Below are 57671 nucleotides of genomic sequence, written 5' to 3' on the forward strand. Positions count from 1 at the left end.
TAAGGGTACGAAAAGCTCAGACTAGTACCCTTATAGAAGTCGAAAGGGGCGCATAAGGGTACGATTAATGGAAGAGCCCCCCATTTTTTACCCTGACCCTGACCCTGACCAACTTCGGAGGCTATAACAGAAGTTGAAACCCGAATGCGTCACACCCCACCAAACGATTCGAAAACTACTTTTAATCATGATATTATAGAATGGTGTAAATAAAGGGTCCTAGAAAGCCTTTCTTTACGACTAAGCCTAATAGAATGATGGAGTTGGTATTATGAAATGGGTGGCAGCAGATGTAGAAATGTATCAGAAAGCTGCTGAGTATGTAGACACAGTAATCGTCCCGCTCTTGCCAGTTTCTTTTGGTGAGGATATGAAACAAAATGCTTCAATGGCGGAATTCACTGGAATCCTTACATCACAGTTGGAGAAGCAGTTTCGGGGCCGAATCTTCCTTTTGCCTGATTTTGTATACATAAAGGAAAATGAGGGAAGCTTGGACGCTTTGAAGGAGTGGGAGAACACTCTATTGGACAAGCAATTCAAACATATATTTTATGTGACGTCGGACAGCCGCTGGAGGCAGCAGGAAAAAGAGCTGAGTGGAAATGTTTTATGGCTTCCGTCCTTGTCTTTGGAGCATATGCAGGAGCAGCAGAAAATTGCCATAGTGGATGACCAGGTAAAGCAATTATTATCTTTGTTCACAGAGAAATGGGAAGAAGAATAATTCAGTGTTATTTTTATCACTGCAAAAAATGTTTTCAACATAGTATTATATTGATTTTGTAATGAGATTGATATATCATGGTTATGTCCTAGTTTTAAAATGTGTTTAAATTATGTCCGTTGGGGACTTAACTTGGGAATAGAGGGGGGAATAGCGTGAGTAAGCATCGTGTTTCAAGACGTCAATTCTTAAACTATACTCTAACAGGTGTAGGCGGTTTCATGGCTGCAGGGATGCTGATGCCAATGGTTCGATTTGCCGTTGATCCTGTACTAAAGGGTGAAGATGCGGGAGATTTTATCGCGACTCCATTGAAGGTCGCAGACATCACAAATGAACCGCAAAAAGTCAACTTTACTTTCACACAAAAAGATGCATGGTATGAATCTGAAGAAACTGGAACTGCCTGGGTATTCCAGAACGAAGGCGGGGAGATTGTTGCCCTGTCGCCAGTATGTAAACACCTCGGTTGTGTAGTAGACTGGAATACGGATAAGAAAAATCCGAATATGTTCTTCTGTCCTTGCCACTACGGCCTTTATGAAAAGGACGGTACAAATGTGCCGGGAACACCGCCGTTGGCACCATTGGATGTATATCCAACAAAAGAAAAAGACGGGTTCCTTTATGTAGGAAAAGCCGAACCACGAAAGGGGGCGTAATCTTTGTTAAACAAAATTTACGATTGGGTAGATGAGCGTTTAGATATTACGCCTTTGTGGCGCGATATTGCAGACCATGAGGTACCCGAGCACGTTAACCCGGCGCACCACTTTTCTGCGTTCGTGTATTGCTTTGGCGGTCTGACGTTTTTCATCACTGTCATTCAGATTCTTTCTGGAATGTTCCTGACAATGTATTATGTGCCGGACATCAAGAATGCATGGGAATCTGTTTATTATCTTCAAAATCAGGTAGCGTTCGGACAAATTGTCCGTGGTATGCATCACTGGGGAGCGAGCCTTGTCATCGTAATGATGTTCTTACATACGCTCCGCGTGTTCTTCCAGGGCGCTTATAAGAAACCTCGTGAATTGAACTGGGTAGTCGGAGTTTTAATTTTCTTCGTAATGCTGGCTCTTGGCTTGACAGGATACTTGCTTCCATGGGATATGAAAGCTTTATTCGCAACTAAGGTTACATTGCAGATTGCAGAAGCTGTTCCGTTGATTGGGCCATACATTAAAACATTGCTTTCCGGTCATTCAACGATCGTTGGTGCTCAAACTTTGACTCGTTTCTTCGCGATTCACGTATTCTTCCTGCCTGCTGCACTACTAGGCTTGATGGGAGCGCACTTCCTGATGATTCGTAAGCAAGGTATTTCTGGTCCATTGTAAAATTCGAATGAAAAGATTGTGCGAATTGAGTTTCGCTCAATGATACGGAAAAAGGAGGGGATTGCTCGATGCATCGTGGTAAAGGTATGAAGTTCGTGGGTGACTCACGTGTCCCTGCAGAACGTAAGCCTAATATTCCGAAAGATTACTCGGAATACCCTGGCAAAACGGAAGCGTTTTGGCCTAACTTCCTGTTGAAGGAATGGATGGTTGGTGCTGTTTTCCTAATCGGATACTTGAGCTTGACTATTGCTCATCCGTCTCCGCTTGAGAGGATTGCCGATCCGACTGATACAGCGTATATTCCATTGCCAGACTGGTATTTCTTATTCTTATATCAATTGCTTAAATATTCATATGCTTCTGGTCCTTATACAGTTATTGGAGCTATTGTCATCCCGGGTCTTGCATTTGGTGCGCTTTTGCTTGCTCCATTTATTGACCGTGGACCTGAGCGTCGCCCGTCAAAGCGTCCGCTTGCGACAGGCTTTATGCTATTATCAATCGCTGCAGTTTTCTTCCTAACTTGGGAATCTGTTGCGCACCATGACTGGGAAGCAGCCAAGAAACAGGGGCAGATTGTGGATGTCGAAATCGACAAGAACTCTGATGGATACAAGATTGCACAAGCGCAAACTTGTACTTCATGCCATGGCGGCGAACTGGCGGGTGGTGCTGCAGCGCCAAGTTTGTTAGATACAAAAATGAATGCTGAAGAAATTGCTGATGTTGCCAAGAATGGTAAAGGAAGCATGCCTGCGGTCTTTAAAGGAACCGACGAGGAACTTCAGACACTTGCTGAATTCATCGACGGACTGAGCAAGTAATATGTCAAAGAACCTGTAAGGTAACTTGCAGGTTCTTTTTTATGCGGAAAGTATTCGTGTTGTCATATGGAATTTGTCCTTTGGGTAATTCAAGAACAAAAATGAATTAAATACGTATACGCAAGGAAGCCCTGAATGGAAAGGAAGACTTGGTTTATTTTCTATAAACTGTAATAATAGTAATAGATAACTTGGGAATGGAGATAGTCAAAATGATCAAAAGAATATACCCTTTGCTAGGGGATAGATCCGTATTATGGCTGTTATTTTGGGTGAATGTTTTAGGGACAGCTTACGGGTACTATTGGTACAAATGGCAGCTTATCGATACGCCGCCAGAATTCCTTCTATTTGTACCAGATAGTCCGACTGCCAGTTTGTTTTTTGTTTTCGTTCTAGGGGCATTCCTGATGGGGAAAAACTGGCCGCTTATGGAAGCATTGGCTATCGTTAGCCTAGTCAAATATGGCCTTTGGGCGGTAGTCATGAATTTAATGGTGTTCTTCGTTTCAGGACAGCTCGATTGGATTGGGCTTATGCTGATGGCATCTCATTTTGCTATGGCAGTGGAAGGGGTCTTATATGCCCCTTTTTATCGAATGAAACCATGGCATTTGATTACAGCTGCGGTTGTACTTCTTCATAATGAAATCATTGATTATGTTTTTGAAATGATGCCAAGGTACCATACGCTAGATTTATACATGGACCAGATCGGGTATTTTACATTTTGGCTGAGCATCTTCTCAATCGCTGTTGGATATTACTTCGGGCTGCGGCCGGGGCGATTCTCCCTTTCATTAAAAAGATCAAGATAGCCCCCGAATGTTGGTCTAACCTTGTCCACCCTCTCATACATTTTAATAGTATTTAGAGGGGGGACAGGAATGAGGGCAAAATACCTTTTATTCATTTCGGTGCTATTATTATTGATTGCGCCGTTCGCAGCATACGCAGAACCACAGTCGCCTGTTGAAGAACTGGACAATATATCAGACCAAGCGCTGCAAATGGTTAAACTCCACCGTTATGAAGATGCAAACAGGTTGTTGAATCATTTTTCAGAAGAATTCTTGCTAGTCACAGGAGATGGACGGCCTTTTACTATGGATGAACTGCGGATTATCACTGTGGCACATGATGAAGCAATTGAAGCTGTAGCAAACGCGGACCTGGGACATGCCGAAAGGATGAACAGGGTTACAAAATTCAGGCTGGTCATTGATGCGATTGCCTCCACGCACCAGCCATTATGGACAGAGATGGAAGGGCCCATCATGACGGTTTTCAATGATATGAAGACAGCTGCATATGAGGGTGACAATGACCAATTCCATTCGAACCTTAATTCGTTCCTGTCTTTATACAATGTAATTTATCCAAGTATGAAGATTGACATCAATCCGGAAAGGATCCAAAAAGTTGATGCCAAAGTAAGTTTTATTGACCAGTATCGGCCCCAAGTATTACAAGAGGCTTCCAGCAAGGAGGAACTTGAAATGCTTGAATCGGATTTGCAAAACATCTTTGATGATATGACAGAGGATGAAGCAGACCCTTCACTATGGTGGGTAATGATTTCCACTGGAAGTGTCATTATTCTTACATTGTCCTATGTGGGTTGGAGAAAATATAGAGGCGACAATGACAAAAAAAGAAATGTGCAAAAAGAACATAAGAATTGACACCGTATTCTAGTATTTATAAAATAGTGATAACATCAAGAGATGTAAGGGGAGGTACTAGATGTCCACGTTAATCTATTTTGCGCTTATTATTTTGATCCCATTATGGGCTCAATTCAAGGTAAAAGGAGCATACAAGAAATATTCACAGGTCGCTTCTTCGTCCCAAATGACGGGCGCAGAGGTGGCTCGTAAAATTCTCGATGATAATGGTTTATACAATGTTGGCGTCGAGGAAACCAGAGGTTATTTAAGTGACCACTATGACCCTCGTTCGAAGGTTGTCCGTCTATCTTCAAATAACTTTTTTGGGCATTCAGTTGCAGCAGCTGCAATTGCTGCTCACGAAGTAGGCCATGCGATGCAGGATGCGGAGGATTACTCATTCCTTCGCTTCCGCCATGCACTTGTCCCAGTGGCAAGCCTAGGTTCAAACTTTTCCTGGATACTGATCCTGATTGGGATTTTTGCTCAATTAAGCGGATTGCTTTTACTAGGTATTCTTTTCATGGCCGCTGCTGTTGTTTTCCAAGTGGTAACTTTGCCGGTTGAATTCAATGCATCCAACCGTGCAATGGAACAGGTGGTTTCAGCAGGGATCATCAGGAATGATGAAGAAAGAGAAACAAAGAAAGTATTGAATGCTGCTGCATTGACATATGTAGCTGCGGCCGCTGTTGCGGTACTGGAACTTGTTCGTTTAGTAATGATTTACACAGGGATGACTAGCGAAGAATAAAAAAAATCCGGACATAGATCCGGATTTTTTTTGTGTCTGGGAAGATAAACTCCACTTTGAGAATGCCCCCTGGCCCCAGGTCCTGTACGTTTTTATCTTTCTAAAGGAAGCTTATTTTCATCCAGCGTAAATCCTTCACCCAGGACATCATGGACAACGGTAACCGATACAAATGCGTGGGGATCCACAGAATTAATGACACTTTTCAGTCGGACGATTTCATTCTTGGCGACAACGCAGTAAAGAACATCTCTTTCCGCTTTGGTATAAGAGCCTACAGCTTTGAGGCTGGTGACTCCGCGGTCCATTTCTTTCATGATTTTCGCTGCAATATCCTCATTCTTCTCCGAGATGATCATAGCTCCTCTGGCAGCATACGAACCTTCCTGCATAAAGTCAATCACCCTGGCCCCTACAAAAACGACGACAAGCGTATACATGGCTTCCCTGTAGTTCAAGTATGTAATAAGTGAAAGTGTAATGACACCAAAGTCGAACATGAACATTGTCCTGCCCATTGTCCATCCAAAATACTTTTGCGCCAGCCTTGCGATAATGTCGACTCCGCCCGTAGTCCCTCCGTAACGGAAGATAATACCAAGGCCGATGCCGATGAACACGCCCGCAAATAAGGCCGCTAAAAACAAATCCTCATATAATGGCATCTCGATTTGATATTTTTGGAATATGCCCAGGAAAATGGAGACACCCACTGTGCCAATGATGGTGTAAATAAATACATTCCGGCCAAGCAGCTTCCAGCCTATGAAAAAAAGCGGCAAGTTCAATAACAAGTTCGTGATTGAAGGAGACCAGCCAAATACGAAATAAAGCAAAAGTGTAATACCAGTAAAGCCACCCTCTGCCAGGTTATTTTGCATATTGAAATGAACAAGACCGAATGAAAAAATAGCCGCACCAAGCAAAATGAAGAAGATGTTTTTGAATTTTAAGCCGTTTAGCACGAATTATTCCTCCTAATAGTACGACTGAAGTTTTACCTTATAAAGCGCTTATATTATATAAAATATAACCAACAAGGGCAATCTTTTACAGGGGAGGATGGAAGAGTCGGAATCTTCTATGTTCCATGCCGCGTAATGAGGCAGGCTTAATTGGTGGTATAAAGCTTTTTCGCCGGTATGTTCAGGATTAGTTTGAAATAAAAATATTTGTCAAAGCACCTCCATTAAGCTAACATCGATATAGATATACATACAAATAAAGGTTAGGTGAGTTTCTTGAGTGAAAATAAAACGATAAAAGAACTCCAGCAGGAAGTGGATACTTATATAAGCCAATTTAAAGAAGGTTACTTCAGTCCGCTTGCATTGACTGCACGCATGACCGAGGAGCTCGGGGAGCTGGCTCGTGAGGTTAACCATTATTATGGCGAAAAGCCAAAGAAAAACGATGAAAAAGAAAAGACAATTGAAGAAGAGCTGGGAGATATGCTGTTTGTTATGATTTGTTTTGCCAACTCTTTAAATATAGACCTTGAAGAAGCACATAACATAGTCATGGAAAAGTTCAATACAAGGGACAAAGACCGCTGGACGAGAAAAGACAGCTAAAGGAGACTAAATATATGGAAAAAGTAAAAATTGTTATTGCAGGACCAAGAGGAAGAATGGGTAAAGAGGCTGTCAATTTGGTGCTCGGGACGGATACATATGAACTTGTTGGCGTTGTCGACAGAAAATATGAAGGAATGAAACTTGGCGAGCTCGAGGGGTTTCTGGATAGTGATGCCCTCATTTATACGGATTTCGAGAAATGTCTTCAAGAAGTAAAGCCAGACGTCTTGATTGATCTGACGACACCTGAAGTAGGCATGTTCCACACAAGGACTGCTTTGAAATATAAAGTTCGCCCCGTAGTAGGGACAACAGGGTTCAGCAAGGAGAACCTTGAAGAACTTGAACAGCTTTGTGCTGAACAGGAAACAGGCTGTATCATCGCTCCAAACTTTGCAGTCGGGGCGATTTTGATGATGAAATTCTCACAAATGGCAGCCAAATACTTCAGTGACGTCGAAATCATTGAACTTCATCATGACCAGAAGCTGGATGCACCATCTGGCACAGCAGTCAAAACGGCCCAAATGATCTCTGATGTACGTGAACCGAAAAAACAGGGCCATGCTGACGAGAAGGAAACGATTCAAGGTGCCCGCGGTGCGGATTATGAAGGCATGCACATCCACTCTGTAAGGCTTCCTGGACTGATTGCCCATCAGCAAGTATTATTCGGTGCTGACGGACAAACCTTGACGATACGCCATGATTCATACAATCGAAGTTCCTTTATGTCTGGAGTCAAACTTGCGGTGGACACAGTTATGAAAGTGGACGCTTTTGTTTACGGATTAGAGAATATCATTGAATAGGGGAGAAACCATGAACATTGCCTTAATTGCCCATGATAAAAAGAAAGACGATTTAGTGGGGTTCGCAGTCGCTTATAAGGAGATTTTCGAAAAGCATACATTATTCGCAACCGGTACTACAGGGTTGCGAATCATTGAAGCAACTGGTTTGGAAGTGGCGAGATTTCAATCTGGCCCGCTTGGCGGCGACCAGGAAATCGGCGCACGAATAGCCAACAATCTAATGGACGCAGTGTTTTTCTTCAGGGATCCATTAACTGCCCAGCCGCATGAACCTGATGTGACTGCCCTGGTTCGGTTATGTGACGTATATTCTGTTCCGCTTGCGACCAATATGGGAACAGCGGAAATTCTTGTCAAAGGAATTGAAAGAGGAGACCTGGATTGGCGAAATATAGTGAAAGAAGAAACTGGTGATGAAAATGGAAGCAATGAAGCTTGATATTCTGGCATTTGGTGCCCATGCCGATGATGTGGAAATCGGCATGGGCGGTACAATCGCAAAATATGCTGCTGAAGATAAATGGATTGGGATTTGTGATTTGACCAAAGCCGAAATGTCTTCGAATGGAACAGTAGAGATCAGGAGCCGCGAAGCGAATGAAGCAGCCGGCATTCTCGGAGTGAAGATGAGGGAAGCACTTGACTTGCCGGACAGAGGCTTGTTTTTAAAGGAAGAATACATAAGAAAAATTGTTAGAGTGATCAGGCGAAACACACCGGACATAGTTTTTGCACCTTATCTTGACGACCGTCATCCTGACCATGGCAGCTGTGCCCGCCTTGTTGAGGAGGCGGTCTTTTCGGCGGCAGTAAGAAAATATGATGAAGATCATGGGCTGACACCACATAGGACAAAAGCTTTATATTTTTATATGATCAATGGATTCCATAAACCTGATTTTGTTGTTGATGTTTCGGATTTTATCAATTTAAAAATCAGTGCACTGAATGCTTACGAAAGCCAATTCGTGAAAGGCGCAGCCACTTTTGACACCCCGCTGGTGAACGGCTATATCGAAACAGTCGAGGCGCGTGAAAAATTATTCGGCAAGGAAGTCGGCGTCGCATATGCCGAAGGCTTTATGTCCAAAAAACCATTGTTAATCCATAAGGATTTGTTAGGGGAAGGAAAATGAAGAAATTAAAAATAGGCATCACCTGTTACCCGACGGTGGGGGGATCTGGTGTTGTCGCAACAGAACTTGGAAAGCTTCTGGCAGAGAAGGGTCATGAGATCCATTTCATTTCATCGAGCCTCCCCTTCAGGCTAAAGAAAATGTACCGAAATATTTATTCTCATGAGGTAGAGGTCAATCAATACTCAGTATTTCAATATCCACCATACGACATTGCGCTGGCCAGCAAGATTGCAGAGGTCGCCGTCATGGAAAATTTAGATGTCCTCCACGTCCATTATGCGATTCCCCATGCTGTGTGTGCCATTTTAGCCCGCCAGATGAGCGGACGTGATCTGAAGATTGTCACTACGCTTCACGGTACCGATATTACCGTACTTGGATATGATCCATCTCTAACTGATGCCATTCGCTTTGGTATTGAAAAATCGGATGTTGTTACAGCAGTATCTAATTCGCTTATCCAGCAAACCTATGATTTGATCAAACCGGAAAAGGAAATTAACTGTGTGTACAACTTCATCGACACTCGTGTCAACAAACGCAGCGATTCCACAGATCTTAGAAAAGAATATGGAATCCTTCCTGAAGAGAAAGTGGTCATCCATGTATCCAACTTCCGGCCAGTTAAAAGAGTTCCAGATGTCATTAAAACATTCGCAGGAATCGCAGAAAAAATGCCGGCCAAGCTTTTGCTTGTAGGAGATGGACCGGAAATGAAGGCTGTCTGCAATCTTGCAAGTGAGCTGGGGATTCGCGACAAAGTACTGCTTCTTGGAAAGCAGGAAAGAGTTGAAGAGCTTTATTCATTAAGTGATTTGATGCTTCTTCTTTCAGAAAAAGAAAGTTTCGGACTGGTTGCTTTAGAAGCTATGGCTTGTGGCGTACCATGTATCGGGACGAATGTAGGAGGTATTCCAGAAGTGATCGTGGACGGAAAGACCGGATACATTTGCGAATTAGGAAATATCGAAGAGATAACAGAAAAAGCTGTCAATATACTCTCAAGTGCGGAAATCCACAAGCGTTTTGCTGAGAATTCGATTGAACGGGCAGAAAAGAGCTTCAGCGCAGAACAAATCGTATCTCAATATGAAGGAATCTATTATAATATCGTTGGGCAGGATGTACAATGATTGGCGAACCATTCATACAGGCTGCACCTGTCCTCCAGTTAATTGAGAATGCTGGTTTTGAAGCGTATTTTGTCGGCGGTTCGGTAAGGGATCATATCCTCGGCCGCGAAATATCCGATGTTGATATTGCTACCTCAGCGTTACCTGAGGAATTAAAACGGATCTTTCCTAAAACCAATGATGTGGGAATTGAACATGGAACGATTCTGGTCCATTATAAAGGCGGTCACTATGAAATCACGACCTTCCGTTCCGAACAAAATTACTCTGATTTCCGAAGACCGGATAAGGTTTCTTTTATTCGGTCTTTACAAGAGGATTTACAGCGTCGCGATTTCACGATGAATGCAATTGCGATGGATAAAGAAGGGAAGATTATTGACCCTTTTGCGGGCAAGGAAGCAATAAATAAAAAGGTGATTGTGACTGTAGGCAACCCTGATGAACGCTTCGGTGAAGATGCATTAAGGATGCTGAGGGCTGTAAGATTCCAGTCACAATTATCTTTTTCGATTGAAAAGTATACTTTAGAATCCCTTGCAGCTCACTGTCATCTGCTTGAGAATATTGCGGTTGAACGTAAAACTGTTGAGTTTGAAAAATTGCTTATGGGGCCTGGCAGGAGCGAAGCGGTTCAATTGCTGGCGAATAGCGGGATGATTCAATTTTTGCCGGGATTGAAAAATCATAGTGATGAAGTAAAACGCTTTTCGAGCCGAATAAGGAAGAACTTCCGACTGACAGAGTCCTGGGTCCTGTTAGTATTTGAATTAGGGCTGAAGGACAAGGAAATAGATGATTTCCTGAGAGAATGGAAGCTTCCAGTGAATAAAATTAAAAGGATCAACAAAATTCATTCATTGTTATTACATCGCCTTGAAAATGACTGGAGTCTGGGACTGGTTTATAAGGCAGGTCTCGAAGATGCGATAAGTGCTGAAATAGTGCATGCGTCCCTCCATAACAATAGTGGCAGCGACGAAGAAATCAGGGGTTTGTATGAGCGGCTTCCGATTAAGCACCGTAAGGAATTGGAGGTAACGGGAAATGATGTCATGGCATGGCTGGATAAACACCCGGGTCCGTGGCTGCGAGACATTCTTGAAGAAATCGAACGTTCTGTAATCTATGGCGTCGTGCCAAATGAGAAGGAGAAAATAAAGGAATGGCTGAGCGCGTTCAATCAGAAATCAGAAAAAAATTAATAGATGCATTTACGAAAAACGAAACTGAATACCTATCCGGACAACATCTCGCTGACATTGCTGGCTGTACACGCACAGCCGTCTGGAAGCACATCGAGGAACTTCGCAAGGAAGGCTTTCAGTTTGAAGCGGTTAGAAGAAAAGGATATAAGATCATCTCTATCCCGGACAATATGTCTGCAGATAAAATAAACCTTGGTTTGAACACTGAATTCTTAGGCAGGAATCTTCATTACCATGACAGCGTGGAATCGACTCAGAAGATAGCGTATAAGATGGCTTATGAGCAAGCTGAAGAGGGAACTGTTGTGATTGCCGAAGAGCAAACTGCAGGCAGAGGCAGAATGGATCGCAAATGGCATTCTCCTAAATATTCAGGGATATGGATGAGTCTCATCCTAAGACCGAAAATCCCCATCCCGAAAGCACCGCAGCTGACATTGATTACGGCAGTTGGAGTGGTGCAGGCCATAGAGGAAGTAACAGGCTTACTGCCCGAAATTAAATGGCCCAATGATATTCTCATCAACGGCAAGAAAATAACCGGGATCCTTACCGAGCTACAGGCGGAATCCGATCAGATCAATTCTATCATCATTGGAATCGGCATCAATGTAAATACAGGAATAGAAGATTTTCCTGAAGATATTCGATCAATTGCTTCGTCGCTAGCGATAGAGTCTGGCAAAATAATCGACAGGGAGAAATTGATCCGAACGATTTTAGAAAAACTGGAGAAATTGTATTTGCTTTATCTGGAGAAGGGCTTTTTTCCAATAAAGCTGATGTGGGAAAGCTACGCGATAAGCATCGGTAAACAGATCACTGCAAGGACACTAACAGGTGAAATCAAGGGGAAAGCCATCGGAATCACTGAAGATGGAGTTCTTTTGATTGAGGATTCAGCAGGGGAGGTTCATAATATTTACTCGGCTGATATCCAAATCGAAGGTTAAAATCGTTGTGTAGCCAAAAAAGCGGTCATTTGCTATAATCAATCTGGGCGGTATCGAAAGAACTGCACCTTGTTGACTTTTTTATAAAAAAAATAGTTCTGCCTGGATCCGGTAGCGGACTGGGACAGAGGGATGAAACAAGTACAGGCTTCAAAGGGTCCTTCTGGCATAGATGGGTCCTTTTTTAGTGTCTGGCATTGATGGATTGTTTTATCTCCTCTTCAGAAAAAGGGAGGAATGAAAATGAAACAAACAACTGATTTCTTAAAAATGAAGCAAACAGGCAACAAGATTGTCATGGTGACGGCCTATGATTATCCTTCAGCGAAGCATGCCGAACAGGCTGAAGCAGATATGATCCTCGTAGGTGATTCCCTTGGTATGGTCGTGCTGGGCTATGATTCGACTGTACCGGTGACAATGGATGATATGGTCCACCATTCGAAGGCTGTCAGGCGAGGAGCGGGCAATACGTTCATTGTTGTCGATTTGCCATTTATGAGCTATCATCTGTCAATCAAAGACACGCTTATAAACGGTGCGAGAATCATGCAGGAAACTGGGGCAAATGCTGTTAAATTAGAAGGTGCCGATGAGGTCATTGATCATATAAACGCACTGACCAGGGCAGGAGTGCCTGTTGTAGCGCATCTTGGCCTCACTCCGCAATCTGTAGGTGTACTTGGCGGATATAAAGTGCAGGGGAAGAGCGCGGATGCGGCAAAGAAATTAATTGCTGACGCAAAAAAATGCGAAGAGGCAGGTGCCTTTGCAGTTGTGCTGGAATGCGTTCCTAAACAGCTTGCTGAACAAGTCAGCCGGGCCCTTACAATCCCGACGATTGGGATCGGGGCTGGAGCAGAGGTTGACGGCCAGGTGCTTGTATACCACGATATCATTACCTATGGCGTAGACCGTGTCCCGAAGTTCGTGAAACAGTATACGAATGTAAATGAATTGATCTCTTCAGGGCTCAATGCCTATGTATCCGAAGTCAGACACAAGGCATTCCCGGAAGATAAACATAGCTTTACCATGAAAGAAGAAGAATTGCAGGCATTGTACGGGGGAAAAGAATGAAAATCATTAGAACAATCACCGAGATGCAGGAACAGATGAAAAGATTGAAATCTGAAGGGAAAACCATTGGTTATGTACCAACCATGGGTTTCCTGCATGAAGGCCATAGATCACTGATGAACAGGGCACGTCCGGAAAATGATGTGGCTGTCCTGAGCATTTTCGTGAACCCTCTCCAATTCGGCCCTGCGGAGGATTTGGATGCCTATCCGCGGGATTTTGAGCGCGACCATAAAATTGCGGAAGCTGAGGGAGTGGATTTTATTTTCTATCCATCTGCGGAAGAAATGTATCCTGGGAATGCTTCAATCAAGGTTTCTGTTGTTGAGCGGACAAATGTACTTTGCGGCAGGTCAAGGCCAGGGCATTTTGACGGAGTAGCAACAGTTCTTTTCAAACTGTTCAATATCATACAGCCAACAAGGGCATATTTTGGCCTGAAGGATGCTCAGCAGGTCGCAGTGGTCGATGGCCTGATCAAGGATTTTAATTTTCCGATCGAATTGATTCCGGTTGAAACAGTTCGTGAAGAGGATGGTCTTGCAAAAAGTTCAAGGAATGTCTATTTAAATGACGAGGAAAGAATACAGGCAGTGGAACTTAGCAAAAGCCTGAAGATGGCTAAACTCGCCATTGACAATGGTGAAAGAAATGCTGATGAACTCGTTAGATTGATGAAAAATCATATAAATGAGAATACGACCGGCACAGTAGATTATATTGAAATCTATACCTATCCTGAGCTGCAGGAGTTGGAGACATTGAAGGGGAAAGTCATCATTGCCCTTGCTGTGAAGTTCTCAAAAGCCAGATTGATCGATAATACTATTTTAGAAGTAGAATAACTTAAATAGGGGGATATATTCCATGTTCCGCACCATGATGAATGCTAAAATACATCGAGCAAGAGTAACTGAGGCCAATCTGAACTATGTAGGCAGCATCACCATTGACAGCGATATTTTGGACGCAGTCGGTATGGTTGCTAATGAAAAGGTTCAAATTGTAAATAATAATAATGGCGCGCGTTTTGAAACGTATATTATTCCGGGGGAAAGAGGGAGCGGCGTTGTGTGCCTAAATGGAGCAGCAGCTCGTCTGGTTCACGAGGGTGACGTTGTGATTATCATTTCTTACGCGCTTGTTGCGGAAGAGAAGGTTCCGTCTCATCAGCCAAAAGTAGCATTGATGGATGAGAATAACCGTATAGTTGAGATGCTTCATGCTGAACCTGAGAAAACGGTATTCCTATAAACAAGAAAACTCCCGTGCCATCGGGAGTTTTTTCATACCGTTAGTCTGTATACTCTTTGGCATGGCCTTAGAGGACTTGGGTGAGGGGCTTCCGGAAAAGAATTACATACAGAAGGATGACCAGATATTTTGCCTGATACGGCTAAAAGAATAATCCAATTGCATTTATAATGGTCATAATAAGACTAAGCCTGTTACATAGGGATTTCGAAGGTGGATTATTCCATGTCCCAATGAGGGCGATTGGAACATGAAATGGAATGTCCGGATGGAAAAAGTGTCCCAATGAAGGCGATTGGAACATGAAATCAAATTTCTGAATTTAAAAAGTGTCCCAATGGGGGCTATTGTAACAGCGTTAAAGATACTGTCACGCTTTCACTTTCGTATTTTTTGTGATACGGTTTTGTTTGACTGAATGTTAGAGGTGTATTGTAGAATGAGCCAAAAATTTGTGGTTGTAGATTTAGAAACAACGGGTAATTCCCCGAAAAAGGGTGACCGTATTATACAATTTGGAGCCGTGATCATTGAGGATGGGAAGATTACTGGACGATTCTCCTCGCTTGTCAATCCATTGCAGGAAATTCCTGCTTTCATTGAGGAGTTGACCGGAATTTCGGATTCAATGGTGAAGGATGCTCCATTATTTGAGGAAATCGCTCCACAGATTTCTGATATGCTTGAAGATGCGTATTTTGTGGCTCATAATGTTTTATTTGATCTTTCGTTTTTACAAGATGAATTATTAAGCTCTGGCCAGGAAGGTTTTTATGGCCCGGTTATAGATACAGTGGAAATGGCAAGAATCCTTTATCCGTCTGCTGACAGTTATAAATTGACAGATTTGGCCGCAAGGGAGAAATTGCATCATGACCGCCCTCACCAGGCTGATAGTGATGCACAAGTGACGGCAGAGCTGCTCCTGATTATGCTCGACGCTGTAAAATCCTTGCCGCTGGTCACAGTCAAGGAGCTGGCAAAGCTTTCGGAGGGACTGAAGAGCGATCTTCACTTAATTTTTGATGATGTATTGACTGTGAAGGAGAGCAGGCTGGAAGAACTGCCTGATCATCTTGAGGTCTACCGGGGGATTGCTTTGAAAAAGAGGAACAAAATCCGAAAGGTTGTTCAAAGTACTATTGAGTATCCTGAATCTTTGGTAGAAAAAAAGATCTTACTTCAAAAAGCTTTTTCTGGCTATGAAATCAGGCATGGGCAGTTCGAGATGATGGACTGCGTGCGTGAAGCATTCTCCAAGAATGGCCATGCTTTGATTGAAGCAGGAACGGGAGTAGGAAAGTCTCTTGGTTATTTAATCCCAGCGGCAATATTTGCGTTGGAAAGCAATAAACCAGTTGTAGTCAGTACTTACACTACACAGCTTCAAGAGCAGCTCCTGTTCAATGACGTTCCGAAACTCGCTCAGGTAATGGGAACATCCATAAATGCAACGCTGATTAAAGGCAGGAACAACTATATCAGCATGGCCCGGTTTGAGCAATCCCTAAGGGAAGTAGAGGAAAATTATGATACAGCCCTTACTAAAATGCAAATCCTTGTATGGCTTACGCAAACAGAAACTGGAGATTTTGATGAACTCAACTTGTCTAGCGGGGGCATGCTCTTCTGGGGTAAAGTGAAAAATGAACGTGCACTATTCCTCAAGACAAAGCACTGGGAAGGCCATGATTTTTATCAAAGGGCGGTTGAAAAAGCACAGCATGCGGATATTCTGATCACGAACCATTCCATGATGCTTGCCGACCTTGTTTCAGACAAAGGTCCGTTACCGAATTATGACTATGCCGTACTCGATGAAGGTCACCAGTTCGAAAAAGCGGCAGGAAAGTACTTTGGGAAATCACTGGATTATCTCGCTGTCAGACTAGTACTTAATCAGCTTGGGCTATATGATCAAAACCAGCTGTTCTATAAATTGGAGACTCTGCTGAACCATAATAACGGCGATTTTAATTCCGGCAGACTTCATTCGTTTGAAATCAATCAGTTGATTTCCGACCTGGTATACGAAACAGAGGAACTATTCAAGCTTGCGGGAACCTATGCAAGAAAAACGCTGAAGAATAAAACTCATGGCAGCAAAATACATGCAAGCATGGTTCCGGACAGGGATAATCGAATATGGAATGCATTGAAGACAACCGCCGAAAGGTTTTATTTTCACTTAAAGGATTTAATCTCGGCTTTGGAGGAAAGGCTGCTTGAGGCTGGGAAAAGCTCTCAGCAATATACAGGCGTTCAGCAATCAATCCTTGAAGAGGTTGTACAAGTTAAAGAAGACTTGGAACAAATTTGCATTACGGCCAGGACTCTTTTTATGGATGATAGCGGCTATGTGAGATGGATCGAGGCAGATATGAGGGCTTTACAAAATTCAACGACCATTTTTTCACGCCCTGTTTATGTATCTGATTATTTGGCAGAACAATTCTTTGCGAAAAAAAGAAGTGTAGTTGTTACCTCTGCAACCCTGTCTGTTAATAATTCCTTTACTTTTATCAAAAAGGAATTGGGAATCCGGAATACGCTTATGGAAAAGCAAATACCATCGCCGTTTTCTTACGGTTCCCAGGTCAAGCTTGTTGTCCCTGATGACTTGCCGGATATAAAGTCTGTTTCCAATGATGATTATGTTGCAGCCGTTACCGAACATATCATATCGATTGCAGAAGCAACTAAAGGCAGGATGCTGATTTTATTTACTTCCCATGAGATGCTGAAAAAGGCTTATGAATTGATCAAGGAAAGCGGCCTCCTGGAAGAATATATTTTGATTGCCCAGGGTATTACTGCAGGCAGCAGGACAAGACTGACCAGGAATTTCAAGCGATTTGAGAAAGCGATTCTATTTGGGACCAGCAGTTTCTGGGAGGGTGTCGATATTCCGGGTGAGGACCTGTCCTGCTTGATCATTGTGAGGCTTCCATTTACACCTCCTGATGAACCAATTACAGCAGCGAAATGTTCCTTGATCAAGGAAAAGGGGGGCAGTCCTTTTTCTGAACTATCCTTGCCTGAAGCCGTCTTGAGATTTAAACAAGGATTCGGAAGGCTAATCCGTACATCAAATGATAGAGGTTTGATTTTTGTCTTCGACCGAAGGCTTGTTACAACTTCTTATGGAAGAGCCTTTTTACATTCCGTACCTGATGTTCCAGTTGAAAAAAGGTCTATAACAGAAATAGTCGAAATGATTCATGATTGGCTGTAGGACCGCTGCGTATATTCTGCGTAGGTGAAAACTGCCTTTTTTAAAAAGCTTTTTATAATTTCAGCTAAATGACGCACTCTAAAGCTAGAAGTAATTGGAGGAGTATACATGAAGCTGATATTAGCAATCCTGGCATTTATGAATTGGTATTATTTCCCGTATGAATCTCCTTCTTCTCCTGTAGAGGTTGAAGGAGTGGATGTCAACCTGAAAAGAAACGAATTGGCCTTTACTTTTTTAGCAATCAGCGATGGAGAGGCTGCGCTAATCCAGCACGCCAATGGGGATAATATACTGGTCAACACGGGTGGAAAGGGTACTTTAAAAGAGCTTGAAAGGCTGCTCGCTCTTTTTCATGTTAAGGATTTATCGACGATTATTTTAACAGCGAATACAGCGCAGGAAAACCTCGGACAAATTATCGAGAAATATAATGTTCGCCGGATATTTACCGGGAAAGCTGGTAATCAGGTCCTTACAGAAGTTTCAATTCCGACGGAAGTGAAGGTTCAAAGCTGGAAGCAGGGAGAATTGTTAAAGCTAATGCCAGGATTGACTGCTGAGGTCATTTTTGATGGCAGTGAAGAAAATGAAGGGACGGATATTTCTTTTCAATTTTTCCATCATCAGATTTTTTATATTAGTTCGGCTAGCCATGCTTCAGAGCAAGCTTTTCTTGCCGAACCATTGAAGAATGTCAATATAGTGAAATTGCCTTTCTTTGCTGCAAAAGGATCGTTTTCTGATTTGCTGATCGAGCATTTAGACCCACAACTCGCAGTAATCTTTAAATCCAATTCGATTAAACCCGACCCGGATTTAGTGGAAATGCTCCATGAAGCCTGGATTGATGTTTATTTCACAAAGCAGCATGGTACTGTTACAATTAAGCTTACCGATTCAACCTATGATGTCATAACGATTTTGAGCGAAGAATAAAAGCTGCACCTTCCTAGCTGAAAAAATCACTTCTGAAATGACCAAATGGCTAAAGAAAAACTGCGCATAAAATGCGCAGCCATTTTTAATGTTTTGGACTAGAAAAGTTTTTTGTGTGGCAGTAATACTCTTACCAGTGAGGGCCATCTCCTGATATAATAAGTGGTATTAATTCTATTGTTGCCAGTTGAACGCTCATATATAAATGACAAAAATTGTGTTAGAGGAGAGGGAACAGTCGTGGAAAGCAAAATTGAAGTAGTCTCAACCGTGAAAGTCCAGAATAGTCCTGATTTATATAAAATAGTAGATGCCCTTAACAGGACATTGAAGCGTGATGATCTTATGTTCGGTCTTGCACTGGATCAGGATGATAAAGAAATAGCAGTTTTCACCATTTACCGAACATGATATTAAGAGTAATTGGCATGACCTGCTGTTTTGTTAAGCAGAAAAGAGCATACATAAAGAAGGGATACATGTGAAGAAATGGATATTTTTCAGCATTCTCATTATTGCTACAATAACGGGGATTCTGATCAATGTATACTTAAACGCTGTTGAGCCAGTCAAGGCAGCAGAAAAAGAGGCTGTACAAATTGCGTTAAAGGAAACAAACCTTACCGATTTCACAAACTTCAGTTTGTACAGCGGAGAAGAAACGTATTATGTGATGACCGGAAAAAATGCCAAAGAAGAAGCTGTTTATGTATGGATCAATGAAAAAAACAGCGAAGTTATCACAAGAAATGCTAAAAATGGTATCACGAAAAAAGAGGCTTTAAATAAACTATATCAGGAAAAAAATCCGAATGAAATCATTGAAGTAAGGCTCGGTATGGCCAGAATACAAAAGACGGACAGGCCCGCATGGGAAATCTTTTACCGAAACAACAGCGACACAATCAATTATTATTATGTCGATTTTGATACGGGGGAAAAACTCAGGGCTATTGATAATTTGTAAGTCCTGTGGAAAATTTTGGAGTTTACAGGACGTCATACATGTAAAAAAACATAGGAGGTAAAGGGATGGAGATCCAGTTAGCCAGCAGAGTGGGAGCGCTCACTCCTTCATCAACTTTGGCAATTACCGCAAAAGCAAAAGAATTGAAAGCGCAAGGGAAAGACGTGATTGGACTCGGAGCAGGAGAACCAGACTTCAACACGCCGCAGCATATTATCGATGCTGCTGTAAAGTCAATGAATGAGGGCTTCACAAAGTATACACCATCTGGCGGACTTCCAGATTTGAAAAAGGAAATCGCAGCTAAGTTAAAAAAAGATCAAGGACTTGACTATCAGCAGAATGAAATCATTGTGACTAGTGGAGCTAAGCATGGTTTGTACACACTTTTTCAGGTATTGCTCAATGAGGGAGATGAAGTCATCATTCCGATTCCTTACTGGGTCAGTTACCCAGAGCAGGTCAAGCTTGCAGGCGGGAATCCGGTTTACGTCGAGGGACTGGAGCAGAACAATTTCAAGATTACTCCGGATCAATTGAAGGAGAAGGTCACAGAAAAGACAAAGGCAGTGATCATCAATTCTCCTAGCAACCCTACCGGGATGGTTTATTCTCAAGAGGAATTGCAGGCCCTTGGAGAAGTCTGCCTGGAAAAGGGCATCCTGATCATTTCGGATGAAATCTATGAAAAATTAATTTATGGAGATGCTGAACATTTCTCGATTGCCCAGCTTTCAGCAGATCTGAAAAAGCAGACCGTCATCATTAATGGTGTTTCCAAATCCCATTCAATGACAGGATGGAGAATTGGCTACGCAGCAGGTGACAGCGGAATCATCAAGGCAATGACCGACCTGGCAAGCCACAGCACGTCAAATCCGACTACTCCGGCACAGTATGCAACCATAGCTGCATATGCAGGAGAACAGGATGCCGTGGAAACAATGCGTTCAGCGTTTGAAGATAGGCTGGAAATCATCCATGGAAAACTGAACGACATTCCAGGGATCAACTGCATTAAGCCACAGGGAGCGTTTTACCTGTTCCCGAATGCAAAAGAAGCAGCACTGATGTCAGGCTGCAAGGATGTAGATGAGTTTGCAGAAGTGTTGCTTACAGAAGCCAATGTTGCGGTTGTTCCTGGCTCTGGATTTGGAGCTCCAGACTATATGCGACTATCATATGCAACCTCCCTTGACCAGCTGGAGGAAGCTGTCAGCAGGATCCATAAGTTCATTGAAAGCCGGGTTTAAATCAGGCAGCGTGGATCAGCGGGTTAGAACATGAACGTGAATCGAATTCTATTCCCTAGGTTGCTGAACCGTCCTAATCAATAATAATATCTGTTTCAGAGGTGTATTTAAAAAACAAAAGGCCCGTATATTGAAAGGCCTTTTGTTTTGTTTTTTAGAAGGAATTTGTTACTTTCCATAGGATTCATATTCCAGCTCCAGACGTGGCGCTTTTTGGCGGACAGCGCTTGTCGGGGCTGAACGAGGCGCTTGCGCTTTTTTTCTTTTCGCTATTTTTCGACTAATTTCCCTTTTTAATCTTTTTCTATTTTATTACCAGCCGGGCTTGTTCATGCTATACTATGAAAAGAGGTGTCCGGAATGAAAAAAGCAGATTTGTTAGATTGGCTGAAAGAGGGGAATGTTACAATTCCAGCTGTATTGCTTACGCAGTACAAAGAAATGAGATTGAACGAACAAGAATTGGCACTACTACTTCATGTATTCTATTTTTCTGAAAAAGGAAATGAATTTCCTACGCCTACGGAACTTGCAGCCCGCATGACGATATCGGCTTTCGAATGTACCGATTTGCTCCGAGCACTGATTCAAAGAGGGTTTATATCGATAAGCGACGGGAACTCCACGGACGGAATCAGATATGAAAAATATTCACTGGAACCGCTATGGGAAAAGCTGTTCGATCAGTTTATGCTCAAGCGGAAACAGGAAAAAGAGGTTCTGGACCAAAAGCAAGAGACGGATTTATATACAACGTTTGAAAGGGAATTCGGCCGGCCGTTATCACCATTTGAATGTGAGTCACTGGCAATGTGGATGGACGATGATCACCATGATCCAATCATCATTAAAGCTGCGTTAAGAGAAGCTGTCATCTCTGGCAAATTGAATTTTCGGTACATAGACCGGATTCTTTTTGAATGGAAGAAGAATGGAATCAAGACAATTGAACAAGCAAAAAGTTATGGAAGGAAATTCAGGCAGCATCAGAGTACGCAAAAGACAGGGAAGGAAGAACCTAAAGTTTCTGCGAATCCTGTTCCGTTTTATAACTGGCTTGAACAATAATTGTAACGAGAGAATTCATCCATTCTCTCTTTTTTTAATTGGCTCTTTTCTCAAACTTTGTTGCTAATGACTGCAAAATAGGATTGAATGGCCTATGTTTAAAATTAAAGCTAATTATGAGGAAAGAGCTTGCACACTTATTTGAACTACAAGATGGCTTTTAATCACGTTAAAATCGGCTTTAGGATTTTAACAACATCTTTACGATAATAGCCTTTTAATTTAAATGGCTCGATTCAGCAGAGTGCACTTAAGGGACATTTAAATTTCGGAAGGTTAAATATAGAAAAGTGGTGATAGACATGCTAAATAAACAACAGATTAGGTTTTCTCTTGATGAAATGGGGAGGATGTTCCCTCATGCGCACTGTGAGCTTGTTCACTCGAATCCCTTTGAGCTGGTGATTGCTGTCGCCCTATCTGCGCAGTGCACTGATGCACTTGTGAACAAGGTGACAAAAAACTTATTCCAAAAATACAAAACTCCTGAGGATTTTTTGAGTGTTTCATTGGAAGAACTTCAGCAGGACATCCGCTCAATTGGATTATATCGAAATAAGTCGATGAATATCCAGAAGCTTTGCAGGATGATTATAGATGAGTATGGCGGAGAAGTACCGCGGGACAGGGATGAATTGACAAAGCTTCCTGGTGTTGGGCGTAAAACAGCAAACGTTGTTGTTTCAGTAGCATTTGGAGTACCAGCCATTGCAGTTGATACACATGTAGAGCGGGTGAGCAAGCGTCTGGCTTTTTGCCGCTGGAAGGATTCAGTTCTTGAGGTTGAAAAGACTCTGATGAAAAAGGTTCCTGAGGATGAGTGGTCAATCACGCATCACAGGATGATTTTTTTTGGACGGTACCATTGTAAAGCGCAAAACCCCAAGTGTGAAACATGTCCTTTGCTGGAGATATGCAGAGAGGGCAAGAAAAGGATGAGAGCAAAAGCGTAATGGATAGAATAGATACTTTCTCGCAGGATCGCGACATGGCAGTGGAAAGACTTCTCAGTGAGTGGAATCAGTGTAAGGCCAAGTTAGCCGCTCACTTCAGGAACAGGGAAAGCGATTTGGCAGAGCCTTTGATGCAGAGGGCGATCCTGCTATTTGAACAGTTCCTTATTCTTTCAAACAGCCTGAATCAGGATGTGCATTCGATTAAGGATTGTAAAATCAAACCGGTGAATGCAAAAGAAAGGCTTGATTTCATTGTAGCTAGACCAAAACTTTTTCATTCTTATAAACAGCTTGCTGAATTGTTCGCAGAACAGGAAAAGCAGTTTGCTAAACAAGCAATATTAAACAAATCAAAAAACAAACGTCCTGACTGATTCAGGACGTTTGTTTTTTTTAGTAAGGTTTATGTTCCAGGGGGATTATTCCCATCCCCACCGTCGTCATTATTTTCATCGCCGTTTCCAGCACTATCACCATCGCCAGTATCATCACCATCACCAGTGCCATCAGCGTTTCCATTTCCATTTCCATTTCCATTTCCATTTCCATTTCCATTTCCATTTCCATTGCCGTTTCCATTTCCATTTCCATTGCCGTTTCCATTTCCATTTCCTTCATCATTCTCTTCTTCTTCATTCTCGCCATCTTCCTGTTCTGGCAGGAGTGGTTTTGGAACTTCGACTTTCAGAGTGGCTGGATCAGATCGCTGTTCGCCACGTATCGCTGTGACTTTGAATGAATAGATTCCGCCCGGAACCGCATTGGCGATTTTCAAGCCTGTCTCAGCTGTCGTGGTCAATTTTTGTTCAGGACCTTCATCAAGGGATGCGGTAACCTCGAATTGAATATCTCCTTTATTCTCCTGTTCAAATTCCCAGCTTAGGATGATTTCATTTTTCGCTTCATCGTATTTTGCTTCAAGCTTTGAAGGAGTTTCAAGCTTTTCGAATTTCTTTGAAGTTTCCTTTGGCACGTTGCCCTTAACAGCCCACTCATAAAGGATTTCATCCTTCGGAGTATATTCACTCGCTAGCTTTGCAGGCATCGTGCCTTTTTCGATCTTAACTCTTTCTACACTTTTTGGCACGGTAAAGTCCGGAGTATCTGCATCTTTAGATACATATGACATTAGATCCTTGAAAAGCATTTGTGAGATTTTCTGTTCTGTACCGTAAAGTGCAGTTTTTCTGTCTTTGTAGCCGGTCCATACGGAAGCAGTATACCTTGTTGTATAGCCTACAAACCAGGAATCAGGGACACCGCCTTTTTTAATTCCCCAATCATTGATTTCATCTTGCGTGTAGTTTGTTGTACCTGTTTTTCCCGCAACATGAAGGTTGGAGATATTTGCATAAGTTGCACCGGTACCTTGCTTGATTGCAGTTTTAAGCATATCCGAAATCATAAAAGCAGTATAATCTTTCATGACGACTTCAGTCTCTGGAGTCAAATCGATTTCAGTCTTGTCACGCAGGACTACCTTTTTAACCGAGTATGGCTCTGTAAAGAAACCGTTGTTTCCAAAAGCCGCATACGCGCCTGCCATTTCGATCGGTGCAATATCATGGGCCCCGATTGAAGCAGATTCATAGATAGGGTCTTTTAAAGTCAACCCAAGATTGACTCCAAACTCTCTGGCTTTTTGAGCACCTACAGCCTGGAATGCCTGCAGGGCAGGGATGTTAATTGATTTTGCCAGGGCATTTCTCATTGTCATGATGCCATTATACTTGTCATTCCAGTTGCCGATTGGCTGGCCATTTGAATAGGTCATAGGCTTATCTTCAAGCATATGATAGGTACCCCATTGCAAATGCTCTATTGCAGGGCCGTAGTCCAGGATTGGCTTAATCGTTGACCCGGGCTGTCTTTTAACATCAATTGCGTAATTCAAGCCTCGCTTGACTTGTTGGTTTCGGCCGCCGCCAATTGCGCGTATTTCCCCTGTTTTTGTATCAAGCAGTGTGATACCAGCCTGCATTTCCTCATTAGGGAATTGTACAGCAGTATCTGTATTCAGGATATTTTCCACATGTTTCTGTGCATTTTGATCAAGGGTTGTATAAATTTCAAGTCCATCGGAAAAGATATCAAAATCGGTTTTTTCCGTAACCTCTTCGATCACCATGTCAACAAAGGCATCGAATGGTTCTTCATTCTTATTCTTCCTGTTTTCTTCCTTAACGAGGCTGGATTCAACTGGAATCTTTTGTGCGTTTTCTTTCTCTTCCTTTGAAATGAAGCCATGCTGATGCATCAGCAATAATACAGTGTTCCTTCGCTGCTCCGCTTTTTCAGGATTCGTAAAAGGATTGTAATTATTAGGGCTCTGAGGCATACCTGCAAGCAGGGCTGCTTCATGAAGCTCAAGCTCACTTAAATCATCTTTGCCAAAGTATGTCTTTGATGCAGTCAGGACACCGTGCATATTTTCTGACATATAAATTTTATTTACATACATTTCAAAGATTTGTTCTTTCGTATATTTCTGTTCCAACTGGTATGCAAGCCATGCTTCCTGCGCCTTCCTTGAAATCGTTTTTTCAAAGCCGAGGAAGTAGTTTTTGACAACCTGCTGAGTGATGGTAGAAGCACCTTCGGAACCAAAGCCCTCAGTTATATTTGCTATAACAGCTCCTCCAAGGCGGATGACGTCTATACCATTATGTTTATAGAATCTGACATCCTCTGTTGCTAAAAAGGCATTTTCAACTAGTTTTGGTATATCTTCATAAGCAACATAATCCCTGTTCTGGGAGCCTACTTCTGTTACGAGCTTCTTGTCTTTATCATAAATCTTAGAAGATATCGGATCTTTTAGCAGGGATTCATCAAGTTTCGGCGTATCCTGTATCATGAATGCAAAGGTGGCGATTCCAGTCAGCATGCCAATGATGCCAAGGGCGATCAGCGTCAGGAAAATTTTCTTGAACAATCCTTTATTCGCTTTCTTGCCTTGGGGTTTTTTATTCTTGGCCGCCTGCTGTCTTCGTCGCTCCTCTCTAGTTTGAGGTTTTTGTGCCATATATAGTTCATTCCTTTCTCGCAATAAAAAACTAACTAAGTTTATAAAGATAATCGATAATCTTTATATAGTCAATCCTTGGATGAAGGCCAAGGGGGATCTGATGGCCCACTTTCATGACCTCTTCCTTTGTGATTGACTTCCTGCCGCCAGCTATCATTCGTTCCCAAAAATTAAGTAAATGGCTGGCTTCGAGCAGATAGATCTCTTCTTCGGTGGAGAAGCGGAGAATCACAAAACATATGCCTTCTTGATCAAGTACGGCTTTCATATGGACTATCTGGTGTCCGTGAAAGTTTTTCAAAGGAAAAGATGTTGAAAACTTCGTCTCTTTCGCTTCAAAATCAATGTATTTCCCCTTGTAAACCCCATTATAGTCTGTAGTAGAAGCTTGTTTAAAGTATGCCTCTTTTATAACTGCTGCACTCCTGCGCGGATAATCCACATTAACGATTTGAACGGGTGTCGGTTTTTTATGGATTACCGCTATGCCACGATCAAGATAGTAGGAGTTCGTTTCATTCAGGTCCTCCTCCAATGTCATCCCTCTGTTGCTATAGGCTGAGTTTTTTTGCACCCGGGCTTTCTTTGCTGGCTCATTACTTGTGTTTGGAGTATATTTCTTTCCATTTGGATAATTGAATATCAAGCTTACCACCTCGCAGACTACTCTATATCATACCAAATATCAACGGACTTTGGTTGAATAAAAAGCCTCATTTCAATTCACCCTATAAAGAACCTATTGAAAAGGAAGAGAAAAGGTGTGTCAATAACCCAAAATCCTCAATTTGACCAACCGACTGACGATGAAGCAGAAGTTCTACAAAAAATCAGACAGGAAACACATGACAGGAATTTAGATAATATCTCAAGAACAAGAGCATATCTGGATTTCTATCTGGAATATCCAGAAATGATCTGGTCATTCCTGGCCAGCATGGTTTCAAGAAATGGCGGATATAATATGTGCGACCTGGAGGGAGACTGGTTCCCCAAGTTTCTGGATCCTCCAATCCGCCAGCGTTTGTTCCTAACATATGAAAGGGCGAATTGGCTGATCTTTCGCGATGCCTATTCTCAGCTCCTTTTATACTCCTATTCGACGAAAAAAAGCTCACCAATGTTTCACTTGCTGAAATTCCTGGATGTTTCGTCTTTTATGGAAAGGGAATGGCAGATATTTTGGGAGCATGGAGATAAGAAGAGGCTATTGACTGCTTTGATCATAAATGAACAAAACGTGATTCATAATCCTGTTATAAGGCATCCACTATATAAAAAGCGAGTATTCAATACCTTGATGTTTTCCTTCGAAGATTATCTTCATTTCAGCACAGTCCTTTTTCCGACGTGCGAGGGAGAACTTTACGGGGCAAGTGTGAATGGATTCAAATCTGTCAGCAAAAGAATTAACCTTGGAAAGCGGCTTGCATCAATATTGTTTGACAACCGTTACTATCCTTTATTTTTGGAATTTGCTGTGAATACGGAACATACTGCTTCAAGGCATGATTATGAACAGTACTTTCCTTGTGTTAAAAAAAGAGACACTCCATTCCTTCGCTGTACATACCCAATTATTCAGCATCATTTCCACGAGCAAGGTGATTGGTATAAAGAGAGGGGATATCACCAAAAATGGTTCAGCCAGGAAATCAATCACAGGCATCCTGTCCACTTGACCGGATGGTACAAAAAAAAACAAAAACAATTACATGCTTTGATTTCGCTGAAGGAGTTATTCACACCGGAATGAACAAAACAAAAAAGCAAGGGAGCTCCTTGCTTTTTGTTTCTTAATCCAGCTCCAGCGCCCAGCCGGTTTTCATTCCCAAGTCGGCATCCTTGAGTCTCTTGTCGGGGCTGAACGAGTCGCTTACGCTTTTTGGTTCATTCTGCTGGACGGTTAGGTCCTTCTAATTTTTTGTCGCCATATCCTGTTTTCTTCTCAGCGGTTTTACCAGGCTGCTGTGCAGTTTTCTGTTGTTTTTTATTCATTTGAACACCTCCCGAGATTAGTTTGTTCATTTGCTGGTTTTTCATTCGGCAATTGCATGTCGAAGGCTGGATAGATTGTTGCTGAAAAGCACTTTGTTTGGCGAATTCCTTCTAGTTTTGTCAACGTGGAAGGAGGTTTCAGCCAAAAATAGAATTTACAAGTAAAGTTCCTTTATTTCCGTATCAGATTCTTTGACATGCAGTGAGATCGGTTCTGCCAGCCCAAAAAGTTACTATAGTAAGGAGAGATGTCCGATGAGACCAGGAATTGAAAAAGATGAGATTTTAGGGATGTTGACTGACATGGCCCATAGCCTTGAAGTGACAGATATTAACCTGCATGATTCATTGACGGAAATCCGAAAGACAATGTATGGGACCCATTCCATGCATTTAGCAGAAACCAGCATTCTTTTAGAAAAAATGGAAGCTAAACTGCCCCAGCCGATGACCCCAGCCTTGCATGCCAAGCCTGAACATACATCTTTAAAACTTGAATTGAGTTTTTAATTTATAATAGAATAGATTCAACTAAGTAGCTTTTTAAAAGAAGGCTACTTTTTTGTATTACTGAATCAACGAGACACAATAGCGAAACTAAAATAGATTTTAAGAAAGTGTGATGAACATGGAATTGGAAAATAGTATTCTTACATTGTCCCGGAAATTGCTGGTAAATGTGGATACAGCCCATAAAAAATTTCAATATTCTAAGGAAAAGGGAATCAGGGGCGACTTTTATTCGGAAGTAAAGCCATTTGCTGATGAGGTAAAAATAGCAGCGGATGCCTGGAGAGAATCTGCCGCTAAATGGGTAAGGGATAACAGACCAAAGAACCTCCACGCTAATCAAATCGAAACAGCGGCTGATTATTTGGAAGTCATCTCTGTTCAGGCTTTTTTTCCTGAAACAAGCAAGAAGAGGTTCCTCGATCAATTACAGTCGGTCGAATTCATTTTAAACAGCATGATTATTGCCATTGAAGAAGATTCCGGTCAGCCAGGCAGCTGAAAATAAAGAAGCACCAGTTCTGAACTGGTGCTTCGATCTGTTTAGATGGATATTTCTTTCTGTTCCTCAGGAATGACGGCTCCTTGCAACTCCAGCTCACGAACCAGGTTCCGGTATTCTAAAATGGTAATTTCATTTTGAATGTACGATTTTTTAGTGAAATCAAGCAATTCATTTACATGTTCAGGAGTATATGCTTTTGTCTCGGCAAAAAGATTTTTCAGTTCGTGAACGTTCATATTCATCCTCCTCCATCATTTGAAATAATCGTATCACGAAAATCCAATTGTCATTTATTTTTCAAAAATTGAAACTTCCGACAACATATTTCATCATTAGACAAAACCGGAAGCACCTTCCAGCATTATCACCAACTGGGCGGCCATAACATATAATATCGTAATGAAAACCTGGAGGAGGATGTTCGCCATGTTTGGCCGCAGAAATAAGACGAATGCCAGTCATCCACAATGGTGGGAAAACCAATATAATTTAGATCCGAACTTTGTAAACGTGAATAATCAAGGTTTGAACCGGCAGCAGCCATACCCTCAACAATATAACGCTCTACATTGGAATGCGTCGCCAGGAAACTGGCCTAACCAATATATACAGCAGGAAAACCCGGTGAACCCATATATGCAGCAGGGATATCCAATGAACCCGTATATGCAGGGAAATGGCTCTTGGAATCAGCCTATTCAAATGGCCGGGAACAAGAATGACTATTCCAAAATGCTTTTCCAGAATCCCCTTGAGCCTGAGGGTGACCCGATTTACGGTTACTATAATCCACAAAACGATTATCAGAATTTCAATCCCTATCCGCAATATGCATTCATGCCTAAGCAGCCATCCGGCCTGCAATCGATTATGAACTCCTTTAAGAGCCAGGATGGGAACTTGGATGTCAACAAAATGGTGGATACGGCTGGACAGATGATGAATGCAGTGACACAGGTTTCTTCACTGGTCAAAGGACTTGGCGGGATGTTCAAGGTTTAAGTAAGATGGAGATTTCCTTAATACCTGAACTACTATGAGGGGAATCGAAAGCTATAGGAACAAAAAAACAAGCAGGCCATTTAATTAGCCTGCTTGTTTGTTGACCGTATCCTTATGCGAGGGTTTCATCTGCTATAAGGGTACGATAAAGAGGGAATCGTATCCTTATGCGAGGTTTTCATCTGCTATAAGGGTACGATAAAGAGGGAATCGTATCCTTATACGAGGTTTTCATCTGCTATAAGGGTACGATAAAGAGGGAATCGTTACCTTATGCAAGGTTTATATCTGTTATAAGGGTACGATAAAGAGGGAATCGTATCCTTATGCGAGGGTTTCTTCTGCTATATGGGTACGATAAAGAGGGAATCGTATCCTTATGCGAGGTTTTCGTTTGCTATAAGGGTACGATAAAGAGGGAATCGTATCCTTATGCGAGGTTTCCGTCTGCTAAAAGGGTACGATAAAGAAGGAATCGTACCCTTATGCGAGGTAATCGTCTGCTATATAAGGGTTCAATAAGGATTTTTATCATTTCATTCATCCTGCTCAGACAAAATATCAATCTTCTTGCCTTGCTTTTTAGAAACCTTGACTTCAAGCAGCCCGTCACGATAGGCAGCTCGGGTCTTTCTTTCATTGACAGGAACAGAAAAGGGAATCGTCCTGCTCAATCGCCGGGTCGAAGCCATGTGCTTCTCCGTTTTGGTGATATCATTGATCTCTGAAGTGACGTCAGTCTGATTGATCAATATGGTAAGCGAGTTATTAATAATATTGATAGATATTTGGTCTCTCTTAACCCCTGGCAATTCTGCTTTTACTATATACTCCTTTTCTGTTTCATGCAGTACCACATTGAAGGGTGAATGTGGAAAGGGCTGTCTGAAAAAATCATCAATGCTTTGCAGTATGCCTTTAACCGGCTTCTCTTGTATCAGTTGATTCATAGATTTTAACCATTGTTCCAGAGCCTCATGTTTTTTTGGGCGGTCAGGATGGTTGGTTGCCATTGGGAACATCCTCCTCTGCAGGAATTCTTATAATAGGATATGTTAACAGGAATGTCCCTGTTCAATATTGGTATTTTTTTTACCTTGGAAGGCTTCATCACTTCGCCCTTAATTTTTGAACACTTTGTGAAAAATGCATTTAGTGTGATTTAGGTCACTTAACAGGATTTTCATCCTCTGTATGCTGAAAAAGTAAATAACGCAGAAGAGGGGAATGCACATATGTTTTGTTACCAATGTGAACAAACGCCAACAGGGGGATGTAAAGTTGTTGGTGTATGCGGAAAAGATGAGACTATCGCTAGTCTTCAGGATACAATGATTTTTGCTTTGAAGGGGATTGCAGCATATAGAACACATGCGAACCAGCTTGGCTTCACAGATCCCTTTGTGGACGCTACAACCCATGAAGCATTATATATGACATTAACCAACTCAAACTTTAATGTTCAAGAACATATCGATATGGCAATGAAGGTTGGCCAGTCAGCTGTACGTGTGATGGAAATGCTTGATGAGGCACACACCAGCCGTCTTGGAATTCCGCAGCCTGTCAAGGTCAGCCAGAATAAGATTGAAGGAAAAGCAATCGTTGTAACAGGTCACAACCTTTTCGCGCTTGAAGAATTATTGAAGCAAACAGAAGGAAAAGGAATCAACATCTATACTCACTCCGAGATGCTTCCTGCCCATGGCTATCCAGCATTGAAGAAGTATCCGCATCTAAAAGGGAACATCGGGAAAGCCTGGTTCGACCAGCGCCGCCTGTTTGAAAAATTCCCAGGAGCGATTCTGGCCACGACAAATTGTGTAATGCCAATTAAAGGTTCATATGCAGACCGTATGTTTACATATGAAGTTGCGGGCCTTGAGAATGTGAGCAAAATTGAAAATGATGATTTCTCCATGCTGATCGAAAGAGCATTGGAGCTTCCGGAAGCCAATATGGAATCCGAAGAAACATTAGTGACAGGCTTCCACCATGAAACAGTGATCGGACTGGCGCCTGAGGTCATTGATGCAGTAAAAGCCGGTAAAATCAAGCGCTTCTTCGTTATTGCAGGCTGTGACGCACCAGGTAAAGGCGGAGAATACTACCGTGAGCTTGCGACATCACTCCCTCCAGAAGCTGTGATCCTGACAACTTCTTGCGGAAAATTCCGTTTCAATGATGTAGATTATGGAGTGGTTCCTGGAACAAACATTCCAAGATACTTGGACCTTGGCCAGTGCAATAACTCTGTATCCACTGTAAAAATTGCGAAGGCACTTGCTGATGCGTTTGAATGTGACGTTAATGAGCTGCCTGTCAGTATCGTCCTTTCATGGTTCGAGCAAAAGGCTGTAGCGATCCTGCTTGGATTGTTCAGTCTTGGAATTCAGGATATCCGCATTGGACCTAAGCCGCCTGAATTCATTTCTGGTGGAGTGATGGAAGTACTTCAGGATACATTCAACCTGAAGTTGATCACAACCGCACAGGAAGATATGGAAACGATGATGGGATTAAGCAAAACTGAATAAAAAGAATAGGCTCTTTTCTCAACTTTGTTGCTATTGACTACAAAATAGGATTGAAGGGCCTATTTTTATTCGAAAAGTTTCCTCGTTTGTGAGAAAAGAGCATGCAAACTAAATACCGACCTGCAAAATGGCTTACATTACGTTAAAATCGGCTTTAGGATTTTAACAACAATCTTTACGAAAACAGCCAAAGAATAAGAACGCCCGAAGCATATGCTTCGGGCGTTTAATTAAGTTTGCTATCAAATGGTTCACTACTTGTTAAACCGATTTTCTTATTAGCTATGGTGCTTTTTCCGGAAGGCTTTAGAACTTGATAAGTAGTAAATAGTTTGCGGAATTAAACAAGCTCATCCATCAGAACGTCATGGTTCAATATTATGTTCCCATTTGAATCAGTAGTAATCAGTTCGTCTTTTTTTAATTTAGTCAGCGTCCTGCTTACCGTTTCTCTAGTCGTTCCAATCATATTGGCGAGGTCTTTGTTTGTGAAATCAGCCTTTAGCAAAACCGTGCCATTCTCCAGTTTTTCTCCGTGAAGTTCACCGAGCCTGATCAAAAGCTTAATGATCTGTTCGTATGTGTTGTTCAGGATTTGTGCTTCAAGCCTTTCTTGAAGGTCAACGATTTTTTCTCCAAGTACCTTGAATACCTTGATGCTTAAGTGAGGGTTATCAACCAAAACTTTCTCGAACTGCGAAATCGGCACGACAACGAGACTTGCCTGCTCCAATACCTCGGAATAACCTGGATATCCGCCTTTCCTGAAAAAACCTACGTGCGGGAACATTTCTCCTTTTTTCAAAATGGCCACTATTTGCTCCCGGCCATTGGCATCGCTTTTATAGATCTTCACTTTTCCTTCATTAATAAAATACACATTTTCAAGCGGATCGCCCTGCATGAAAATATGGCTGTTTTTCTTCCATTCTCGTGAAATTGATATATCGACAATCTTCTCAAGTTCATGGTCATCAAGATCCCTGAACAAAGAAAATTTAGCCAGGATTCTTTTTATCTCATTTTTATTCAAAAAAAACACCTCTATCAGCTGTTTGTCCACTCTATTTTAACAAAAGGCTGATTTAAAAGACATAACAGATTGTTCCGAGAGAGGGGTAAATAGATATTATTGGAGATGGAAGAGTATGTATTCCAAAAAATAGCAGTTTGATTTATTAAACTTTTATCTTTTGCAACGAACGTTTATTCGGTAAAATAGGAATAACGAGGTGAACGCTATGAAGGTCCGGAAAAGCATAAAAGAGATTTTGCAAGAACTAAAGGTTAGTGAATCGGTAAAGAAAAACATCGTCCACTGGCATACGATTGAAGAGAAAGAAGCCAAAACGGAAGAAATGCCAGAAGATTTAAGCGGGATTTTAAAAGCAGCATTAGAAAGACGGGGAATTTCCCGTCTGTACACGCATCAGAAGTCCTCTTATGATCAAATCATGCAGGGGCGGAGCATTGTGGCTGTCACGCCGACTGCTTCTGGGAAAACATTGTGTTATAACCTGCCAGTATTACAATCGATCATTAATGATCCGAATGCCAGGGCGCTGTATATGTTCCCGACAAAAGCTCTGGCGCAGGACCAGAAGAGTGAGATCAATGAACTGATTCAGGAGGCGGAGCTGGCAATCAATAGTTATACATATGACGGAGACACTCCGTCTAATATTCGCCAGAAGGTCAGGAGGGCAGGGCATATCGTTATCACAAATCCGGACATGCTCCATTCTGCGATCCTGCCGCATCATACAAAATGGGTTTCCCTTTTTGAAAATCTGAAGTATGTCGTCATTGATGAATTGCATATTTACAGGGGAGTCTTCGGCAGCCATGTGGCAAATGTCATTAGAAGATTAAAGAGAATCTGCAATTACTATGGAAGCGATCCTGTTTTCATCTGTACTTCTGCTACGATTGCGAATCCGCTTGAACTGGCTGAGGGTTTGACTGAAAAGGATATGATCCTGATTGACAATAATGGAGCTCCTTCAGGAAGGAAGCACTTTTTATTTTATAATCCTCCAGTCGTCAATATTCCGCTGAATGTCCGCAGAAGTGCAACGCTTGAAACCAGGAGGCTCGCAGGTGAATTTCTGAAAAATAAAATCCAGACAATCGTGTTTGCTAGAAGCAGGGTGAGGGTCGAAATCCTGCTTACTTATCTTCAGGAGCTGGTCAAACACAAGCTGGGTCCAAAGGCAATCAGAGGATATCGGGGCGGCTATCTTCCGACAGAAAGGCGCGAAATTGAAAAGGGCCTCCGTTCAGGTGACATATATGGAGTAGTCAGCACCAATGCGCTTGAACTTGGTGTCGATATTGGACAGCTACAGGTATGTATCATGAACGGTTATCCGGGAACGATCGCGAGTGCCTGGCAGCAGGCAGGACGGGCAGGGCGCCGGCACGGGGAATCGGTTGTCATCATGGTGGCCAGCTCCAGCCCGCTGGATCAATACGTTATCCAGCATCCTGCTTACTTTTTTAATCGCAGTCCGGAAACGGCGAGAATCAACCCGGACAATTTGATTATCCTGATCGATCACATCAAGTGTGCTTCCTATGAATTGCCTTTCAAAAAGGGCGACACTTTTGGTGCTGCTGAAATTGAGGAAATACTTGAATATTTGACGGAAGAGCGTATCCTTCACCAGAACGGAGACAAGTGGTTCTGGATGAATGACGCTTTCCCGGCACACAATATCAGCCTGCGTTCAGCATCACAGGAAAATGTCGTGATCATCGACCAGTCAGATGTAGCAAATGTAAGGGTGATTGGTGAAATGGATACTTTTTCAGCGATGACATTGCTGCATGAAGAAGCCATTTATCTCCACCAGGGAATACAATTTCAGGTGGAAAAGCTTGATTGGGAGGAAAAGAAGGCGTTTGTCCGTGAAGTGGATGTCGATTATTTTACCGATGCCAATCTTGCTGTCCAGCTTAGCGTCCTTGAAGAAGATAAAATCAGGGGCAATGAAGAAACAGAAATCGGCTATGGAGATGTCAGTGTCAGAGCAATGGCAACGATTTTCAAGAAGATCCGGTTTGAAACACATGAGAATATTGGTTCAGGACCGATTTTCCTTCCGGAAGAGGAGCTCCATACAAGCTCAGCATGGATATCACTGAACAAAGAGCTTTCGGAGTTCGGCCATGACCGGCTAGAGGAAGGGCTTATTGGGACATCTCAGGCACTAAAACATATCGCCCCATTATTCGTAATGTGCGATCCCTCTGACGTTCATGTAGTTCCGCAGGTCAAGGCGGCCCATAATGAAAAGCCAACTATCTTCTTTTATGACCGCTACCCTGGTGGAATCGGGTTAAGCGAAAAAATATATACCGGAATCGAAGAAATTTTGAACCAAACTAAAAAAATGGTCCTGAATTGCCAGTGTTCAGACGGTTGCCCATCCTGCATCGGAACGGATACATCTTCTATTCATTCAAAAAATGATGTTGTAAAATTACTGAATTTATTCCTTAAAGCAGCTGTGTAGCGAAGGAGGGGGAATATGAGTCTCAAGAATAAATTGAACAGGCTGAAGCCGCATATAAAAAGCGGAGCTGAAAAGCCCAAGACCGAACCGGTTAAAGCGGAAGAAACGCCGGAAATCCCATTTCTTGATGTCTGGCAGCAGGAGCAGGTATCCCCCTTCTATTTTGACGGACAATATTGCCTTGTCAGGGAAGTGAGTTATCCACTAGACCAACAGCACGGCCATTACCAATTCGGCGATTTACTGGAGGCTGTTTCACTGTGGAACAAGGAGCAGACAAAGCATCCGCTTTCTGCATTCGGGCACAGCCCAGCCGACATGGTATTTTTTGATACCGAAACAACAGGGCTTGGGGGAGGGACAGGCAATACCATCTTCCTGCTTGGCCATGCGTCCATTTCAGGGAATTCACTAAAATTGAAACAGCATATCCTGCCAAATCCGGGAGCAGAAGTAGCTCTTTACCAGAGCTTTTTAATGAATGCCGATTACACGACATTGGTTACGTACAATGGCAAGGCTTTCGATTGGCCACAGGTCAAAACGAGGCACACCCTTGTCCGTGACCATGTGCCAAAGCTGCCTTCCTTTGGCCATTTTGATTTATATCATGCAGCGAGAAGATTATGGAAGCATAAAATTGAGCGGATGAAATTAAGCATTGTGGAACAAGAAGTATTAGGTCTTGAAAGAAAGGATGACATTCCTGGCTTTTTGGCACCAATGATCTATTTTGACTTTCTGGAGAGAAAAAACCCTGAAGGCTTGCTGGGAGTCATTAGGCACAATGAAACGGATATCCTGTCACTATTGACTCTCTATACACATTTAACTTTCCAGATTCTCGGAAGGGACCGTACACAAACACCGCGGGAAACTTACGAGGTGGGACGCTGGTTTTCCTATCTTGGCGAATCAGATAAAGCGAAGCAAGCGTTCAGCGGGCTTCTAGATGATGGAAATGAGGAAGCGATTTCAGCTAAGCATGCACTGGCTTTTGAGTTTAAAAAGCATAAAGAATGGCAAGAAGCAGTTGCGCTATGGAAAGAAAGTGCAGCCCAAGGAACGAAAAAGCAGCAGAAAGAAGCGTGCATCGAGCTGGCCAAACATTTCGAGCATCGCGAGAAAAACCTTGAAATGGCCATGAAGTATTGCCGGCTTGCTGAAGAAATACACCGCGAAGAAAAAGGTACAACAAAAAAAGACATGATTTTTACCGGCGAGCTCGAAAAAAGAATCCTGAGGATTTCCCGAAAAGAATTTCCCGGGCAAGCGCAGAATTCGCCAAAATAAATTGGTTTTATGCCAGGTTTCGTCACGGAATCCTGAATTGTAACAAAATTTTAACATTTATCCTTTAAAACCTGTAATATCCTGTTGTATGTATGGTTTAGACGTTGTAAAATGTAAAATTGTATGGTGTTAAAAAAACAATATAATTTTACGGGGCTGGTTTGATGTATAAAGCGGTATTAGTTCTATATTTTGTTGTGATTACTCTCATCGCTGTGATCTTCAGCGGGTTGAAGGACAACTTTTACACATTCCTCTAAGAATTTCACTAAGTGCTTGCACGGGAATTTCTTTTGAAAAATAGGTGTTTTCATTAGTACAAGGCGCATCACTTCTACATAGGCTGATAATGTAAACAATAAGTCTAATTGAAAGGAGTTATGCACTATGCACTGCAAGCCAACAAATGTATTGCCAACAGTAGTTCATCCTACTCAGTGCTGTGTGAACAATAGTTTTACCAATAATGTGGTACCACATGTTCATCCAACACATACTACAAACGTAAACCACATCAATTATGATCACGTCCATTATTTCCCGCAAACACAGTCTACGGTTAATCAGGTGACACATCAGAACCACTATGGTGGACTTGGTCCGGTGCCAGGCGGAGTGGCTCCAGTTGGTCCGAGACCTCGCCCGGGATTCGGCGGACCAGGATTCGGCGGCCCAGGATTTGGTGGACCAGGATTTGGCGGTCCAGGATTTGGCCGATAAAATGACTTCAACAAGGGCTCTTGCAGCTCTTGTTTTTTTAGCTCTTTTCGAAGACAGTTACTTGGTCAATCAAGAGTAAAGTATTTCATTACATGTGTAGAAGTCTCCTTGAAAAGAGCCCTGACGCTTATAAGACTGTGGAAGCAAAAATATGTTCAGAAAGTACAATCGGTTTGTAAATAGCTATTTTTGAAAATTTCAGGTGTAATATTTACTGCTAAAAGGGAATACCTTCAATATGGATTTATTTATAATCAATGTTTCAAAGGAGATTATATGGTAAAAGTAGCTGCGATATCTGGTTATAAACCTTTTGAACTTGGCGTATTCCAGCATGATCATCCGTCAGCTGAATACATAAAAATGGCGATAAAGAAGAGCTTGATCCCTTTAATTGAGGAAGGACTTGAATGGGTGATGATAAGTGGACAGCTCGGTGTTGAATTATGGGCTGGTGAGGCTGTATTCGAGCTCCAGGAAGAATATCCCGAACTTAAACTTTCTGTATTCACTCCTTTTCTGAATCAGGAGGAAACTTGGAAAGAGGCCAATAAGGAGTGGTATGAATCAGTGATTGCTGGCGCTGACCATGTTGATTCCATCACTAAAAAGCCATACGAAAAACCGTGGCAATTCAGGTTGAAGAATCAATTTTTTATAGAGAAAAGCGACTTGTTGGTCTTGCTATATGATCCTGAAAAAGAAGGCAGTCCAAAATTTATATATGAAACAGCAAAAAAATTCCAAGAAGCAAACGATTATGATATAAGATTAATCACATTGTACGATCTACAAATGGCGGTTGAAGAGGAACAATTGAAACAGCAGGGTTTTTAACCATAAATATTTCCTGCAGAACCACATAAATAAGTTTATTAAAAGAAAAATTGACAAATCCCCTTGTTTTTGAAAAAATAAATGTGACGATTGGGGTATATTGAGGTGAATGGAATGCTATCCGATAAAATACAGTTAACTGCTAAAGATATTTTAGAAAAAGAATTCAAAACAGCAATGCGTGGTTACAAACCAGAAGATGTCGATAAGTTTCTTGATATGATTATCAAGGACTATGAAGTTATGCAGCAGGAGATCGAGGAGCTCCAACAGGACAATCTTCGCCTGAAAAAGCAACTTGATGAAGCTTCACGCCGACCAAGCACACAGGCGGCCGGCACAACGAATTTCGATATCCTTAAAAGGCTTTCGAATCTGGAAAAGCATGTTTTTGGGGATAAACTTTACGATTAATCCAGCATTTGCTAGTTTTTGAAATGTATTACCATTGCTTTTCAAACCTATATTTCATATAATGTTTCTTGTAGCTGTTAATAACGTTCGGGTAATCGCTGCAGTTCTGCTGCAGAGGAAAGTCCATGCTCGCACAGGCTGAGATGCCTGTAGTGTTCGTGCCTGGCCAATTCATAAGCCAGGGCAGTCGGGCTCACGCTCGGCTGACGGCCGGGAAAATGCCTAAGTCGGCAACGATATGGCATGAATACCTATAAAAGTGCCACAGTGACGGAGCCTTTCGAGAAATCGGAAGGGTGGAACGAGGTAAACCCCACGAGCGAGAAACCCAAACGATGGTAGGGGCATCTTCCTGGAGGAACTGAACAAAGGGAAGGACAGATGAGTTCTCATCTGTAGATAGATGATTACCGCCGGAGTACGAGACTTTTGGTCGTTTGCAGTACAAAGGTACAAAACATGGCTTACAGAACGTTATTAATGGATTTGTATGAGTGTTTACTAAAGCTCTCCTTTTGCCAGGAGTGCTTTTTTTATGTATATTAAGTCTATTGGGCAAACTTAATAATGGAGTACATAAGATATTGGATATAAAGGGTGAAACGATGAAGAATTTTGATATAATCGCAACCTCTGCTATGGGTCTTGAAGCAATTGTCGCAAAGGAAGTCCGTGACTTAGGGTACGAATGTCAGGTGGAAAACGGTAAGATCATTTATAAAGGGGACGCCAGGGCGATAGCCAGAAGCAATATGTGGCTCCGGACCGCTGACCGAATTAAGATCAAAATCGGCGAATTCAAGGCTTATACTTTTGACGAATTATTTGAAAAAACGAAGGCTCTCCCATGGGAGGATTTTTTACCGGAGAATGCTGAATTTCCTGTTTCGGGCAAGTCAGTGAAATCCAAGCTTTTCAGTGTATCGGATTGCCAGGCAATCGTTAAGAAAGCTATTGTTGAGCGAATGAGAAAGTCATACAAAACAACAACATGGTTTGAAGAGAACGGGCCATTGTTCAAAATAGAAGTTGCCCTCCTGAAGGATGTCGTAACACTGACAATAGACACCAGCGGAAGCGGCCTTCATAAGCGCGGTTACAGGACTGGCCAGGGGGAGGCTCCATTGAAGGAGACTCTTGCAGCTGCCCTGATCATGCTGACCAATTGGAATCCGGACAAGCCCTTTGTCGATCCGTTCTGCGGGTCTGGAACGATTCCGATTGAAGCTGCATTAATTGGTCAAAATATTGCACCAGGCTTTAACAGAGAATTTGTATCAGAAGGCTGGCCAATTCTTCCTGATTCCGTTTGGGACGAGGTAAGGATGGAATCAGAGGATCTTGCAAAATACGATCAGCCTCTGGACATCAGCGGCATGGACATCGACCATCGTATGGTAAAAATCGCCGAAGAGAATGCTTTTGAAGCGGGGCTTGGCGATTTGATTTCCTTCAAGCAAATGCGTGTCCAGGACTTTACGACAAAGAAAGACTATGGCGTCATTGTTGGCAACCCGCCATACGGGGAGCGACTGGGTGAAAAGAAAGCAGTTGAAGAAATGTACAGCCAGATGGGCAAGGCTTTTGACCCGCTTGACACATGGTCCATTTACATCCTGACTTCCAATGAGGACTTTGAACAAGTGTACGGAAAGCCGGCAACTAAGAAACGGAAGTTGTTCAATGGGTTCATCCGGACAGATTACTATCAGTACTGGGGTAAACGCCCTCCAAGAGTTGATAAATAAGACACAGCCTCCTGTATACCAGGAGGCTTTATTTTTTCTGGAAAAATTGAAATATGCAAGATGAAACAGCCTCTAAAAAAACACTAGGCTGACTAACAGGAATAAATATGGGGAGAACATCATAAAATACATTTATATCTGTATTTCGTAAAGGATAAGAAAGTACCAACTGTTTACACTTAGATTAGTGTCCAGCTTCAGCGCCTTTTTCATCCCCGAGTGGGCTTCTTCGAGAATCTTGCTCAAAGCGTTAGCTTTGAGCAGCTCGAGACGTTTGTCTAGCTGCGGCTCCTAACTCCTCGAGACTCTTCGGTCCTGCCAATGAAGTCAAAGAGCGACTTCACTGTCAGGCCCTCCAGAGCTTGTCGGAGTTGGGCAGTCGCAAACGCTTTTCGAGTTCGGTCCGCCCAATGAAGTCAAAAAGCGACTTCAGTGGTCGGCCCTCCAACGCTTGTCGGGGCTGAACAAGGCGCTTGCGCATTTCTTATGAAACGGAGGGATGGCAATGAATTATACATTTATCGACTTCCAAAGGATCTTAAAAGCTCTTTCAACTAGTACAGAGGCTTTGCGTAATGAATTCCAGGCTGATGAACTCCAGCTGGCAGAATTGCAGGAAGCAGAAAATAACTTTCGGCAGGCATTGTCATTTGGCCTTTCAAATCTTAAATAAGCCAATGCAAAGATGCAAAGAACGCTTGAAGCCCAAGCGTTTCTTTGCATCTTTGCTGTTTGATTATGAAACCATCATTTCCCCTGATTAAAAACCCTGAAGCAGTCTTTTTCCATCCTCGGTCATCCGTTCTGGTGTCCAGGCTGGCTCCCATGTCAATTGGACGTCTGCATGGTCAATTTCCTCCATGCCTTGTACGCAATATTTAATGCCGCTGGCGATGCTGTCATGAAGTGGGCAGCCCGGAGTTGTCAGTGTCATTAAAATCTTTGCTTTGCGGGGTTCTGGAACATCTATTTCATATATCAAACCTAGATCCACAACATTAATATTCAATTCTGGATCGATCACAGTTTTTAAATTTCCCCTGATTTTTTCCAATAATTCATTCATTTCTAACTCCTCCTTAAATAGTGACCACTTTGGCGATAATATAGCTGAATAGGACAGTCCCGATAACAATCAATCCCTGACCGATGTAAAAGACCGGCATCAGCCTGGCAATGAATGAAAGTAATAGAAGGATCGTCCCGGCAGTAAACAAGATGAAAAGCGGCAGTGCCAGCTTCTCATCCATCATGTCCTTTAACGCAGGCACCTTCTTTTTACCGATTTCCTTGCTGTATTTATGAGTCCACCACAGGAATGGGACGATCTTATATAGATAACCAATGATACTGAAAGCAATCCAGGCGACTAAATATAGTAAAATAATCGGCCCTGCCATTTTTGAAAGGAGATTTGCGGCACTTCCTGCAAAAGCGGCAAAGTGGATTAAAGCACCGCAGCCAATCGCAAATAAGGCGAACATGAATGGGCGGTCAAGCTTCTTCTTCACACGCTTATCAATGATTATTTTGACATGCCAGGTGAAAATCATGAATCCGGCAAATAGCATGAAAGTTCCCAACACTTCAAATAAATGGCTGCCCGTTAAGAAGGAAAAGATCAAAATGATAATTCCAACAACATAAACACCGAATACAAATGGTGCCGGTTTCATGGAATACCCATGTGAAAGTGAGAACATCGGAACCATTTTATAAGAAAAACCAAAGATCAATAATGAGAACCAGCTCACTGTACCCAGCAGGATATGAGTTTTAAAAATAGCTTGATAATACTCTGATGCAAAACCTGACTTCATGCTCAGAACCAATGTGATACCAAGTGTAATTGTTGCCAGGAGAGAAAACAGTGCAGTACCGACGAACAAAGTTAAGATATTTGGTTTTGCCTGGCTTTTAAGCGTCATGAACATCTGAAATATGAACATCAAAATTCCGAGCAATGTCAGGATTCCTGGAACCAAGGCATCCTGTGGGCGAAGGTATAATGCTGCAGCGAAAGATACGATTCCTGCAGTCGTTACAGCCAATTGCCAAAATCCAAATTTTTCGTTCCAAATCGGTGTCAGGAATGCGACAGGGACCAGCTGGTACATGGCACCCATAGCTACCATCAGGGCCCAGCCGAGTACGAACAGATGTGCAGCTGACCAGATTGCCGGCAATCGGAATACGCCGGAAACAAGAAGGTCACCGTTCAGCAGGATTAGCAGCTGTGAAAGAATTAACGCGAGCATGCTGAAGCCGATGAATGAAAAAGGAAGCTTTATATTTGTTTCGTTACCACTTTTTTGCTGAAACATTTGATTCACCCCGCTTTGCGGGAAATAGTCACGCGATAGCTTCCATCTTCTTGCTGTTCAGTCAAATAAAGATATCCTAGTTCATCAAGCTGCTCGAACAGAAACATCGGACGTCGGTCATTGATAATGATAAGCGTCTGTCCTTCCTCAAGCTCCTCCAGCTTTGCCAGTGTCCGCATCATCGGCTGTGGCGGTTCAAGCCCTCTGTTATCCAGGATCATCTTATTTCCCTCCCTTTTTTGTAAAAGTAATTTTATAATGTTTTGCCTCGATTTTTTCGACTACGTGTTCAAATCCCTTTGCTTTTAAAACCCCATACAAGGGGACAGGCTTGAAAGGTGCATGGAGGACCAGTCTGTCATTCAATTCCAAATCGCCAATGGCTTCCATGATTTTTTGGAAAGGCTCCAGCTTGTTATTTATATCCTCACGCACATCCAATTCTATCGTTCTGTGTTCCATATCATTCAGCTCCTCGATACTTTAGTTGGTATGATTAAATGATAATCATTTTCACTCTTTTCTGCCGTGATACGCATCACTTAACCGCAGAAAAATTGCTCTTCCTGCTAAAACAATTCCTGATGCAATTTTTCATGGTCGATCAGATAGTAGCCGTCAGGATCCAAACTTAAGTAATCTTTTTTCTTTAAATGGTTGATGGTTCTGCTGACAGTTTCCCTGGAAGTACCGATCATGTTGGCAAATTCCTTATTGGTAAAATGGGTGGTCAATTTAAATCCATGTTCCTTCTTTTCTCCATTTGTCTTGCAAAGGCGGAGTAACAGCATAATGATCTGTTCGTATGTATTGTGAAGAATCTGTTCCTCGAGCCTGGCCTGCAAATCGATGATCTTCTCTCCAAGGACACGGAATAACTTAATAGATAGTTCAGGATAGGCAACCAGGATCTCTTCAAATTTAGAGATTGGTACGATGATCATCTGTGTGTCTTCCATTATTTCCGCGTGGGCAGGGTATTGGCCTTTCCTGAAGAAGCCAGCGTGAGGAAACATTTCACCGGATTCAAGGACAGAAACGATTTGTTCTCTTCCTGATGAGTCGGTTTTATAAATTTTCACCTTCCCTGAATGAATGAAGAAAACGCGGTCTAGCGGATCTCCCTGCATGAAAGCATACATTTTATTTTTAAAGAATCTTGGCTGGGCGATTTCTATGATCGGATCCAGCTCCTCTGTCGATAATTCTTTGAAAATAGGAACTTCTTTCAATTGCTGTCTGATTTGTGATATATGCATCTCAATCTGCTCCTCTATGATTTGATTAAGTATCTGCCGTAAATTTTATCAAGGGAAAGAGGAGGGCTAAGTGACCTGAATCATATTTTGACGTTTTTATGAAAATAATTATCATTGCTGTGGGAAATATCACACCCGGCAAATGAGGAACTTCACAAACTAAACATTTCATTCCCATTATGCTTAAGTTGTAAAAAAAAAACAGGGAAGGGGTGTATGGTAGATGGAAATCCAGCATGGAACATCCTCGAAGGCAGTGGTCAAGAAAAATAGAAACTCACTGCTGAAATCCGTACTCATCATCACATTATTACTTAGCTTTACAGTACTCCTGACAGGAGGTTACTGGATCTTTAAAGATATGGCTCCTAGGCCGCTAGAAGTGACAAACGAAAAGGGAGAGGTCATCTTAACGAAAGAAAGCATCATGGGAGGGCAGGCTGTCTTCCAGAAATATGGTTTGATGGATTATGGAACTGTATTAGGGCATGGATCCTATATGGGGCCTGATTACACGGCAGAGGCACTGAAAATTTATACTGATGGGATGCATGACTTCAAGTCACAAGAAAAATATGGTAAGGGTTTTAAAGCGTTGACGGGAGATGAACAAACAATCATCCGGGACACTGTCATGAAGGAGATGCGTGAAAACCGTTATGTGCCGGATACCGATAAGCTGGTGCTGACAGAGGCACAAATAAATGGGCACGAAAAGGTAAGGGAATTCTATCATACTATTTTTACTGAAGGTGATCAGTGGGGTCTAAAGCCAGGGTTAATTCAGGAAAAACATATGCCGGACGGGGAGCGAGCCTGGGTATCAAAGGGCGATCAGATTGAGCAAATCGCTGATTTCTTTTTCTGGACAGCATGGCTTTCAAGTACAGAAAGACCCGAAGATGATATTACTTATACAAATAACTGGCCATATTATGAGGATGCCGGAAACACTATGTCCTTCTCTGCAATCTGGTGGAGTGGTGCGAGTGTGACCATATTGATTCTATTCGTAGGATTAATCCTGTTTGTTTTCTACCGTTATCATTTAGGGATGCAAGAGGCTTATACAGCCGGGAACTTCCCGAAAATCGATTTGAGGAAGCTTCCGCTTACATCCTCGCAATTGAAAACAGGTAAATATTTCGCGGTTGTTTCTGTACTGTTCTTTGTTCAGGCAATGTTCGGAGCGCTGCTCGCTCACTATTATATCGAGCCTGACAGTTTCTTTGGAATGAAGTGGGTCCATGATATCCTGCCATTCAATATTACAAAAGGATTCCACCTTCAGCTGGCAATCTTCTGGATTGCGACTGCATGGTTAGGAATGGGCATCTTCATCGCTCCGCTGGTCGGCGGGCATGAACCAAAGCGCCAGGGAATACTAGTCGACATATTATTCTGGGCACTAGTTGTGCTTGTAGCCGGCAGCATGATTGGCCAATGGCTTGGTGCAAACGGCTACCTGGGCAACAATTGGTTCTTATTAGGTCACCAGGGCTGGGAATACCTTGAGCTGGGACGCATATGGCAGTTCATTCTTGCGACCGGAATGCTGATCTGGCTGTTCATCGTATTCCGCGGGATCAAGAGTGGGTTGAAGAGGGAATCAGACAAAGGCGGCCTGATTCACCTGTTGTTTTACTCAGCAATTGCCGTGCCAGCATTTTACTTCTTCGCTTTCATGATCAATCCAGGCACACACTATACCTTTGCTGACTACTGGCGCTGGTGGATCATCCATCTCTGGGTTGAAGGAATATTCGAAGTTTTCGCAGTCGTTGTCATTGGTTTCTTAATGGTCCAAATGAAGCTAGTCACGAAAAAATCAACAATAAAAGCATTATACTTCCAGTTAATCCTGCTGATGGGAGCAGGTGTCATCGGTATCGGCCACCATTTTTATTACAATGGTTCTTCCGAAGTCTGGATTGCGCTCGGTTCTGTATTCTCTGCTCTGGAAGTCATCCCGTTGACCTTGCTCATTCTGGAAGCATATGAACAGTACAAAATGATGAGGGATGGGGGAGTTGATTTCCCTTATAAAGGTACATTCTGGTTCTTGATTTCAGTAGCCATTTGGAATCTGGTAGGTGCAGGTGTACTTGGCTTCCTGATCAACCTGCCTGCAGTCAGCTTCCTTGAGCACGGCCAATTCCTGACACCAGCACACGGCCACGCGGCGATGATGGGTGTGTATGGAATGTTCGCAGGCGCAGTATTGATCTACTCATTGCGCAATATTGTGAAGCCTGAAAAGTGGAACGACAGGTGGGTTAAATTCATAGTCATCATGCTGAACGCAGGCTTGGCTGGCATGGTATTCCTGTCATTGCTGCCAGTCGGATATCTTCAGTTAAAAGAAGCATATTTCAATGGTTATGCAGCTTCACGTTCATCTCAGTTCTTACAGCGGGAAACAGTTGAAATGCTCCTGACGCTGAGGGCAATACCAGATACGATTTTCTTGATTGGTGTTGCTGCGCTGGCAATATTCAGCTTAAAAGCACTCTTCAATCTCCGTAATGTGACACATAAAGAAGAAGAACAGCTGCCAGTAAAAGATTTGGCTATTGATGAAGATTAATAGGAAAACCGCAAAGCGTTAGCTTTGCGGTTTTTATTATGATTTTTGTTCCTCTTCTTTTTCGCATTCAAAACAAAGCACTTTCCCATCTTTATGTACACCATTCAAAAAACCATCCAGGCAAAAAATCTCTTTTCCACAACGATCGCAGCTGCCAACTAGCTCCTTCAAAAAATCCCCTCCCCTTCATAGAATTCTCTCTAGAAAAAGTAGTTCCTCTATTTTTTTACAGATCACATTTAGAGGTGACTGAACTTCTCGAATGAAAGAAGTCATAGTTACTCTGTGACCGCGCTCACTACAAGTGGGATACAGGAGAATTATAATGTAAATGTAAAGGAAATCAGAAATTAAAGGAGAGAGTGAAATGACTTTCAATGTTATTATCAATGTTCCTGATTATGCCCCACGGGAAAAACACCCGACCATATTCCAAAACTTTGACTCACTGCACAAGGGGGAATTCATGCAAATCGTCAATGACCATGACCCTAGACCGCTGCAATACCAATTCATGATGGAACGCCCGGAGTCATTTTCATGGGAGTATCTAGAGGAAGGCCCAGAAACATGGCGAGTGGCAATCGGTAAAACGAAATAATTATCTGGAAAACATCCTATGATTCTATTAAACAACAGGTTCGCCTGTTGTTTTTATTTGGCTCTTTTCTCAAACTTTGTTGCTATTGACTACAAAATCGGGTTGAATGACCAATATGTTCTTCGCAAAGTTGACTCTTTTGTGAAAAAAGAGCATGTCAAACTTAATACCGACCTGCAAAATGGCTTTATTACGTTAAAATCAACTTTAGGATTTTAACAATAATCTTTACGAAACAGCCTTTTATTTTGTTTCACAATTCATTAAGTTCATAAAGAATACGGCTTCAGCGCACACCCCTTTTAGGCGGGATGGCTTTTAGATTTTCTTGAACGTAAAGTTCAGAAAAGTATGATAAGATAGACGAGAAAGAGAAAAATGGGGTGAAATGAATGAGTGAAGTCATGCAAACAGAAAAGAAATTTTTGGATTATGTCAAAAAAATGGCTGCCTATGGAGAGGCGCTTTCTTTGATTTATTGGGATTTAAGGACAGGAGCCCCAAAAAAGGGAGCAGGTCAGCGTTCTGAAGTGATCGGAGTACTATCTTCAGAGCTTTTTAACATGTCAACATCAGAAGAAATGGCATCATACATAGCACGACTTTCTAATGAAACAAGTTTATCTGAGATTACCCGTAAAACGCTGGATGAGTGCAGAAAGGATTATGACCGCAATAAAAAAATCCCTGCAGAAGAATATCTTGAATATGTGATTCTTCAATCAAAAGCAGAAAGTGTTTGGGAAGAGGCAAAAGCAGAGTCCGATTTTGAAATGTTCAGACCGTATCTTGAAAAATTGGTGGATACCACTAAGAGATTCATTGGTTACTGGGGATATGAAGGCAATAAATACAACACCTTGCTCGATATGTATGAACCTGGGGTCACGGTCGATGTTTTGGACCAGGTGTTTGGAGACCTTCGTGAAAAAATTGTCCCGCTTGTACAGCAGATTTCCAGTTCAACTGCCAAACCTGATACAGAGTTCCTTTTTGAGCATTTTCCTAAAGAAAAGCAGCGTGCTTTCAGCCTCGAGATCCTAAAGCAAATGGGATATGATTTTGATGCAGGCCGGCTTGATGAAACGGTTCACCCATTCGCAATGGGGCTTAACCCAGGAGATGTAAGGGTTACGACGAAATATGATGAAGCAGATTTCAGGACAGCTGTTTTCGGTACCATTCATGAAGGCGGCCACGCTCTTTATGAACAAAACATCTCGGATGAACTGGTTGGAACTCCTCTGAGTTCAGGCACTTCAATGGGCATCCATGAATCACAGTCGCTTTTCTATGAGAACTTTGTTGGACGAAATTACTCTTTCTGGAAGCACAACTACAGCCTGCTGCAGGAGTTCTCTGAAGGACAGTTTACCGGGGTGGAGGCAGAGGAATTCTATCGTGCAATTAATGAGTCCAAGCCAAGCTTGATCAGGATTGAGGCAGATGAGCTGACATATCCACTCCATGTGATGGTACGATATGAAATTGAAAAAGGCTTATTCAATGATGAAATTGAAGTAAAGGACCTTCCGCAGATCTGGAATGATAGATATGAACAGTATCTCGGAATCAGGCCGGAAAATGATGCACAAGGTGTGCTGCAGGATGTACACTGGGCAGGAGGCAGCTTTGGCTACTTCCCATCCTATGCTTTAGGCTATATGTATGCAGCGCAGTTCAAGAATGCTATGCTCAAAGATTTGCCTGACTATGAGGCACTCCTGGAACAAGGAAATCTTCAGCCGGTTAAAGAGTGGATGACTGAGAAAGTCCATAAGCATGGAAAAATGAAAAAACCGCTTGAAATATTGACTGATGTAACTGGAGAGGGACTTAATGCTCAGTACTTAGTCGATTATTTATACGAAAAATACAATAAAGTATATCAGCTGGTTTAATAAGATTCTTTTTTAGAAAATAAGATGGCAGTCTTCCTGCCATCTTTTCTGTGGGTGAATGTATGTACGGGAAATTGCCTTATTTTATGATCGCATTTGCTGCGGCAATGTGGGGCCTGATTGGTTTTTTTGTTAAAGGCCTGAATAATGCCGGGTTCAGTGCTATGGAGATTGTGGCTATCCGTGTGTTGACCGCAGCCATTATTTTGATTCTGGTGGGAATTGCTTTTTACCGAAGTCATTTAAAAATCAGGGTGAAAGACTTGTATCTTTTTGTGGGTACAGGAATTTTAAGCATTGTTTTTTTTAATTGGTCTTATTTTACGGCAATCAACCTGATGAACATCCCGATTGCTGTAGCTTTACTGTATACTTCTCCTGCTTTTGTTGCGGTTTTATCATTTCTTTTCCTGAAAGAAAGCATTAACAGGAGGAAGCTGTTGGCGATTGTCATGACGGTCATCGGCTGCACACTTGCCGCAGGCATTACAGGGCACGGGGGGACGTCATTTTCTGTCTCCAGTATCCTTATTGGCCTAGGGGCAGGGTTCGGCTACGCTCTTTACAGTATATTTGGCAAGGTGGCATTAAGGCGGTACCATCCTTTTACGGTCACTTTGTATACATTCCTTGTGGCTTCGGCTGCCCTGGCTCCGACAACTGGTATAGTCAGCAAGGCTTCTGTCCTTTTCACCGGGAATGCGTGGCTTTATGCGATAGGCTTAGGGATCTTCCCGACTGTGATTGCATATTTTGCATACTCCTGGGGCCTTGAAAGGACGGAAAGCAGTACTGCTGCAGTAGTTGCTACACTGGAACCTGTCATTGCCACCATGCTGGGAATACTGGTGTATGGTGACAGGCTGGGCGGTCTTCAGATGCTCGGATCTGCGTTGATTATCATATCTGTAATATCTATCAATATCTCAATTCCCATCAGGAAGCAAAAAAAGCACTTCACTGTGTGATTCAATCTCGTTTGAAGTGGTAAAAAAGCAAATAATAAACGCACGAATTAACAGAGAAAGGAGCCTGGTCACAAACCCAGGCTCCTTTTCCTTTAAATTAAAGCACTTTTTGGTTTAGGTAAATTGTTTCACTTTAGATTGTAATCAAAGATTTTTAGCGAAAAATGCAGATAACTTAGGGGGCAACTAGACAAAGGATTATGTTTTGTGATAAATTATTACAGTAAAAATCCTTTGAAAACTACATATTTTTAAATCGATGAAAAGGAAAGTAGTTTTTGCTATATTCGATAGCGAGCCGGGGACGGTGGAAGCCTGGCGATGAAGCATAAATGAAGAACACCTTTGAGTTCTAACCGAAAGGGATATCGTGAGTAGGCTTAGACGTTTCCAGCACGTTATAGACTGGGATATGCAATAGTAAAGCTGGTCATTTTATGACAATTTGGGTGGTACCGCGGAAGTTCAGCCTTTCGTCCCTTTTTTGGGGATAGAAGGCTTTTTTTATTGCAAAAAAATTACCATAAGGAGGCTAATTATGATTAAGACCGTAGTAAAAGATTTATACAGAAATCAAGAAAATTTTAAAGACAAAACTGTTCAAATTACAGGGTGGATCCGTACGCTACGCGATTCCAAAACCATTGGTTTTATGGAGTTAAACGATGGAACATTCTTTAAGAGTGTACAAGTTGTTTTTGAAGATACCCTTGATAACTTCAAAGAAATTACAAAGTTGCCTATTAGCTCTTCTGTTTTAGTAGAAGGTGAATTTGTTCCAACTCCTGAAATGAAGCAGCCGTTTGAAATTAAAGCAACAAAAATTGTAGTCGAGGGATTGTCGGATACAGATTACCCTATACAAAAAAAGAGACATACCCTTGAATATTTGAGAACAATCGCTCATTTACGTCCGAGAGCCAACGCCTTCTCAGCCGTCTTCAGAGTAAGATCTCTTGCATCCTATGCCCTTCATAAATTCTTTCAAGACAAAGGGTTTGTATATGTACATACACCGATTATTACCGGAAGTGATACTGAAGGAGCAGGGGAGATGTTCCGTGTAACATCAATGGACTTGAACCAGCTTCCAAAAACCGAAGACGGAAAAGTGGATGACAGTGCAGATTTCTTCGGTAAAGAAACAAACTTAACTGTTAGCGGCCAATTAAATGTCGAAAGCTTTGCTCTTGCTTTCCGTAATGTGTATACCTTTGGTCCGACATTCAGAGCAGAAAATTCCAATACGGCACGACATGCCTCAGAATTCTGGATGATCGAGCCGGAAGTTGCCTTTGCAGAATTACCGGATATCATGGACCTTGGAGAAGAAATGGTCAAGTATGTCATTGATTACGTTTTTGAACATGCACCAGAAGAAATGGCCTTCTTTAACAGCTTTATTGATAAAACACTTATCGAAAGATTGAAGAATGCATTAGAATCCGATTTCGGACGCGTTACTTATAGCGAAGCTGTTGAATTATTGAAGAACTCAGATAAGGAATTTGAATACCCTGTTGAATGGGGTACAGATTTGCAAACGGAACATGAACGTTACCTTAGCGAGGAAATTTACAAACGTCCTGTCTTCGTAACCGACTATCCGAAAGAAATTAAGGCATTTTATATGCGAGCGAATGAGGATGGCAAGACAGTTGCCGCGACAGACCTTTTGGTTCCCGGCATTGGCGAGTTAATCGGCGGAAGCCAGCGTGAGGAAAGAGAAGACGTTCTTGCAGAGCGAATTAAAGAACTTGGTATGGCGGAAGAAGATTACTGGTGGTATCTCGAGCTTAGAAAATACGGCAGCACAAAGCATTCTGGTTATGGTATTGGATTCGAACGACTTGTTATGTATCTAACTGGAATGAAAAACATCCGCGATGTCATTCCATTCCCTCGTACACCAGGAAATGCAGAATTTTAATTAAAATATGTGTAAAAATGCAAAATAGGATGCTGAGGCATCCTATTTTTTTCATGGAAGTCGAATAAGCTATTCCATGATGCGGCCCATAACAAGCCTCTTATATTGGTAGGCATCGGGTTATGTTCGATTTTAATGGCAGGTATTTTGTATGTAAAATAACAGGGCGGGAATGACAAGATCAGCATGCTAAATAGTGTGATATTAAGTTTTTTATTTATATGTTAATCGTATAAATGCTGCTAAAACAACAAAAAACAGGGTGAAATTTTTTGCAATTTCATACCCTGTTTTGGTTGATTCATAGAAAGTGTTTTTTAGAAGAATTTATATCCCTTCGACCCGATCGGTGCATTTTCGATCATATCGATGAACGGTATCGTGTATGCGAAGAGAATCAAAAGGACAGTGATGCCAAGCCATAGCTTCCAGTTTTCGAATACCATCGGAGTTTTCTCTGCTTGGTCAGCAACTTCTCCAACAGGGAATTCTTCTTCCCCTTTAGGTGCGAAGAATGCAAGGTTAATGAAAATGTAAAGGATCAGGATGATTCCAAGGAACAGGATAGATCCGCCGACTGCCTGTGCAACCTGGTAAGGAATCCATTCAGCTGCTTGCTCTGAACCGCCGTACGTTGAGAATGAAGAACGGCGTGGAGCTCCAAGCAGACCAGCTGCGTGCATCGCACCGGACATGAATGTCATACCGATTGCCCAAACAATTCCCTGGATAATGGCTAGTTTATTCATAGCCTTTGTCAAGACCCTGCCAGTCAGGTGAGGGACCAGCCAATAAGAAATCCCAAAGAAAGTAAGGACAACTGAAGTTGCAAGTGTTAAATGGAAGTGTCCTGTAACCCAGATTGTGTTGTGTACTACCTGGTTCAACTGGTGGGAAGCATTGACTAGTCCACCAGCACCGGCAGGGATGAATGCAAGCATACCTATGAAAGGTACTGCGAATCGGGCATCTCCCCAAGGAAGCTTTTTCACCCAGCCGAATAGGCCGGTAGATCCTTTAGAACGGCCAAACATTTCAAATGTCGCAAACAATGAGAATGCGGTCATCAATGATGGGATGACAACAAGGAATGTCAAAATAACCTGAAGGAATTTCCATGCTGGGTCAATACCTGGTTCCATTAACTGGTGGTGGAAACCAACCGGAATTGAGAACAACAGGAACAGAATGAATGACATTCTAGCTAATGAATCAGAGAAAATCTTTCCGCCTATAATTTTTGGAACGATTGCGTACCAGGCCATATATGCAGGCAATAACCAGAAATACACAAGCGGGTGGCCGAAATACCAGAACAATGTACGGCTGACCAATACATCTACACGCTCAACAAGGCCAAGCGACCAAGGAAGCAGCTGGAATAGTACTGTTGCAGCAACACCAATCGTAGCTACGATCCACATAAGCGTGTTGACGAGTGACATGAAAGTCAACAGCGGGCTAGGCTTTCCAGGATTAGCTTTTCTCCACGAAGAGTAAGCCATGATGATTGCAGCGCCGTCAATCCAGCTTCCGACGATCACGAGTGTAAGTCCCAAGTAAAAGAGTGCGTGTGCCTGTAATGGTGCGTAGAATGTATAAAGAACAGAAGCCTGGTTTGTCAGGATCATGATAGCAGCCATTACAGTACCGATGGTCATCGTCCAGAAACCAATCCAGCCAGTCTTTCGCTGTTTATTTGTTAATGTTCCGGATGTTTTGCTCACAAGAGAGAGCTGGAATCCCATAATGAAAAATGTTGTAAGCACGAGTCCAAGTACGACACCATGGATGGTAAGGATTTGGTAATACCCAGTCCATGAAGGTAATTCAAATTTTCCTGAACGGACAAGTGTCTGGAGCAAACCTGCAAGACCGCCAATTGCAAGAGCGATGAAAGCGACATAAAAGTGGGCCATTGCCAATTTGCCGTCTCGGCGGTCAACCTTTGGATTAATTGATTTAGTATTCATTATTCTACCACCTCGATTTTAGACGACATCATGTGGTGGCCGACACCACAATATTCATTACAAACAATCAGGTAATCACCGGCTTTGTCAAACGTGGTGACGTACTCACTGATATATCCAGGCTCAAGCATCATGTTGATATTAGTTCCTGCAACCTGGAAACCGTGAATGACGTCTTTTGTAGTCGCGATTACTTTCACTTTAGCTCCTTTAGGAACTTCGACCTGTCCAGGGTTGTAGGCAAATGCCGATGCCACGAAAACAAGTTCGTAATCCCATTCTTTTCCTTCAACCTTCTTTAGTCCAGGTTTATCGAAAGGTGCTGTAGTATCTACCTTTTCAGGATTGATTGTTGCCAGGCAGCTCGGAGGCTGGTTGCCTAAATAGAAGGCGCTGACCCCAATAACAGTCAGGAATACGATTAAGGTCGTAATTCCGAATATCAGCCAGATTTTTTCAAATTTATGAATATGCATAACTTCTTTCTCCCCTTTTGGTCTATCTTAGAAACGATCAACAAACAAGAAATAAACGCCTACCCAAGTAACGATTAAAAAGAATCCTAACAAGAAAACGGATGCAAGTGTTCCTTTCAAGGAAGATTGGTCTTCCACCTTTGTATGTGTTTTCTTCCCGATTCCAGGCTGAGCCATCCCGGTCCACTCCCTTCGTATGAAATGTTCGTTTATAAATGATAAGTACATTTTCATAATACAAAACAATTTGGAAACGTAAATATGGTTTCAGACAGTTCACAAATTGTTCATACCTGATATATTTACTATGTTAATGGTGAAAACGCGTCAATACAGTGATTTAAGTCACATGTAACGATGGGTAAATGTGAAAAATCTGTGAATAGATTTATGTGAAAATTTGAGCATATTAGCAAGCAATCAAATCGGGATGTGACAGAACGACTTGACATTTTTAAAAAAGCAATTAGAAAAACAGGAATCACCATTCCACGTTTAGCTAATAAACTAATAGAAAATGGATCTATCAGGAAGTGGGTTTATGCAAAAGTATTATTGCGAACATTGCCGCCTCATATATGATGAAATAAGATTATGCAAAAAATGCGGGAGGGCAGCTGAAAAACAAATCTGGATTGAGGTACAAAAGCAGTCCGACGAAAAATAGCACCTGGTTTGGTGCTTTTTCGTATTCGCAGGCGAGATATCCTGATTTTCCCGGACAATATGTTAAAATTAAGTCAATTTTAGAACGGGAGGATGATGTGAATGTTTTTGCCATCTTTTGATTTGAAAGGTAAAACAGCAGTAGTGTCAGGTGCTGGCAGAGGGATTGGCCGAGCGATTTCAATCGGTCTGGCTGAAGCTGGAGCAGATGTTGCCTTACTTGCACGCACGGAGGAAGATCTCAAAGAAACATCTTCGGTAATTAAAAAAATGGGAAGAAAGACTCTGGTGCTGCCAACAGATGTGACAAAAAGGGATCAAGTACATAATTCGATTTCTACAGTAAGGTCTGAATGGAAAAAGATTGATATTCTTGTCAACAATGCGGGTATGAACATCCGTTCAAAGGCTCTGGAAGCAACGGATGAAGAATGGCAAACAATCATGGATACCAATCTGAAATCTGCCTTCATGATGTCCCAGGAAGCGGGAAAAATCATGAAGGTACAGGAATCAGGAGGCAAAATCATTAATATTGCGTCTGTAGCGGGGCAAGTAGCCCTCAGGACGGGCGTGGCCTATGCGGCAACTAAGGCAGCCCTTATGCAGATGACAAAGGTGCTTGCGATGGAATGGGGACAATACGGTATCAATGTGAATTCAATCGGTCCATGGTACTTCAAAACGCCTCTGACTGAAAAGCTATTGGCCGACGAAGCGTATGTGCAGGATATCCTGGCAGTTACACCATTGAAGCGGATCGGGGAGTTGCCTGAGCTTGTGGGGCCGGTGGTATTCCTAAGCTCAGATGCCGGGAATTATGTCACTGGACAAACCCTGTTTGTAGACGGTGGAATGACGATCCATGGTTTTTGATTGCCTGATAAAATAGACTTACTGTAAGCAGTAGTTTGTTTACTGTATTGTCCTGAAAATGTTATTGAGGAGCAAACTGTAAAAAAGTGGATTTGCATGCTTAATAGTAACTTTACGCTTGAATAATACCCTTATGGAGGAGGAATGACTTCCATAAGGGTATCTTTCTGCTTGAACGATATCGAAATGTAATTATCCATTACCCGAAAAAGATCCGCGAGGTTTAAAACGGTAAAAGCAGGTACTCTGCTTCGTACAAAAGAAGCCATTGAGGTAAAAACAGACAGTCTTCTAAGAAATATAATGTCAACTGGTAATGATTTTATAATGTACAAGGCTTGAGTGCATTGTATAATGAACTTGCACAGCAACTCCTTCAAAACGTTAGGCTTTCCCTTATTTGTGGGGAAAGCTTTTTTTCGTTTCAGTCCAAGTCTAGTTTGACTGTATACTCTCTGGGTAAATGGAAAAAGTAACCGTACATAGATGTGAGGAGAGTATAAACATGCCAAGAGTTATATCCATCGCAGAAGCTGTGCCGCCATTTTCAATAGAGCAGGAAAAGGTAATGGATTTTGCAGAAAAGCTATTCAAAGAATCCTTTAAAGATATAAATAGGCTGCTAACTGTATTTCAGAATGGCCAAATCGAGAAACGCCATTTTGCTAAAAATCTTGATTGGTTTGAAAGTGACCATACTTTTGAAGAGAAGAATAATGCCTATATTGAGGCAGCTGTGGAACTAGGAGCACAAGCAATCTCGAATTGCCTGAAAAGTGATGAGTTTTTAAAAAACCAAGTACATCTTGAAGAAATCGATGCTATTTTTACTATCAGCAGCACGGGTGTGTCGACCCCAAGCATTGATGCGAGAATAATGAATATCCTGCCATCATCTCAATATACTAAAAGGATCCCAATCTGGGGTCTTGGGTGTGCTGGTGGGGCAGCTGGACTGTCGCGAGCCTTTGAATATTGTCTGGCATACCCGGAGGCAAAGGTTCTGGTGCTGTCAATTGAATTATGCAGTTTAACCTTCCAGCGTAATGACCGTTCAAAAAGCAATCTGATTGGAACTTCACTGTTTGCGGATGGGGTTGCGTGC

At 42.3% G+C, this 57671-nt stretch carries 59 protein-coding genes, 1 other RNA gene and 1 other annotated feature (1 of these 61 running past the window's edge); of the genes, 45 read left to right on the forward strand and 15 right to left on the reverse strand.

The features are described from left to right. The first annotated feature begins 271 nt into the window (after positions 1–271). The 7 genes from J7E35_RS14760 (at position 272) to J7E35_RS14790 (ending at position 5318) form a co-directional block, all read left to right on the forward strand. Positions 272–727: a YpiF family protein gene (locus J7E35_RS14760; protein ID WP_214780938.1), complete on the forward strand. Its 456-nt coding sequence runs from the start codon at positions 272–274 to the stop codon at positions 725–727. Positions 728–882: 155 nt separating this feature from the next. Then, positions 883–1389, forward strand: a complete 507-nt coding sequence (locus tag J7E35_RS14765) for a QcrA and Rieske domain-containing protein (RefSeq protein ID WP_214780941.1) — start codon at positions 883–885, stop codon at positions 1387–1389. Between the two features lie 3 nt (positions 1390–1392). Continuing rightward, complete coding sequence (gene qcrB / locus J7E35_RS14770; protein WP_023627553.1) at positions 1393–2067, forward strand: menaquinol-cytochrome c reductase cytochrome b subunit; 675 nt, start codon at positions 1393–1395, stop codon at positions 2065–2067. A gap of 68 nt (positions 2068–2135) precedes the next feature. Next, complete coding sequence (locus tag J7E35_RS14775) at positions 2136–2894, forward strand: menaquinol-cytochrome c reductase cytochrome b/c subunit (RefSeq protein WP_214780943.1); 759 nt, start codon at positions 2136–2138, stop codon at positions 2892–2894. A 215-nt stretch (positions 2895–3109) separates the two neighbouring features. Next, positions 3110–3712, forward strand: coding sequence for a lipoprotein heptaprenylglyceryl N-acetyltransferase LhaT (gene lhaT / locus J7E35_RS14780; RefSeq protein ID WP_214781532.1), 603 nt, complete (start codon positions 3110–3112; stop codon positions 3710–3712). Between the two features lie 69 nt (positions 3713–3781). Next, complete coding sequence (ypjB, locus tag J7E35_RS14785) at positions 3782–4579, forward strand: sporulation protein YpjB (protein ID WP_214780945.1); 798 nt, start codon at positions 3782–3784, stop codon at positions 4577–4579. Between the two features lie 61 nt (positions 4580–4640). Next, complete coding sequence (locus J7E35_RS14790) at positions 4641–5318, forward strand: zinc metallopeptidase (RefSeq protein ID WP_214780947.1); 678 nt, start codon at positions 4641–4643, stop codon at positions 5316–5318. A gap of 92 nt (positions 5319–5410) precedes the next feature. Here the strand turns inward: J7E35_RS14790 and J7E35_RS14795 are convergent, their stop codons facing one another. Next, positions 5411–6283, reverse strand: a complete 873-nt coding sequence (locus J7E35_RS14795; protein WP_214737088.1) for a YitT family protein — start codon at positions 6281–6283, stop codon at positions 5411–5413. A 276-nt stretch (positions 6284–6559) separates the two neighbouring features. On the opposite strand from J7E35_RS14795, the gene J7E35_RS14800 reads away from it, so the two are divergent. The 18 genes from J7E35_RS14800 (at position 6560) to J7E35_RS14885 (ending at position 23269) form a co-directional block, all read left to right on the forward strand. Next, complete coding sequence (locus J7E35_RS14800; protein WP_214780949.1) at positions 6560–6892, forward strand: nucleotide pyrophosphohydrolase; 333 nt, start codon at positions 6560–6562, stop codon at positions 6890–6892. Between the two features lie 14 nt (positions 6893–6906). Continuing rightward, the gene (gene dapB / locus J7E35_RS14805; RefSeq protein ID WP_214780952.1) at positions 6907–7707 is read left to right on the forward strand and encodes a 4-hydroxy-tetrahydrodipicolinate reductase; all 801 of its coding nucleotides are present in this window, start codon (positions 6907–6909) and stop codon (positions 7705–7707) included. 10 nt (positions 7708–7717) lie between these two features. Further along, positions 7718–8149 carry a methylglyoxal synthase gene (gene mgsA, locus J7E35_RS14810; protein WP_214780955.1) on the forward strand — a complete coding sequence of 144 codons (432 nt, stop codon included), beginning with the start codon at positions 7718–7720 and terminating at the stop codon, positions 8147–8149. Continuing rightward, a complete protein-coding gene (gene bshB1, locus J7E35_RS14815; RefSeq protein WP_251009672.1) occupies positions 8130–8846 on the forward strand; it encodes a bacillithiol biosynthesis deacetylase BshB1 in 717 nt (238 codons plus the stop codon). Before mgsA ends, bshB1 begins: the two co-directional genes overlap by 20 nt. Continuing rightward, entirely contained in the window at positions 8843–9982 is a 1140-nt protein-coding gene (gene bshA / locus J7E35_RS14820) for an N-acetyl-alpha-D-glucosaminyl L-malate synthase BshA (protein WP_214780958.1), read from the forward strand. The genes bshB1 and bshA overlap by 4 nt, the downstream gene beginning before the upstream one ends. After that, positions 9982–11187, forward strand: coding sequence for a CCA tRNA nucleotidyltransferase (locus J7E35_RS14825; RefSeq protein WP_214781536.1), 1206 nt, complete (start codon positions 9982–9984; stop codon positions 11185–11187). The genes bshA and J7E35_RS14825 overlap by 1 nt, the downstream gene beginning before the upstream one ends. After that, positions 11148–12143, forward strand: a complete 996-nt coding sequence (locus J7E35_RS14830) for a biotin--[acetyl-CoA-carboxylase] ligase (RefSeq protein WP_214780959.1) — start codon at positions 11148–11150, stop codon at positions 12141–12143. The genes J7E35_RS14825 and J7E35_RS14830 overlap by 40 nt, the downstream gene beginning before the upstream one ends. A 243-nt stretch (positions 12144–12386) precedes the next feature. Beyond that, positions 12387–13223, forward strand: a complete 837-nt coding sequence (gene panB, locus J7E35_RS14835; RefSeq protein WP_214780962.1) for a 3-methyl-2-oxobutanoate hydroxymethyltransferase — start codon at positions 12387–12389, stop codon at positions 13221–13223. Continuing rightward, positions 13220–14068 (forward strand): pantoate--beta-alanine ligase, encoded by an 849-nt coding sequence (panC, locus tag J7E35_RS14840; RefSeq protein WP_214780989.1) that lies wholly within the window; start codon positions 13220–13222, stop codon positions 14066–14068. Before panB ends, panC begins: the two co-directional genes overlap by 4 nt. A gap of 22 nt (positions 14069–14090) precedes the next feature. Next, positions 14091–14477: an aspartate 1-decarboxylase gene (gene panD, locus J7E35_RS14845; protein ID WP_192470408.1), complete on the forward strand. Its 387-nt coding sequence runs from the start codon at positions 14091–14093 to the stop codon at positions 14475–14477. Positions 14478–14916: 439 nt separating this feature from the next. Next, positions 14917–17712, forward strand: a complete 2796-nt coding sequence (gene dinG / locus J7E35_RS14850) for an ATP-dependent DNA helicase DinG (RefSeq protein WP_214780993.1) — start codon at positions 14917–14919, stop codon at positions 17710–17712. A gap of 108 nt (positions 17713–17820) precedes the next feature. Beyond that, positions 17821–18651 (forward strand): ComEC/Rec2 family competence protein, encoded by an 831-nt coding sequence (locus tag J7E35_RS14855; protein WP_214780996.1) that lies wholly within the window; start codon positions 17821–17823, stop codon positions 18649–18651. Between the two features lie 240 nt (positions 18652–18891). After that, on the forward strand, positions 18892–19062 hold the full coding sequence (locus J7E35_RS14860; RefSeq protein ID WP_214780998.1) for a YpmA family protein: 171 nt from the start codon (positions 18892–18894) through the stop codon (positions 19060–19062). A 70-nt stretch (positions 19063–19132) separates the two neighbouring features. Next, the gene (locus tag J7E35_RS14865) at positions 19133–19618 is read left to right on the forward strand and encodes a cell wall elongation regulator TseB-like domain-containing protein (RefSeq protein WP_214781001.1); all 486 of its coding nucleotides are present in this window, start codon (positions 19133–19135) and stop codon (positions 19616–19618) included. Between the two features lie 71 nt (positions 19619–19689). Next, complete coding sequence (locus tag J7E35_RS14870; RefSeq protein WP_214781537.1) at positions 19690–20871, forward strand: pyridoxal phosphate-dependent aminotransferase; 1182 nt, start codon at positions 19690–19692, stop codon at positions 20869–20871. A 360-nt stretch (positions 20872–21231) separates the two neighbouring features. Beyond that, complete coding sequence (locus tag J7E35_RS14875; protein WP_214781004.1) at positions 21232–21939, forward strand: DnaD domain-containing protein; 708 nt, start codon at positions 21232–21234, stop codon at positions 21937–21939. A gap of 302 nt (positions 21940–22241) precedes the next feature. Next, positions 22242–22892 (forward strand): endonuclease III, encoded by a 651-nt coding sequence (gene nth, locus J7E35_RS14880; RefSeq protein WP_214781009.1) that lies wholly within the window; start codon positions 22242–22244, stop codon positions 22890–22892. Then, the gene (locus J7E35_RS14885; protein ID WP_214781012.1) at positions 22892–23269 is read left to right on the forward strand and encodes a YpoC family protein; all 378 of its coding nucleotides are present in this window, start codon (positions 22892–22894) and stop codon (positions 23267–23269) included. Before nth ends, J7E35_RS14885 begins: the two co-directional genes overlap by 1 nt. Before the next feature lie 29 nt (positions 23270–23298). Here J7E35_RS14885 and J7E35_RS14890 read toward each other — a convergent pair whose 3' ends face one another. Both J7E35_RS14890 and recU read right to left on the reverse strand, forming a co-directional pair. Next, complete coding sequence (locus J7E35_RS14890; RefSeq protein ID WP_214781015.1) at positions 23299–25920, reverse strand: penicillin-binding protein 1A; 2622 nt, start codon at positions 25918–25920, stop codon at positions 23299–23301. Positions 25921–25951: 31 nt separating this feature from the next. Beyond that, positions 25952–26566, reverse strand: coding sequence for a Holliday junction resolvase RecU (gene recU / locus J7E35_RS14895; protein WP_483297213.1), 615 nt, complete (start codon positions 26564–26566; stop codon positions 25952–25954). 126 nt (positions 26567–26692) lie between these two features. Between recU and J7E35_RS14900 the strand changes: the two genes are divergently transcribed. The 3 genes from J7E35_RS14900 (at position 26693) to J7E35_RS14910 (ending at position 28933) form a co-directional block, all read left to right on the forward strand. Further along, entirely contained in the window at positions 26693–27679 is a 987-nt protein-coding gene (locus J7E35_RS14900) for a DUF2515 domain-containing protein (RefSeq protein WP_214781539.1), read from the forward strand. A gap of 497 nt (positions 27680–28176) precedes the next feature. Further along, complete coding sequence (locus J7E35_RS14905) at positions 28177–28431, forward strand: hypothetical protein (protein WP_214781021.1); 255 nt, start codon at positions 28177–28179, stop codon at positions 28429–28431. Between the two features lie 118 nt (positions 28432–28549). Continuing rightward, entirely contained in the window at positions 28550–28933 is a 384-nt protein-coding gene (locus J7E35_RS14910; RefSeq protein ID WP_214781024.1) for a YppE family protein, read from the forward strand. 41 nt (positions 28934–28974) lie between these two features. Here J7E35_RS14910 and J7E35_RS14915 read toward each other — a convergent pair whose 3' ends face one another. Then, complete coding sequence (locus J7E35_RS14915) at positions 28975–29172, reverse strand: YppF family protein (protein WP_214781027.1); 198 nt, start codon at positions 29170–29172, stop codon at positions 28975–28977. 190 nt (positions 29173–29362) lie between these two features. On the opposite strand from J7E35_RS14915, the gene J7E35_RS14920 reads away from it, so the two are divergent. After that, a complete protein-coding gene (locus J7E35_RS14920) occupies positions 29363–29938 on the forward strand; it encodes a YppG family protein (RefSeq protein ID WP_214781030.1) in 576 nt (191 codons plus the stop codon). 536 nt (positions 29939–30474) lie between these two features. Here J7E35_RS14920 and J7E35_RS14925 read toward each other — a convergent pair. Then, positions 30475–30951, reverse strand: a complete 477-nt coding sequence (locus tag J7E35_RS14925) for an Hsp20/alpha crystallin family protein (RefSeq protein ID WP_214781034.1) — start codon at positions 30949–30951, stop codon at positions 30475–30477. Positions 30952–31173: 222 nt separating this feature from the next. Here J7E35_RS14925 and hcp point away from each other — a divergent pair, with 222 nt between their 5' ends. Beyond that, a complete protein-coding gene (hcp, locus tag J7E35_RS14930; protein WP_214781038.1) occupies positions 31174–32475 on the forward strand; it encodes a hydroxylamine reductase in 1302 nt (433 codons plus the stop codon). A gap of 340 nt (positions 32476–32815) precedes the next feature. On the opposite strand, the gene J7E35_RS14935 is transcribed toward hcp, so the two are convergent. Then, positions 32816–33508 carry a Crp/Fnr family transcriptional regulator gene (locus tag J7E35_RS14935; RefSeq protein WP_214781041.1) on the reverse strand — a complete coding sequence of 231 codons (693 nt, stop codon included), beginning with the start codon at positions 33506–33508 and terminating at the stop codon, positions 32816–32818. A 208-nt stretch (positions 33509–33716) separates the two neighbouring features. On the opposite strand from J7E35_RS14935, the gene J7E35_RS14940 reads away from it, so the two are divergent. From J7E35_RS14940 to J7E35_RS14975, 8 genes are all read left to right on the forward strand, one after another. Then, the gene (locus tag J7E35_RS14940) at positions 33717–35993 is read left to right on the forward strand and encodes a DEAD/DEAH box helicase (RefSeq protein WP_214781043.1); all 2277 of its coding nucleotides are present in this window, start codon (positions 33717–33719) and stop codon (positions 35991–35993) included. A gap of 15 nt (positions 35994–36008) precedes the next feature. Continuing rightward, a complete protein-coding gene (locus tag J7E35_RS14945) occupies positions 36009–37286 on the forward strand; it encodes a ribonuclease H-like domain-containing protein (RefSeq protein WP_214781046.1) in 1278 nt (425 codons plus the stop codon). A gap of 387 nt (positions 37287–37673) precedes the next feature. Beyond that, complete coding sequence (locus J7E35_RS14950) at positions 37674–38006, forward strand: CotD family spore coat protein (RefSeq protein ID WP_214781049.1); 333 nt, start codon at positions 37674–37676, stop codon at positions 38004–38006. A gap of 276 nt (positions 38007–38282) precedes the next feature. Then, positions 38283–38843 carry an SLOG family protein gene (locus J7E35_RS14955; RefSeq protein WP_214781052.1) on the forward strand — a complete coding sequence of 187 codons (561 nt, stop codon included), beginning with the start codon at positions 38283–38285 and terminating at the stop codon, positions 38841–38843. A 114-nt stretch (positions 38844–38957) separates the two neighbouring features. Then, positions 38958–39257 carry a cell division regulator GpsB gene (gene gpsB / locus J7E35_RS14960; RefSeq protein WP_023627594.1) on the forward strand — a complete coding sequence of 100 codons (300 nt, stop codon included), beginning with the start codon at positions 38958–38960 and terminating at the stop codon, positions 39255–39257. A gap of 83 nt (positions 39258–39340) precedes the next feature. Beyond that, an RNA gene (gene rnpB, locus J7E35_RS14965) (RNase P RNA component class B) lies at positions 39341–39729 on the forward strand. 133 nt (positions 39730–39862) lie between these two features. Beyond that, complete coding sequence (locus J7E35_RS14970; RefSeq protein ID WP_214737039.1) at positions 39863–41005, forward strand: THUMP domain-containing class I SAM-dependent RNA methyltransferase; 1143 nt, start codon at positions 39863–39865, stop codon at positions 41003–41005. A 505-nt stretch (positions 41006–41510) separates the two neighbouring features. Then, entirely contained in the window at positions 41511–41678 is a 168-nt protein-coding gene (locus J7E35_RS14975) for a hypothetical protein (RefSeq protein WP_214737037.1), read from the forward strand. Between the two features lie 87 nt (positions 41679–41765). On the opposite strand, the gene J7E35_RS14980 is transcribed toward J7E35_RS14975, so the two are convergent. The 5 genes from J7E35_RS14980 to J7E35_RS15000 form a co-directional block, all read right to left on the reverse strand. Then, positions 41766–42071, reverse strand: coding sequence for a metal-sulfur cluster assembly factor (locus J7E35_RS14980; RefSeq protein WP_214737035.1), 306 nt, complete (start codon positions 42069–42071; stop codon positions 41766–41768). A gap of 13 nt (positions 42072–42084) precedes the next feature. After that, complete coding sequence (locus tag J7E35_RS14985) at positions 42085–43329, reverse strand: hypothetical protein (protein WP_214781541.1); 1245 nt, start codon at positions 43327–43329, stop codon at positions 42085–42087. Positions 43330–43334: 5 nt separating this feature from the next. After that, positions 43335–43550 (reverse strand): DUF2249 domain-containing protein, encoded by a 216-nt coding sequence (locus J7E35_RS14990; protein WP_214737031.1) that lies wholly within the window; start codon positions 43548–43550, stop codon positions 43335–43337. Position 43551: 1 nt separating this feature from the next. Next, positions 43552–43791: a DUF2249 domain-containing protein gene (locus J7E35_RS14995; RefSeq protein ID WP_214737029.1), complete on the reverse strand. Its 240-nt coding sequence runs from the start codon at positions 43789–43791 to the stop codon at positions 43552–43554. Positions 43792–43898: 107 nt separating this feature from the next. Further along, positions 43899–44588 (reverse strand): Crp/Fnr family transcriptional regulator, encoded by a 690-nt coding sequence (locus tag J7E35_RS15000; protein WP_214781056.1) that lies wholly within the window; start codon positions 44586–44588, stop codon positions 43899–43901. Positions 44589–44811: 223 nt separating this feature from the next. Between J7E35_RS15000 and J7E35_RS15005 the strand changes: the two genes are divergently transcribed. Further along, positions 44812–47175, forward strand: coding sequence for a nitric-oxide reductase large subunit (locus tag J7E35_RS15005; protein ID WP_214781059.1), 2364 nt, complete (start codon positions 44812–44814; stop codon positions 47173–47175). 36 nt (positions 47176–47211) lie between these two features. On the opposite strand, the gene J7E35_RS23520 is transcribed toward J7E35_RS15005, so the two are convergent. Then, on the reverse strand, positions 47212–47346 hold the full coding sequence (locus J7E35_RS23520) for a hypothetical protein (RefSeq protein WP_285289118.1): 135 nt from the start codon (positions 47344–47346) through the stop codon (positions 47212–47214). Between the two features lie 196 nt (positions 47347–47542). Between J7E35_RS23520 and J7E35_RS15010 the strand changes: the two genes are divergently transcribed. From J7E35_RS15010 to asnS, 4 genes are all read left to right on the forward strand, one after another. Next, positions 47543–47776 (forward strand): DUF2249 domain-containing protein, encoded by a 234-nt coding sequence (locus J7E35_RS15010; RefSeq protein WP_214737023.1) that lies wholly within the window; start codon positions 47543–47545, stop codon positions 47774–47776. 392 nt (positions 47777–48168) lie between these two features. Continuing rightward, entirely contained in the window at positions 48169–49677 is a 1509-nt protein-coding gene (locus tag J7E35_RS15015) for a carboxypeptidase M32 (protein ID WP_214737020.1), read from the forward strand. 62 nt (positions 49678–49739) lie between these two features. Next, complete coding sequence (locus J7E35_RS15020) at positions 49740–50645, forward strand: EamA family transporter (RefSeq protein ID WP_214781062.1); 906 nt, start codon at positions 49740–49742, stop codon at positions 50643–50645. Between the two features lie 250 nt (positions 50646–50895). Beyond that, positions 50896–51129 (forward strand) — a binding site (T-box leader). 54 nt (positions 51130–51183) lie between these two features. Then, positions 51184–52575, forward strand: coding sequence for an asparagine--tRNA ligase (gene asnS, locus J7E35_RS15025; protein ID WP_214737016.1), 1392 nt, complete (start codon positions 51184–51186; stop codon positions 52573–52575). Between the two features lie 317 nt (positions 52576–52892). On the opposite strand, the gene J7E35_RS15030 is transcribed toward asnS, so the two are convergent. The 3 genes from J7E35_RS15030 to J7E35_RS15040 are packed head-to-tail and all read right to left on the reverse strand — an operon-like array spanning position 52893 to position 55201. Beyond that, positions 52893–54548 carry a b(o/a)3-type cytochrome-c oxidase subunit 1 gene (locus J7E35_RS15030; RefSeq protein WP_214737014.1) on the reverse strand — a complete coding sequence of 552 codons (1656 nt, stop codon included), beginning with the start codon at positions 54546–54548 and terminating at the stop codon, positions 52893–52895. After that, positions 54548–55024, reverse strand: coding sequence for a cytochrome c oxidase subunit II (locus J7E35_RS15035; protein ID WP_214737012.1), 477 nt, complete (start codon positions 55022–55024; stop codon positions 54548–54550). Before J7E35_RS15035 ends, J7E35_RS15030 begins: the two co-directional genes overlap by 1 nt. A gap of 27 nt (positions 55025–55051) precedes the next feature. Beyond that, positions 55052–55201, reverse strand: a complete 150-nt coding sequence (locus J7E35_RS15040) for a hypothetical protein (protein ID WP_023627611.1) — start codon at positions 55199–55201, stop codon at positions 55052–55054. A gap of 591 nt (positions 55202–55792) precedes the next feature. Between J7E35_RS15040 and J7E35_RS15045 the strand changes: the two genes are divergently transcribed. Further along, positions 55793–56566, forward strand: a complete 774-nt coding sequence (locus J7E35_RS15045; RefSeq protein WP_214781064.1) for an SDR family NAD(P)-dependent oxidoreductase — start codon at positions 55793–55795, stop codon at positions 56564–56566. 505 nt (positions 56567–57071) lie between these two features. After that, positions 57072–57671: the 5' portion of a type III polyketide synthase gene (locus J7E35_RS15050; RefSeq protein WP_214781067.1), read on the forward strand. It continues 486 nt past the right edge of the window; the window shows 600 of its 1086 coding nt (coding positions 1–600); the start codon lies at positions 57072–57074; its stop codon lies beyond the right edge, outside the window.

This window comes from Bacillus sp. ISL-45 (assembly GCF_018613195.1).
In the GTDB taxonomy this organism is placed as follows: Bacteria; Bacillota; Bacilli; order Bacillales; family Cytobacillaceae; genus Mesobacillus.

Excerpts from the sequence above, each read along its gene's own strand:
- J7E35_RS14760 (WP_214780938.1), top strand. The coding sequence starts at position 272 with ATGAAATGGGTGGCAGCAGATGTAGAAATGTATCAGAAAGCTGCTGAG.
- J7E35_RS14775 (WP_214780943.1), top strand. The coding sequence starts at position 2,136 with ATGCATCGTGGTAAAGGTATGAAGTTCGTGGGTGACTCACGTGTCCCT.
- ypjB (WP_214780945.1), top strand. The coding sequence starts at position 3,782 with ATGAGGGCAAAATACCTTTTATTCATTTCGGTGCTATTATTATTGATT.
- J7E35_RS14790 (WP_214780947.1), top strand. The coding sequence starts at position 4,641 with ATGTCCACGTTAATCTATTTTGCGCTTATTATTTTGATCCCATTATGG.
- dapB (WP_214780952.1), top strand. The coding sequence starts at position 6,907 with ATGGAAAAAGTAAAAATTGTTATTGCAGGACCAAGAGGAAGAATGGGT.
- mgsA (WP_214780955.1), top strand. The coding sequence starts at position 7,718 with ATGAACATTGCCTTAATTGCCCATGATAAAAAGAAAGACGATTTAGTG.
- bshB1 (WP_251009672.1), top strand. The coding sequence starts at position 8,130 with ATGGAAGCAATGAAGCTTGATATTCTGGCATTTGGTGCCCATGCCGAT.
- bshA (WP_214780958.1), top strand. The coding sequence starts at position 8,843 with ATGAAGAAATTAAAAATAGGCATCACCTGTTACCCGACGGTGGGGGGA.
- J7E35_RS14830 (WP_214780959.1), top strand. The coding sequence starts at position 11,148 with ATGGCTGAGCGCGTTCAATCAGAAATCAGAAAAAAATTAATAGATGCA.
- panB (WP_214780962.1), top strand. The coding sequence starts at position 12,387 with ATGAAACAAACAACTGATTTCTTAAAAATGAAGCAAACAGGCAACAAG.
- panC (WP_214780989.1), top strand. The coding sequence starts at position 13,220 with ATGAAAATCATTAGAACAATCACCGAGATGCAGGAACAGATGAAAAGA.
- panD (WP_192470408.1), top strand. The coding sequence starts at position 14,091 with ATGTTCCGCACCATGATGAATGCTAAAATACATCGAGCAAGAGTAACT.
- dinG (WP_214780993.1), top strand. The coding sequence starts at position 14,917 with ATGAGCCAAAAATTTGTGGTTGTAGATTTAGAAACAACGGGTAATTCC.
- J7E35_RS14855 (WP_214780996.1), top strand. The coding sequence starts at position 17,821 with ATGAAGCTGATATTAGCAATCCTGGCATTTATGAATTGGTATTATTTC.
- J7E35_RS14875 (WP_214781004.1), top strand. The coding sequence starts at position 21,232 with ATGAAAAAAGCAGATTTGTTAGATTGGCTGAAAGAGGGGAATGTTACA.
- nth (WP_214781009.1), top strand. The coding sequence starts at position 22,242 with ATGCTAAATAAACAACAGATTAGGTTTTCTCTTGATGAAATGGGGAGG.
- J7E35_RS14885 (WP_214781012.1), top strand. The coding sequence starts at position 22,892 with ATGGATAGAATAGATACTTTCTCGCAGGATCGCGACATGGCAGTGGAA.
- J7E35_RS14890 (WP_214781015.1), bottom strand. The coding sequence starts at position 25,920 with ATGGCACAAAAACCTCAAACTAGAGAGGAGCGACGAAGACAGCAGGCG.
- J7E35_RS14905 (WP_214781021.1), top strand. The coding sequence starts at position 28,177 with ATGAGACCAGGAATTGAAAAAGATGAGATTTTAGGGATGTTGACTGAC.
- J7E35_RS14910 (WP_214781024.1), top strand. The coding sequence starts at position 28,550 with ATGGAATTGGAAAATAGTATTCTTACATTGTCCCGGAAATTGCTGGTA.
- J7E35_RS14915 (WP_214781027.1), bottom strand. The coding sequence starts at position 29,172 with ATGAACGTTCACGAACTGAAAAATCTTTTTGCCGAGACAAAAGCATAT.
- J7E35_RS14920 (WP_214781030.1), top strand. The coding sequence starts at position 29,363 with ATGTTTGGCCGCAGAAATAAGACGAATGCCAGTCATCCACAATGGTGG.
- J7E35_RS14925 (WP_214781034.1), bottom strand. The coding sequence starts at position 30,951 with ATGGCAACCAACCATCCTGACCGCCCAAAAAAACATGAGGCTCTGGAA.
- hcp (WP_214781038.1), top strand. The coding sequence starts at position 31,174 with ATGTTTTGTTACCAATGTGAACAAACGCCAACAGGGGGATGTAAAGTT.
- J7E35_RS14940 (WP_214781043.1), top strand. The coding sequence starts at position 33,717 with ATGAAGGTCCGGAAAAGCATAAAAGAGATTTTGCAAGAACTAAAGGTT.
- J7E35_RS14945 (WP_214781046.1), top strand. The coding sequence starts at position 36,009 with ATGAGTCTCAAGAATAAATTGAACAGGCTGAAGCCGCATATAAAAAGC.
- J7E35_RS14950 (WP_214781049.1), top strand. The coding sequence starts at position 37,674 with ATGCACTGCAAGCCAACAAATGTATTGCCAACAGTAGTTCATCCTACT.
- J7E35_RS14955 (WP_214781052.1), top strand. The coding sequence starts at position 38,283 with ATGGTAAAAGTAGCTGCGATATCTGGTTATAAACCTTTTGAACTTGGC.
- gpsB (WP_023627594.1), top strand. The coding sequence starts at position 38,958 with ATGCTATCCGATAAAATACAGTTAACTGCTAAAGATATTTTAGAAAAA.
- J7E35_RS14970 (WP_214737039.1), top strand. The coding sequence starts at position 39,863 with ATGAAGAATTTTGATATAATCGCAACCTCTGCTATGGGTCTTGAAGCA.
- J7E35_RS14975 (WP_214737037.1), top strand. The coding sequence starts at position 41,511 with ATGAATTATACATTTATCGACTTCCAAAGGATCTTAAAAGCTCTTTCA.
- J7E35_RS14980 (WP_214737035.1), bottom strand. The coding sequence starts at position 42,071 with ATGAATGAATTATTGGAAAAAATCAGGGGAAATTTAAAAACTGTGATC.
- J7E35_RS14985 (WP_214781541.1), bottom strand. The coding sequence starts at position 43,329 with ATGTTTCAGCAAAAAAGTGGTAACGAAACAAATATAAAGCTTCCTTTT.
- J7E35_RS14990 (WP_214737031.1), bottom strand. The coding sequence starts at position 43,550 with ATGATCCTGGATAACAGAGGGCTTGAACCGCCACAGCCGATGATGCGG.
- J7E35_RS14995 (WP_214737029.1), bottom strand. The coding sequence starts at position 43,791 with ATGGAACACAGAACGATAGAATTGGATGTGCGTGAGGATATAAATAAC.
- J7E35_RS15000 (WP_214781056.1), bottom strand. The coding sequence starts at position 44,588 with ATGCATATATCACAAATCAGACAGCAATTGAAAGAAGTTCCTATTTTC.
- J7E35_RS15005 (WP_214781059.1), top strand. The coding sequence starts at position 44,812 with ATGGAAATCCAGCATGGAACATCCTCGAAGGCAGTGGTCAAGAAAAAT.
- J7E35_RS15010 (WP_214737023.1), top strand. The coding sequence starts at position 47,543 with ATGACTTTCAATGTTATTATCAATGTTCCTGATTATGCCCCACGGGAA.
- J7E35_RS15015 (WP_214737020.1), top strand. The coding sequence starts at position 48,169 with ATGAGTGAAGTCATGCAAACAGAAAAGAAATTTTTGGATTATGTCAAA.
- J7E35_RS15020 (WP_214781062.1), top strand. The coding sequence starts at position 49,740 with ATGTACGGGAAATTGCCTTATTTTATGATCGCATTTGCTGCGGCAATG.
- asnS (WP_214737016.1), top strand. The coding sequence starts at position 51,184 with ATGATTAAGACCGTAGTAAAAGATTTATACAGAAATCAAGAAAATTTT.
- J7E35_RS15030 (WP_214737014.1), bottom strand. The coding sequence starts at position 54,548 with ATGAATACTAAATCAATTAATCCAAAGGTTGACCGCCGAGACGGCAAA.
- J7E35_RS15035 (WP_214737012.1), bottom strand. The coding sequence starts at position 55,024 with ATGCATATTCATAAATTTGAAAAAATCTGGCTGATATTCGGAATTACG.
- J7E35_RS15040 (WP_023627611.1), bottom strand. The coding sequence starts at position 55,201 with ATGGCTCAGCCTGGAATCGGGAAGAAAACACATACAAAGGTGGAAGAC.
- J7E35_RS15045 (WP_214781064.1), top strand. The coding sequence starts at position 55,793 with ATGTTTTTGCCATCTTTTGATTTGAAAGGTAAAACAGCAGTAGTGTCA.